47 protein-coding genes (2 of these 47 running past the window's edge) are annotated in these 57,671 nt (G+C 55.6%); 14 read left to right on the top strand and 33 right to left on the bottom strand.

The genetic code is table 11. From position 1 onward, the window contains the following. The 4 genes from ACXAG1_RS11915 to ACXAG1_RS11900 form a co-directional block, all read left to right on the top strand. On the top strand, positions 1 to 2,053 hold the 3' portion of the coding sequence (locus ACXAG1_RS11915) for an ABC transporter permease (RefSeq protein WP_475119803.1). 401 nt of this gene lie to the left of the window's left edge; only the last 2,053 of its 2,454 coding nucleotides appear in the window; its start codon lies beyond the left edge, outside the window; the stop codon is at positions 2,051 to 2,053. Positions 2,054 to 2,286: 233 nt separating this feature from the next. Further along, complete coding sequence (gene bioA / locus ACXAG1_RS11910) at positions 2,287 to 3,558, top strand: adenosylmethionine--8-amino-7-oxononanoate transaminase (RefSeq protein ID WP_475119802.1); 1,272 nt, start codon at positions 2,287 to 2,289, stop codon at positions 3,556 to 3,558. Between the two features lie 145 nt (positions 3,559 to 3,703). Continuing rightward, on the top strand, positions 3,704 to 6,526 hold the full coding sequence (locus tag ACXAG1_RS11905; protein ID WP_475119801.1) for a glycoside hydrolase family 9 protein: 2,823 nt from the start codon (positions 3,704 to 3,706) through the stop codon (positions 6,524 to 6,526). Positions 6,527 to 6,624: 98 nt separating this feature from the next. Continuing rightward, positions 6,625 to 8,514, top strand: a complete 1,890-nt coding sequence (locus ACXAG1_RS11900; protein WP_475119800.1) for a cellulase family glycosylhydrolase — start codon at positions 6,625 to 6,627, stop codon at positions 8,512 to 8,514. A gap of 102 nt (positions 8,515 to 8,616) precedes the next feature. Here the strand turns inward: ACXAG1_RS11900 and ACXAG1_RS11895 are convergent, their stop codons facing one another. The 3 genes from ACXAG1_RS11895 to ACXAG1_RS11885 all read right to left on the bottom strand — a co-directional run bounded on the left by ACXAG1_RS11895 (position 8,617) and on the right by ACXAG1_RS11885 (position 12,992). Continuing rightward, positions 8,617 to 9,249 (bottom strand): thioredoxin family protein, encoded by a 633-nt coding sequence (locus tag ACXAG1_RS11895; RefSeq protein WP_475092274.1) that lies wholly within the window; start codon positions 9,247 to 9,249, stop codon positions 8,617 to 8,619. A 37-nt stretch (positions 9,250 to 9,286) separates the two neighbouring features. Then, entirely contained in the window at positions 9,287 to 11,353 is a 2,067-nt protein-coding gene (locus tag ACXAG1_RS11890; protein WP_475119799.1) for a protein-disulfide reductase DsbD family protein, read from the bottom strand. 193 nt (positions 11,354 to 11,546) lie between these two features. After that, the gene (locus ACXAG1_RS11885; RefSeq protein WP_475092272.1) at positions 11,547 to 12,992 is read right to left on the bottom strand and encodes a catalase; all 1,446 of its coding nucleotides are present in this window, start codon (positions 12,990 to 12,992) and stop codon (positions 11,547 to 11,549) included. A gap of 186 nt (positions 12,993 to 13,178) precedes the next feature. On the opposite strand from ACXAG1_RS11885, the gene selD reads away from it, so the two are divergent. Both selD and mnmH read left to right on the top strand, forming a co-directional pair. Next, positions 13,179 to 14,234: a selenide, water dikinase SelD gene (selD, locus tag ACXAG1_RS11880; RefSeq protein WP_475092271.1), complete on the top strand. Its 1,056-nt coding sequence runs from the start codon at positions 13,179 to 13,181 to the stop codon at positions 14,232 to 14,234. Next, positions 14,231 to 15,352, top strand: coding sequence for a tRNA 2-selenouridine(34) synthase MnmH (mnmH, locus tag ACXAG1_RS11875; RefSeq protein ID WP_475092270.1), 1,122 nt, complete (start codon positions 14,231 to 14,233; stop codon positions 15,350 to 15,352). The genes selD and mnmH overlap by 4 nt, the downstream gene beginning before the upstream one ends. Positions 15,353 to 15,618: 266 nt before the next feature. Here the strand turns inward: mnmH and ACXAG1_RS11870 are convergent, their stop codons facing one another. The 22 genes from ACXAG1_RS11870 to sdhC all read right to left on the bottom strand — a co-directional run bounded on the left by ACXAG1_RS11870 (position 15,619) and on the right by sdhC (position 36,992). After that, a complete protein-coding gene (locus ACXAG1_RS11870) occupies positions 15,619 to 16,062 on the bottom strand; it encodes a hypothetical protein (RefSeq protein WP_475092269.1) in 444 nt (147 codons plus the stop codon). A gap of 180 nt (positions 16,063 to 16,242) precedes the next feature. Then, entirely contained in the window at positions 16,243 to 16,491 is a 249-nt protein-coding gene (locus tag ACXAG1_RS11865; RefSeq protein WP_475092268.1) for a hypothetical protein, read from the bottom strand. Between the two features lie 163 nt (positions 16,492 to 16,654). Next, positions 16,655 to 17,152, bottom strand: a complete 498-nt coding sequence (locus tag ACXAG1_RS11860) for a hypothetical protein (RefSeq protein ID WP_475119798.1) — start codon at positions 17,150 to 17,152, stop codon at positions 16,655 to 16,657. Positions 17,153 to 17,304: 152 nt separating this feature from the next. Next, positions 17,305 to 17,646 (bottom strand): hypothetical protein, encoded by a 342-nt coding sequence (locus ACXAG1_RS11855; protein ID WP_475092361.1) that lies wholly within the window; start codon positions 17,644 to 17,646, stop codon positions 17,305 to 17,307. Positions 17,647 to 17,781: 135 nt separating this feature from the next. Beyond that, entirely contained in the window at positions 17,782 to 18,156 is a 375-nt protein-coding gene (locus tag ACXAG1_RS11850; protein WP_475119797.1) for a hypothetical protein, read from the bottom strand. A gap of 133 nt (positions 18,157 to 18,289) precedes the next feature. Next, entirely contained in the window at positions 18,290 to 18,619 is a 330-nt protein-coding gene (locus ACXAG1_RS11845) for a hypothetical protein (protein ID WP_475092254.1), read from the bottom strand. A 152-nt stretch (positions 18,620 to 18,771) separates the two neighbouring features. Further along, entirely contained in the window at positions 18,772 to 19,101 is a 330-nt protein-coding gene (locus ACXAG1_RS11840; RefSeq protein ID WP_475119796.1) for a hypothetical protein, read from the bottom strand. A 963-nt stretch (positions 19,102 to 20,064) separates the two neighbouring features. Further along, a complete protein-coding gene (locus ACXAG1_RS11835) occupies positions 20,065 to 20,403 on the bottom strand; it encodes a hypothetical protein (protein ID WP_475119795.1) in 339 nt (112 codons plus the stop codon). A gap of 107 nt (positions 20,404 to 20,510) precedes the next feature. Continuing rightward, on the bottom strand, positions 20,511 to 20,954 hold the full coding sequence (locus ACXAG1_RS11830; RefSeq protein ID WP_475119794.1) for a hypothetical protein: 444 nt from the start codon (positions 20,952 to 20,954) through the stop codon (positions 20,511 to 20,513). 512 nt (positions 20,955 to 21,466) lie between these two features. After that, positions 21,467 to 21,991, bottom strand: a complete 525-nt coding sequence (locus ACXAG1_RS11825) for a GNAT family N-acetyltransferase (RefSeq protein WP_475119793.1) — start codon at positions 21,989 to 21,991, stop codon at positions 21,467 to 21,469. Positions 21,992 to 22,146: 155 nt separating this feature from the next. Continuing rightward, on the bottom strand, positions 22,147 to 22,536 hold the full coding sequence (locus ACXAG1_RS11820; RefSeq protein ID WP_475091444.1) for a hypothetical protein: 390 nt from the start codon (positions 22,534 to 22,536) through the stop codon (positions 22,147 to 22,149). A 126-nt stretch (positions 22,537 to 22,662) separates the two neighbouring features. Then, positions 22,663 to 22,959, bottom strand: a complete 297-nt coding sequence (locus ACXAG1_RS11815; protein ID WP_475119792.1) for a hypothetical protein — start codon at positions 22,957 to 22,959, stop codon at positions 22,663 to 22,665. Positions 22,960 to 24,927: 1,968 nt separating this feature from the next. Next, positions 24,928 to 25,254: a TonB family protein gene (locus ACXAG1_RS11810; RefSeq protein WP_475119791.1), complete on the bottom strand. Its 327-nt coding sequence runs from the start codon at positions 25,252 to 25,254 to the stop codon at positions 24,928 to 24,930. Positions 25,255 to 25,657: 403 nt separating this feature from the next. After that, complete coding sequence (sucD, locus tag ACXAG1_RS11805; RefSeq protein ID WP_475092247.1) at positions 25,658 to 26,530, bottom strand: succinate--CoA ligase subunit alpha; 873 nt, start codon at positions 26,528 to 26,530, stop codon at positions 25,658 to 25,660. 2 nt (positions 26,531 to 26,532) lie between these two features. Next, on the bottom strand, positions 26,533 to 27,699 hold the full coding sequence (sucC, locus tag ACXAG1_RS11800; protein WP_231757951.1) for an ADP-forming succinate--CoA ligase subunit beta: 1,167 nt from the start codon (positions 27,697 to 27,699) through the stop codon (positions 26,533 to 26,535). A 153-nt stretch (positions 27,700 to 27,852) separates the two neighbouring features. Continuing rightward, the gene (gene lpdA, locus ACXAG1_RS11795; protein ID WP_475092246.1) at positions 27,853 to 29,295 is read right to left on the bottom strand and encodes a dihydrolipoyl dehydrogenase; all 1,443 of its coding nucleotides are present in this window, start codon (positions 29,293 to 29,295) and stop codon (positions 27,853 to 27,855) included. Between the two features lie 172 nt (positions 29,296 to 29,467). Further along, positions 29,468 to 30,670, bottom strand: coding sequence for a 2-oxoglutarate dehydrogenase complex dihydrolipoyllysine-residue succinyltransferase (odhB, locus tag ACXAG1_RS11790; protein WP_475119790.1), 1,203 nt, complete (start codon positions 30,668 to 30,670; stop codon positions 29,468 to 29,470). Between the two features lie 70 nt (positions 30,671 to 30,740). After that, on the bottom strand, positions 30,741 to 33,566 hold the full coding sequence (locus tag ACXAG1_RS11785; protein WP_475092244.1) for a 2-oxoglutarate dehydrogenase E1 component: 2,826 nt from the start codon (positions 33,564 to 33,566) through the stop codon (positions 30,741 to 30,743). A gap of 190 nt (positions 33,567 to 33,756) precedes the next feature. Beyond that, positions 33,757 to 34,461 carry a succinate dehydrogenase iron-sulfur subunit gene (locus tag ACXAG1_RS11780; protein ID WP_475092243.1) on the bottom strand — a complete coding sequence of 235 codons (705 nt, stop codon included), beginning with the start codon at positions 34,459 to 34,461 and terminating at the stop codon, positions 33,757 to 33,759. 18 nt (positions 34,462 to 34,479) lie between these two features. Beyond that, positions 34,480 to 36,252, bottom strand: a complete 1,773-nt coding sequence (sdhA, locus tag ACXAG1_RS11775; RefSeq protein ID WP_475092242.1) for a succinate dehydrogenase flavoprotein subunit — start codon at positions 36,250 to 36,252, stop codon at positions 34,480 to 34,482. A gap of 3 nt (positions 36,253 to 36,255) precedes the next feature. Beyond that, complete coding sequence (gene sdhD, locus ACXAG1_RS11770; RefSeq protein ID WP_475119789.1) at positions 36,256 to 36,624, bottom strand: succinate dehydrogenase, hydrophobic membrane anchor protein; 369 nt, start codon at positions 36,622 to 36,624, stop codon at positions 36,256 to 36,258. Then, positions 36,618 to 36,992 carry a succinate dehydrogenase, cytochrome b556 subunit gene (sdhC, locus tag ACXAG1_RS11765; protein WP_475092240.1) on the bottom strand — a complete coding sequence of 125 codons (375 nt, stop codon included), beginning with the start codon at positions 36,990 to 36,992 and terminating at the stop codon, positions 36,618 to 36,620. The genes sdhD and sdhC overlap by 7 nt, the downstream gene beginning before the upstream one ends. Positions 36,993 to 37,649: 657 nt before the next feature. Here sdhC and gltA point away from each other — a divergent pair. Then, the gene (gltA, locus tag ACXAG1_RS11760) at positions 37,650 to 38,939 is read left to right on the top strand and encodes a citrate synthase (protein WP_475092239.1); all 1,290 of its coding nucleotides are present in this window, start codon (positions 37,650 to 37,652) and stop codon (positions 38,937 to 38,939) included. 135 nt (positions 38,940 to 39,074) lie between these two features. On the opposite strand, the gene ACXAG1_RS11755 is transcribed toward gltA, so the two are convergent. Next, on the bottom strand, positions 39,075 to 40,661 hold the full coding sequence (locus ACXAG1_RS11755; RefSeq protein WP_475119788.1) for a glycosyl hydrolase family 18 protein: 1,587 nt from the start codon (positions 40,659 to 40,661) through the stop codon (positions 39,075 to 39,077). 94 nt (positions 40,662 to 40,755) lie between these two features. Next, entirely contained in the window at positions 40,756 to 43,635 is a 2,880-nt protein-coding gene (locus ACXAG1_RS11750; protein WP_475119787.1) for a glycosyl hydrolase family 18 protein, read from the bottom strand. Between the two features lie 728 nt (positions 43,636 to 44,363). Between ACXAG1_RS11750 and ACXAG1_RS11745 the strand changes: the two genes are divergently transcribed. Then, positions 44,364 to 44,633 (top strand): hypothetical protein, encoded by a 270-nt coding sequence (locus tag ACXAG1_RS11745; RefSeq protein WP_475092236.1) that lies wholly within the window; start codon positions 44,364 to 44,366, stop codon positions 44,631 to 44,633. 80 nt (positions 44,634 to 44,713) lie between these two features. On the opposite strand, the gene ACXAG1_RS11740 is transcribed toward ACXAG1_RS11745, so the two are convergent. Next, positions 44,714 to 44,929 (bottom strand): DUF3820 family protein, encoded by a 216-nt coding sequence (locus tag ACXAG1_RS11740; RefSeq protein WP_475119786.1) that lies wholly within the window; start codon positions 44,927 to 44,929, stop codon positions 44,714 to 44,716. Between the two features lie 241 nt (positions 44,930 to 45,170). On the opposite strand from ACXAG1_RS11740, the gene ACXAG1_RS11735 reads away from it, so the two are divergent. Together ACXAG1_RS11735 and ACXAG1_RS11730 are read left to right on the top strand one after the other, a co-directional pair. Beyond that, the gene (locus ACXAG1_RS11735; protein WP_475092234.1) at positions 45,171 to 47,459 is read left to right on the top strand and encodes a S46 family peptidase; all 2,289 of its coding nucleotides are present in this window, start codon (positions 45,171 to 45,173) and stop codon (positions 47,457 to 47,459) included. 253 nt (positions 47,460 to 47,712) lie between these two features. Further along, entirely contained in the window at positions 47,713 to 47,910 is a 198-nt protein-coding gene (locus tag ACXAG1_RS11730; protein ID WP_475119785.1) for a hypothetical protein, read from the top strand. Between the two features lie 99 nt (positions 47,911 to 48,009). On the opposite strand, the gene ACXAG1_RS11725 is transcribed toward ACXAG1_RS11730, so the two are convergent. Genes ACXAG1_RS11725 through dcd form a run of 3 tightly spaced genes read right to left on the bottom strand, consistent with a single transcriptional unit; the run spans position 48,010 to position 49,988 of the window. Further along, entirely contained in the window at positions 48,010 to 48,195 is a 186-nt protein-coding gene (locus ACXAG1_RS11725) for a hypothetical protein (protein WP_475092232.1), read from the bottom strand. Continuing rightward, the gene (locus ACXAG1_RS11720) at positions 48,195 to 49,400 is read right to left on the bottom strand and encodes a BaiN/RdsA family NAD(P)/FAD-dependent oxidoreductase (protein ID WP_475119784.1); all 1,206 of its coding nucleotides are present in this window, start codon (positions 49,398 to 49,400) and stop codon (positions 48,195 to 48,197) included. Before ACXAG1_RS11720 ends, ACXAG1_RS11725 begins: the two co-directional genes overlap by 1 nt. A gap of 18 nt (positions 49,401 to 49,418) precedes the next feature. Next, complete coding sequence (gene dcd, locus ACXAG1_RS11715) at positions 49,419 to 49,988, bottom strand: dCTP deaminase (protein WP_475092230.1); 570 nt, start codon at positions 49,986 to 49,988, stop codon at positions 49,419 to 49,421. Positions 49,989 to 50,220: 232 nt separating this feature from the next. On the opposite strand from dcd, the gene imuA reads away from it, so the two are divergent. The 4 genes from imuA (at position 50,221) to ACXAG1_RS11695 (ending at position 56,122) form a co-directional block, all read left to right on the top strand. After that, a complete protein-coding gene (imuA, locus tag ACXAG1_RS11710; RefSeq protein WP_475092229.1) occupies positions 50,221 to 50,940 on the top strand; it encodes a translesion DNA synthesis-associated protein ImuA in 720 nt (239 codons plus the stop codon). Positions 50,941 to 50,968: 28 nt separating this feature from the next. Then, a complete protein-coding gene (locus tag ACXAG1_RS11705; RefSeq protein WP_475092228.1) occupies positions 50,969 to 52,474 on the top strand; it encodes a Y-family DNA polymerase in 1,506 nt (501 codons plus the stop codon). Beyond that, positions 52,471 to 52,767, top strand: coding sequence for a GIY-YIG nuclease family protein (locus ACXAG1_RS11700; protein WP_475092227.1), 297 nt, complete (start codon positions 52,471 to 52,473; stop codon positions 52,765 to 52,767). Before ACXAG1_RS11705 ends, ACXAG1_RS11700 begins: the two co-directional genes overlap by 4 nt. Positions 52,768 to 53,026: 259 nt before the next feature. Then, the gene (locus ACXAG1_RS11695; RefSeq protein ID WP_475119783.1) at positions 53,027 to 56,122 is read left to right on the top strand and encodes an error-prone DNA polymerase; all 3,096 of its coding nucleotides are present in this window, start codon (positions 53,027 to 53,029) and stop codon (positions 56,120 to 56,122) included. A gap of 18 nt (positions 56,123 to 56,140) precedes the next feature. Here ACXAG1_RS11695 and ACXAG1_RS11690 read toward each other — a convergent pair whose 3' ends face one another. Together ACXAG1_RS11690 and ACXAG1_RS11685 are read right to left on the bottom strand one after the other, a co-directional pair. After that, positions 56,141 to 57,340: a pyridoxal phosphate-dependent aminotransferase gene (locus ACXAG1_RS11690; RefSeq protein WP_475092225.1), complete on the bottom strand. Its 1,200-nt coding sequence runs from the start codon at positions 57,338 to 57,340 to the stop codon at positions 56,141 to 56,143. Next, positions 57,337 to 57,671, bottom strand: the end of a protein-coding gene (locus ACXAG1_RS11685) for an amidase (protein ID WP_475119782.1). Its footprint extends 1,120 nt past the window's final position; only the last 335 of its 1,455 coding nucleotides appear in the window; its start codon lies beyond the right edge, outside the window; the stop codon is at positions 57,337 to 57,339. The genes ACXAG1_RS11690 and ACXAG1_RS11685 overlap by 4 nt, the downstream gene beginning before the upstream one ends.

Genomic DNA, 57,671 nt, shown 5'->3' with positions numbered 1-57,671 from the left:
AGTGTGGCTGGAAGCGCGCCTGCTGCCGCTGATGAATCTGTCGATCGGCGACGACCTGCAGCTGGGTGACAGCAATTTCCGAGTCGCCGGTATCCTCGACCACGAACCGGACCGCGGTGCCAACCTCTTCTCCATGGGTGCGCGACTGATGATGCACCAGTCGGATCTCGCCGCCACCAACATCCTACAGCCCGGCAGCCGCGTCACCTATCGCTACCTGTTTACCGGTGACGACTCGACCCTCGACCAGTATTTCAACTGGCTCAAACCCCAGCTCACCGACCACCAGCGGGTCATTGACCTGGAGGAAGGCCAGCCCCGGGTCGCCCGCACACTGGATCGCGCCGAGAGCTTCCTGTTCCTGGCGGCCAGTCTCGCGGTGCTACTCGCCAGCGTCGCCGTCGGCCTCGCCGCCCGTCGCTACGGACTGCGTCACGCCAACTACGTGGCAGTGATGAAAAGCCTCGGCGCCGGCAAAAACAAAATCCTCGGCATCTACATTGGCCAGATGACCGCCCTGGCACTCATCGCCACCGCCATCGGCCTTGCGCTCGGCTCCCTGATCCAGGCACAGGCGGTAAACCTGCTGGAAGGCTTCTTCCCGGTTACCCCGCCCCCCAGCGGCCTGCAACCGCTACTGGTGGGCCTTGCCACCGGCGTCGCCTGCGTGATTGGCTTCGCCCTGCCACCGCTGTTCCGCCTCGCCCAGACGGATCCCATGCAGACCCTGCGTCAGGACTGGAGCAACCCGGACAAACGGGAATGGTTCGGGCTGATCCCCGGCCCCCTGTCCATGTTGCTGCTGATCTGGTGGCTCTCCGGCAGCATCGCCATCACCGTCGCCCTGCTCGCCGGCCTCGGCCTGCTGGTCGCCGGCGCCGCCCTGATCAATCGCCTGCTGGTGCGCGGACGACTCGCCTCCCTCGGCGGCAGCTGGCGCATTGCGCTGGGCAGCCTGCAGCGCCGCGCCGGCTTCAACACCCTGCTGATCGCCGCCTTCGGCACCGGCCTCCTCGCCATGCTCGCCATGTACTACGCGCGCACTGCATTGATCGACGAATGGCAAATGCAGCTCCCGGAAAACGCCCCCAACCACTTCCTCGTCAACATCGCCCCCTACGAACTGGACGGCGTGAAAGACAAGGTGGAAGGCAAAAACCTCGAGGGCACCGAGTTCTACCCCATGGTGCGCGGCCGCCTCATCGCCGTGAACGGCACTCCCGTCGACGAGCGTGAAAACAAAGACGGCTCCATCCGCCGCGAACTCAACCTGAGCTGGACCGACACCCTCCCCGCCGACAACAAAATCGTCGCCGGCGAATGGTGGAGTGAAGACCTCGATGAAGGAGTCTCCGTCGAAGTCGAAGTCGCCGCCCGCCTCGGCCTCAGCCTCGGCGACGTCCTGCGCTTCTCCATCGGCGGCCTCGAGACCGAAGCCACCATCACCAGCCTGCGCACCCTCGACTGGAACAGCATGCGCCCCAACTTCTTCATGCTGTTCGCCCCCGGAAGCCTCGACACCTTCCCTGCCACCTACATCCAGAGCTTCTACCTGCCGCCGGAAGACAAGCTGTTCGTCAACGAACTGGTGAAAAACTTCCCCAGTGTCAGCATCATCGAACTGGACAAAATCCTGGAGAATATCCGCGAAACCATCGGCCAGGTCGCCATCGCCGTCGAGTCCGTACTCGCCCTCATGCTCGTCGCCGGCGTACTCGTCCTGATCGCCGGCGTCCGTGCCAGCATCGCCGAACGTTTGCAGGAAGCCGCCGTAATCCGCACACTGGGCGGCCGCCGGCAACTGCTGATTCGCAGTCTGATGATTGAATTTGGCTTGCTGGGGATTGCCGCGGGAATACTTGCGGCGTTTGGTACCGAAGCCACACTGGCGGTGCTGACCCAGCGGGTATTTGATATGCCGTTTAATTTCCACCCGGGACTCTGGCTGCTTGGGCCGCTGGTTGGGGCATTGCTGGTTGGTACTGCTGGTACGCTGGCGTGTCGCAGTGCGGTTAGTCAGCCGCCGCTTAAAGTTCTGCGGGAATTGGCTTGATTACCGGCTTCGTAGCTCTGGATTCCGGCCTGCGCCGGAATGACGGTAGACGAAAGCTTTCGAAGTAAAAATATTTGAATTGAAGGGGGAGTGCCGGGGATCTGTTTTTGAAAGCGTCGCAAACAGGATGTTTGCGCCGCAGCGCCCAGGGATGGGTTCACAGCGGTTTCAAAAGCAGATACCCGGCGCTTCACCGCCACCACACTTGCTTAAGAAGACCACCCAACAGCACCATGATGGATCTAGAGTTCGATAAAAACCACATCTGGCACCCTTACTCCTCCCTGATTAATCCACCGCCTGTTTATCCCGTCACAAGAGCCGAAGGGGTCAGAATTTACCTGGAAGACGGCCGCGGATTGATCGACGGCATGGGCTCCTGGTGGAGCACCCTGCACGGCTACAACGTTCCCGAACTGAACGCCGCCATGCAAAACCAGATGGGAAAAATGAGCCACGTCATGTTCGGAGGGCTCACCCACGAACCCGCCATCGAACTGTGTAAAAAACTCGTCGCCCTCACCCCCGAGCCACTGCAAAAAGTCTTCCTCGCCGACTCCGGCTCCGTCTCCGTCGAAGTCGCCATAAAAATGGCCCTGCAATACTGGCACTCCCAAGGCAAACCGGAAAAAGCCAAACTGCTCGCCCTGCGCAACGGCTACCACGGCGACACCTTCGGTGCCATGGCCACCTGTGATCCCGTCACCGGCATGCACCATTTATTCGCCAGCCAGCTCACCCAACACCTGTTTGCCCCGGCCCCCAAACCAAAGTTCGACGAACCCTGCACAGAGCAGGACACCGCCGAACTGCAACAGCTAATCGAACAGAATCACCAGCAGCTCGCCGCCGTCATTTTAGAGCCCATCGTCCAGGGCGCCGGCGGCATGCGCTTTTATTCCCCGGAATATCTAAAGCGCGTACGAGAACTCTGCGACCAGCACGACCTGTTATTGATCGCCGACGAAATCGCCACCGGTTTCGGCCGCAGCGGCAAAATGTTCGCCTGTGAACACGCCGGAATATCCCCCGACATCCTCACCCTCGGCAAAGCCCTCACCGGCGGCACCATGACCCTCGCCGCCACCCTGTGTACCGACAAGGTGGCCAATGGCATCTGCAACGGCGAAGCCGGCGTATTCATGCACGGCCCCACGTTTATGGGCAACCCAATGGCCTGCGCCGTGGCCAATGCCAGTATTGAACTACTTCTGAAAAATGATTGGCGACAACAAGTTACCGATATCGAAAGCCAACTTAGACAAGAGCTGGCACCACTGAAGAGTGCCGACGGCGTGGCCGATGTGCGCGTACTTGGGGCCATCGGCGTAGTGGAAATGCAACAGTCAGTAAACAATAAAACACTGCAAGAAAGTCTGATCGAATGCGGCGTTTGGTTGCGCCCGTTTGGGAAGCTGGTCTATACCATGCCCCCCTACACCATCAGCTCGACTGACCTCTCGACATTAACCAACGGAATAAACGAGACGCTGTCCGCGCTCTGAATTCCGAAATACATCACATATTGACACCACTGGCGGGAAATGCCTTCCCGCCGCCATCTCACACACGTCCTTCTTGTGCGATCAACAATGTTCGCCAGGCAATACAAGTGCCTGACAAAAAAAATCACAAGAAGGACGTACCACAATGCGATTGACCAGAGCCAGTAAACTCCGCGCCACCATCGCCGCCACAGTGGCCGGTGCCGCACTCTTTTCCAGCCATACCCTCGCCGCCAACTACGGTGAAGCTTTGCAAAAATCCATCTATTTTTACGAAGCCCAGCAATCCGGCCCCATTCCAGGCTGGAACCGCAACGAATGGCGCGGCGACTCCGGCATGCAGGACGGTGCCGACAACAACGTCGACCTCACCGGTGGCTGGTACGACGCAGGTGACCATGTAAAGTTCGGTTTCCCGATGGCAGCAACCGCGACCATGCTCGCCTGGGGTGCCGTTGAGAACCAGGCAGCCTATGCACAGACCGGTCAGCTCGAACACCTGAAAAATAACCTGAAATTTGTCGCCGACTATTTCGTAAAAGCGCATACCGCGCCGAACGAACTGTATGGACAGGTGGGCGAAGGTGCCGTGGATCACGCCTGGTGGGGCTCTGCGGAAGTGATGCAGATGGCGCGGCCATCCTACAAAATTGACGAGAACTGTCCGGGCTCGGATCTGGCCGGTGAAACCGCTGCGGCACTGGCCGCGATTTCCATGGTTTTTGAAAATTCCGACCCACAGTATTCAGCAACCCTGCTGGAGCACGCCAAGCAACTTTACAGTTTTGCCGATAACTATCGCGGGAAATACAGCGACTGCATCACCGATGCCACCGCGTTTTACAATTCCTGGAGCGGTTATAACGACGAGCTGGTCTGGGGCGCGGCGTGGCTCTATCGCGCCACTGGCGACCAGTCCTATCTGGACAAAGCCAACAGCTATTACGACAACCTCTCCACCGAGCCACAGTCGCCAGTGCGCTCTTACAAATGGACCCACGCCTGGGACGACAAGGGCTATGGCAGCTACGTGCTGATGTCCATGCTCACCGACAACCCCCAATATCGCGCTGACGCCGAGCGCTGGCTGGATTACTGGACCACCGGCTATGAAGGCAACCGCGTAACCTATACCCCCGGTGGCCTGGCGCACCTGGATCGCTGGGGCGCCGCCCGTTACGCCTCCAACACCGCTTTCATCGCGCTGATCTATTCCGACTACCTGAAAGCGAACGATGCGGACAACCCCAAGGCACAGACTTACTACGACTTCGCCGTCAGCCAGATGGAATACATCCTCGGCGACAACCCGATGAATATGAGCTATCAGATCGGCTATGGCTCCGTGTATCCCACATCACCGCACCACCGCACCGCACACGGCTCCTGGAACGACAGCCTGTCTGACCCGGTGGATAACCGCCATACTCTGGTGGGTGCGCTGGTGGGCGGCCCGGATACCAGCGATGGTTTTGAAAACGACCGCGGCGATTACATCCTCAACGAAGTGGCGACCGACTATAACGCCGGCTTCACCGGCGCCCTGGCGCGCCTGTGGATGGACTTCGGCGGCAACCCGATTCCCGAAGACAGCTTCCCGGCACCGGAGGAGCGGGATACCGAATTCTTCGTTGATGCAAAACTGAATTCCACCGGCCCCCGCCACACCGAAATCAGCGCACGCCCGCATAACCGCAGCGCCTGGCCTGCACGTCTGACCGACAACCTGAGTCTGCGTTACTGGGTGGATATTTCCGAGCTGGTGGATGCCGGCTATTCAGCCAGTGACCTGGAACTGAATACCGCCTACAACCAGGGCAGTGATTTTACCGGCCCACACCCCTGGGGTGATCCCGCAGACAATATCTACTACGTCGAAGTGTCTTTCGAGGGTGTGGATATCTTCCCCGGTGGCCAGTCCGATAGCAAAAAGGAATCCCAATTCCGCATTGGCGTTCGCGAAAGTTTGCCCTGGGATCAGAGCAATGATCCGTCCTGGGACAACTACGGCAGCAGCCGTGAACAAGCGCCGCGCATTGCCCTCTACGACGACGGCAATCTGGTCTGGGGCGAGGAGCCCGGTGAAGGTTGCGGCGGCAGCTCCGGTGTGAACTGTGTTCCGGTGGCTAACGACGTTTCCGTTGAGACCGGATTCGAGTCCCAGGTAATGGTGACCCTGTCCGGCAGCGATCGCGACGGCAGTATCACCGGCTACACCGTGGAAACCTCCCCGGGTAACGGCAGCCTGAGTGGCACTGGCGCAGAACTGCTGTACACGCCGGATGCCGGCTTCTTCGGCATCGACAGCTTCACTTACACCGTCAGTGACGATGCCGGCGCTGTTTCCGCACCGGCCACCGTGACCATCGATGTAGAGTCCCCGCCCATCCCTGCGGTCAGCATCACCTCGCCGGCAAACGGCAGTACCTTTGAGGAAGGGGAAGACATTACCGTGCAGTACACCCTGCAATACGCAGACGGTGTAAACCTGTACCTGGACGGAGCGCTCACCGGCAGTGCCAATGGTGCCACCGATCTGGTAATTGACGCCCCCTCACTCGGCAACCACGTGATCGAAGTACGCGCTGTGGACGATGGTGAAGAGCTTAGCGCCACCGACAGCGTTTCCATCGTCGTGGAAGAGCAATCTTCCGGTGGTGGAGAAGGTGTGCAGTGCTCCGTGGACGCTGCCGACAGCTGGAACACCGGCTTTGTCATCAATGACATCGTTGTGGAAAACAACGGTGATAGCGCCATCAGCAGCTGGGAAGTAACGCTTACGTTTGCCAACCCCATCAGCATCGTGAATGGCTGGAACGGCGAGTTCCAACTGTCCTCCGATGGCCGCAGTGTCAGCGTCACCAACGCCGCCTGGAATGGAAACCTGCAACCGGGCGCCTCTGCCAGTGCCGGCTTCCAGGGCGGACACAATGGCGACTTCGCCCTGCCGACCTGTAGCGCTGACTGATATCCGGTAGCGCCCACAATGAGCATCCGACAGACCATCGCGTCTGTCGGGTGTTTTTCCGTTTCTCTTCAAATATTCATTAGAGTCTTGAAAATACAATGAAGACATTGACAACACTTTCATTGGCCACTGCGCTGGCCACGTCTCTCTCTGCACCATCATTTGCCGAAGCACTGCCGGACGACGATTGGCTGCGAGTGGAAGGCAACCAGATTGTCGATCAACAGGGCAATCCGGTATGGCTGACCGGCGCCAACTGGTTCGGATTCAACGCCAGTGAGCGGGTATTTCACGGCCTGTGGGCAATAAACCTCGAAAACGCTATGGCGGATATCGCCAGCCGCGGTATCAATATTCTCCGTGTGCCCATTTCCACGGAACTGATTTACGAGTGGCAAAGCGGTATGGCCGCAGTGCCGAGCATCAACGACTACGCCAACCCGGAAATTGCCGGGAAAACCACACTTGAGATTTTCGACACCACAGTGGCGCTTGCGAAAAAGTACGGCATTAAAATCATGGTGGACGTACACAGTGCCAAAGCGGATAACTCCGGTCACTTCGCGCCCATGTGGTACAACGAAGAACTCACTTCCGAAATTTTCTACGAAACCTGGGAGTGGATGGCGGATCGCTATAAAAATGATGACACCGTCATCGCATTCGATATTGAAAACGAACCTCACGGAAAACCCTGGGCGGATTCTCCCTACGCCAAGTGGGATAGCTCCACCGACGAAAATAACTGGAAATACGCCTGCGAAACCGCGTCCAAGCGTATTCTCACCATCAACCCCAAGGTGCTGGTTCTGTGCGAAGGCATCGAGTCTTTCCCGAAGGACGGCGTAACCTGGGACAGCGATTCCAGTAAAGATTTTCACAACTACTGGTGGGGCGGCAACCTCCGCGGTGTGGCAGATCACCCGATCGATCTCGGCCCGCACCAGGATCAGCTGGTCTACTCCCCCCATATCTACGGTCCGTCTGTCTACCTTCAGCCCTGGTTTGAGCCGGACTTTACTTATGAGTCCCTGATGGAGGACGCCTGGAGAGATAACTGGTTCTACCTGTATGAGCAGGGAGTTTCGCCGCTACTGTTCGGTGAATGGGGCGGCTTTATGGACGGCGGTCAGAACGAAAAATGGATGACCTATGCCCGTGATCTGATTGTGGAGCACAAGCTGCACCATACCTTCTGGTGCTTGAATCCCAACTCCGGGGATACCGGCGGTCTCTGGGGTTATGACTGGAAAACCTGGGATGAAGAAAAGTACGCTCTGCTCAAACCGGCACTGTGGCAGAACACCGGTGGCAAGTTTGTAGGCCTGGATCACCAGGTGCCACTTGGCAGCAGTGAAACAGGTATTACCGTAAGCGAGTTTTACGGCAACGACAGTCCGGTGCTGGATATCGTGACGCCGACTTCCGGCAGTGAATACCTGGTAGAAGAAACCATTACCGTAGCCTTCAACCAGCGCAAAAGCAGCGGCGCCAACATCTATATCGATGGTGGTCTGGTCGCCAGTGCGGATAGCAGCCCCACCACCATTACTGCGCCGGCAGAAACAGGTAGCTACCTGTTAGAGCTTGTCGCGGTGGACAGCGCGGGTATCGAATTGTCTGCAACGGATAGCGTACAGATTCAGGTGGTTGAGGAAGTGATACCGGATCCAGAACCGGAGTCCGACATTGCCTGTGAACCCGGTGAAGCCGACAGCTGGGCAGACGGATTTGTACTGAACACCATCACTGTCACCAACAACGGCGACAGCGCGGTAAGCGGCTGGGAGGTCAAACTGAACTTCAGCGGGGGCAATACCTTTGACAGCGGCTGGGGTGGCAACTTCACCGCAGAAAATGGGGGCACTCTGGTCACCGTTAGCAATCTGGCATGGAACGGCAACCTACAGCCCGGTGCGAGTGCCAGCTTCGGTTTACAGGGTACTCATACCGGAAGCTATGTAGAGCCCACCTGTACGGCGAACTGATTTCCGTACCCGGGAACTAAGAGCACCAACTGAAAAGGCCCTCAGGGATACTTCCCCGAGGGCCTTGTTATTTGCACGGCTTGTGATTAAACGACAACGAAATCAATACTTGACGCTACAGCCGTATGCACGACTCGAAGCCACCGCCACTTGCTCGCCTTTCAATGCTGCATCAAATGCTGCGGCCACATAATTGTTGGAGTTGGGGATCACTGCAGGGTTCGCCGAGTCGTTATCGTCGATCGCACCGGCGTAAACTACCTGCCCTTCGGGGTTGATGATAAACATATGTGGCGTGGTCTTGGCCCCGTACGCGCGCCCCATACTGCCGTCGCTATCCAACAGGAAGGGAGCACTTGCCGCGAGCTTGTGGCTCTCCGCCACTTCCAATGCCTGCGCCGGCTCCAGGTAGCCCTGCTTGCCTTTCGCAGAAGAGATAACGGTTAGCCAGTTGATGTCCTGGTCGGTGTATTTTTTCTGCAGTGCCTGCATATTGCCGCTACCGTAATGTTTCTTCACATAAGGACAGTCCTTGTTGAACCACTCCAGCACCAGCCACTGACCTTTGTAGTCTTCCAGGCTGCGGGTCTCACCTTTTGCATCCACCTCACTGAATGCCGGTGCCTGCTCGCCGGGAATCGCAACAGCCACGGCCAACGCCGGTAGCGCAAACAACGCGACACTGCTGATAAATTGACGAAAAGACCGTTTACCACTTACACGCTGAGTATTCACGATGACGCATCCTCTTGGTTGAAAATAGGGTAAAGAATTACTTGTTGTCGAACAGGGCTTCAATCATGTCCGCTTTCAAAATCTGCGGCAGCAATACTGGCTCCATTTCTCCCGGTGCATACCAGGCGTAAACCGGTACCGAGTTGCGCCCCAACTCTCCCAACGCCCGGGTGATTTCCGGGTTCTGGTCGGTCCAGTCGGCCCGCACCAGATACACGTCATTCTCCCGGAACAGCGCCTCAACTTCCTGCGACTCCAGCACCAGCTTTTTGTTCACCTGACAGGTAATACACCAGGCTGCGGTGTAGTCGATAAATACGCCCTGTTCGCGGGACAATGCCTGATTAATCGCACTGCGATCGTAGGGCTGCCAATCGCTGCTCTCCTGCGCCAGTGCCGCTCCTGCGGCGCCACTGTGCTGCAGCTTGTTGGCGGCACCAAAACTCAATACCAGTGCCGCCAGCACCAGCCCCCAGGCAAGCCAGCGGCTGCCACGGAACCCATGGCGCCCGAGCCAGAAAGCAAACACGATGGTCAGCATCAGCATGGCCCCGATTAGCCAACCGCTCTCGCCCACCAGGCGGCCCAGCACCCACAACAACCAGATCACCGTGGCATACAGCGGGAATGCGAGGAACTGACGCAGGGTCTCCATCCAGGGCCCCGGCGCCGGCAGGCGGTTCAGCAACGCGGGAAAGACACACAGTAGAACAAACGGCAATGCCAGCCCGATGCCCAACCCGAGGAAGATCGCCATGGCGCCGTATGCCGGCAGTAAGGTGGCGGCACCCAGCGCGGCACCCATAAACGGTCCCGTACAGGGAGCTGCCACAAATACCGCCAGTACACCGGTGACAAAAGATCCCCCGCGGCTGTTTCCGGCCAGGTTCATCAGGTGATGGCCAAACTCATACAGACCACTGAACGACAGCGCCATAACCCAGAACAGTAGAATCAGCCCCAGCACCACCGGTGCAGACTGCAACTGGAATCCCCAGCCAATCGCTGCGCCACCGGCCCGCAGAACCAGCAGCAGCGCTCCCAGCACAGCAAAGGTCACCAGAACCCCGGCGGCATAGCGCAGGCCCTCGTGCAGACGTTCACCGGCATGCTTTTCCGGGCCGACCAGGCCAAACAGCTTGATCGACAGAACCGGAAACACGCAGGGCATCAGGTTGAGAATAGCGCCACCGGCAATGGCCGCCAGCACCAGCAGCCATAGAGGCTGTCCGCCATCGACCGGACTGGGCGCTGCGGTGGCCGCCGCCTGAATATCCAGCTGCTCCAGCTGCCAGGACCGGGTGCCGTCGCTGATCACAAAACCGGTGCTGTCCGGTAAGGGCGCACCGGGCACTCGCTGGAAGGTGTAGCCGATGGTACTGCCGGACTGTGCGATCTGAGGGGCTTTGGCGGTCAGCAGGTTCCCATCGAGGGGAAAGACCGCCGGCTCTTCCGAGGAAGCGCCTTCACCCGCTTCCAGTACCAGCTGCAGACTGTCGCCGTCCGCTTCCGCGGTAACGCTTCGCACAGACCACGGAAAACCGGTGTCGCCGTTGACCACAAGCGGAACCTGCGCGGCAAAACGATCCCGCAGTGCCTTGTCGCCGTCCGGCCACACCACCTGGTCTGCCACCGGGCGCGACAGGCTCATGGCGCCGAACCCGGGGATGCAGTCCACCTTGCACACCAGCCACTCCAGATTCACCACCAGCTCCATACGCTCCGCTTCCGGTGTCACCGTGAACAGGTAGGCCACGTCACCTTCATAGCCGAGATTGGTAAGGTGCTCGATGGGTAAACGCACCGGGAACGGCCACTGGATCTCGCCAACCTTGCCGCTGGCACCGACAAAATCAAAGCGCGGTGCAGCGCCGGAATCGCCGGCGTTGCGCCAGTAGACGTGCCAGCCGGGATCGACCTCGAAATAAAAACCAATGGTTTCCTCACCGGGACCGAAGGTATCCGGCGCCAGCCAGCGAACTTTTACGTGGTCACCACTGGCGGTTTCCTGCGCATAGGAAAAAGGCCCAGCGTAGGCGATTACGGCGAGCACAAGCCTCACAAGAATGGAATGTACGGTGCGATTCTGAATGAGGAACGACAAGTGAGACTCCAGCTGACAGCGAACACCAGTGTGGCGACAATATTTTTATACTCGGTCCATATTCAAATGGATTGCCGCGACAGCTGCAAGCGTGAAACGGTGAAGTGTGCGGCGGAACGCCCCGGGGAGCGCAAAATCACCGGCCCCAAAATAAAAAGGGCCCGAACGGGCCCTTCGTGAGATCAATTCGGCATCAATTGCCTTTTACGCCTTTCTCAATACGGTCACCGATGTCCTTGTCCACGTTGCGCCAGTACTCGAAAGCGCGTTTCAGGACTTCATCGGAGACCCCGGCGGAGAGGTGCCCCACCACATTGGAAACCAGGCGTTCCCTCCCCCCATCGTCCATGACCTCACGCACCAGCGTGCCCGCCTGCACAAAATCGTCATCCTCTTTGTGGGGGGTATAGGCAGCGTGCATAAATTCACCACTGGCTTCCCATTTCTCGGTGTAGCTGTGGTTTGCACTGGGCCCGCCTTTGCTATTGGGGGCATAGACCGGGTCGGTAACATTGTCGACCCGCAATGCACCATCCTTGCTGTAGCTGTGCACCGGGCATTTTGGCCGGTTTACCGGGATCTGTTTGTAGTTGACCCCCATGCGTGCGCGGTGAGCGTCCGCGTATGAGAACACCCGTGCCTGCAGCATCTTGTCTGGACTGAAACCGATACCCGGCACCACATTGTTGGGCTCAAACGCCGCCTGTTCGATCTCGGTGTGGAAATCTGTCGGATTGCGATCCAGCACCAGCTTGCCAACTTCGTGCAGGGGATAGTCTCCGTGGGGCCACACCTTGGTCAGATCAAAAGGGTTGAAGCGATAGTTCTCGGCTTCCTCATAGGGCATGATCTGCACATGCAGCGTCCAGCTGGGGTGATCTCCGCTGGCGATGGCCTCAAACAGGTCGCGACGGTGCGCATCAGAATCCTGCCCGGCGATACGATCCGCCTCCTCCTGCGTCAGGCATTCCACACCCTGGTCGCACTTGAAGTGATATTTCACCCAGAAGCGCTCCCCTTTGGCATTCACCCACATATAGGTATGGCTGGAGTAGCCGTTCATATGCCGATAGGTTTTGGGGATACCGCGATCCCCCATTAGCCAGGTCACCTGGTGGGCGGATTCCGGCGACAGGGTCCAGAAGTCCCATTGCATATCGTGGTCGCGCAAGCCGGAATCGGCGCGGCGTTTCTGGGAGCGGATAAAATGCTGGAACTTCATCGGGTCACGGATAAAGAAAACCGGCGTGTTATTTCCCACCAGATCGTAGTTACCCTCAGACGTATAAAATTTAAGTGCAAAACCCCGTGGGTCGCGCCAGGTGTCCGGGCTGCCCTTCTCTCCGGCAACAGTAGAAAACCGGATCAAAGTATCGGTTTTTGTATTCGGTTGGAATACTGCGGCCTTGGTATATGCACTCACGTCCCGGGTAACCGTAAAGTGTCCGAAAGCACCGGAACCTTTCGCGTGGGGCTGGCGCTCTGGAATATGCTCCCGATTGAAATTGGCCATCTGTTCAATCAGGTAGTGGTCCTGCAGGATGATGGGGCCTTCTGCACCCACAGTAAGCGAATACTCGTCACTGGCAACCGGAATTCCGGCGTCATTGGTTGTGCGCTGCGAGTCGTCCTTTTTCACATTCAGCTCCTCATATTATCTCGAGAATAGATCCGGGTGCCGCTCGCCGGAACCGTTTGGAAACAGAAGAAACCATAGTGCACCCATACTCATACAGAATGAATCCAGACGCACCCACTGCTAAAATGAACGCCAATTGACACCGAAGACTCCGAGTTGCGGGGTGCCTGGCCAAAAGAGACCTGTATGCAAGTTTCCAGTACCGACCAATCCATACGTCTGACCCAATACAGTCACGGAGCCGGCTGTGGCTGTAAAATCGCTCCCGCGATGCTGGACAGGATTCTGGCCAACAGCGGAAGTACCGAAATAGATCCGCGACTCTGGGTGGGCAATGAATCGCGCGACGACGCCGCCGTCTACGGTTTGGATGAAACCCGTGGCGTGGTATCTACCACCGACTTCTTTATGCCTATCGTCGACGATGCCTACGACTTCGGCCGCATTGCCGCCACCAACGCCATCAGTGATATCTACGCCATGGGCGCAGATCCATTGATGGCCATCGCGATACTAGGTTGGCCGGTCAATGTCTTGCCGCCGGAAGTGGCCCGTGAAGTGATCCACGGCGGCCGGACCGTGTGTAAGGAAGCGGGTATTCCCCTCGCTGGCGGCCACTCCATTGACGCACCCGAGCCCATCTTCGGACTGGCAGTTACCGGCGTGGTGGATAAGCAGGATCTAAAGCGCAACGACACGGCCACCGCCGGCTGCAAGCTTTACCTCACCAAACCCCTCGGTATCGGTATTCTTACCACCGCAGAAAAACAGGGAAAGCTTCGCTCGCAAGACACGGGTATTGCCCGGGACCAGATGTGCACTCTGAACCGCCCCGGAAGCGTGTTTGCAAAACTTCCAGCGGTGAAAGCCATGACCGACGTTACCGGCTTCGGTTTGCTTGGGCATCTGGTAGAAATGGCCGATGGCAGCCAGCTCTGCGCGCACCTCGAGTTCAACGCCGTACCACGTATGAAAGGAGTGGATTACTACATTGATCAGGGGTGTATCCCAGGTGGAACCGGGCGCAACTTCGAAAGCTACGGACATCGGGTACAGCTTGCCGAAGAAGCGCAAAAATCGCTGTTGGCAGATCCGCAAACCAGCGGCGGCCTCTTGGTTGCTGTCGATCCGCAAGGCGAACGCGAGTTCCTGAAAGCAGCGACGAAATTTAACTTGCAGCTATCCCCTATCGGAGAGCTGAAAAGCCCCGCTGCGGGCGGGCCGGCGGTACTCGTGAAATGAGCGGGTCGGATGCCTTCAAGAAACTGCGTCCAGACACCGCGGACTATCGGGATATTTTCCTGAATGATCGCCCCTTGATTGATACCCGTGCACCCGCGGAGTTTGCAAGGGGCTCCTTCCCCACCGCCACCAACCTTCCCCTGATGACGGATAGCGAGCGCCAGCAAGTAGGTACCTGCTACAAACAGCGGGGCCAGCAGGCCGCCATCAATCTGGGGCATGAACTGGTCAGCGGAAAGACAAAGGAAGAGCGTGTTGCACACTGGGCAAACTTTACCCGCGCGCACCCTTCGGGCTACCTATTCTGCTTTCGAGGCGGCCTGCGCTCACAGATCAGCCAGTTATGGCTGCACGATACAGGTGTTGACTACCCACGCATTACTGGTGGCTACAAGGCAATGCGCAACTTTTTGATTGATGAGCTGGAAAGTGCCGCACACGACTGCCGATTCACCATTCTGAGCGGCATGACCGGTACAGGAAAAACCGAAATTATCGCGCAACTATCGAATGCCATCGACCTGGAAGGACATGCGAATCACCGCGGCTCCAGTTTTGGTAAAAAGGCAACGCCACAACCAACGCAAATCAACTTCGAGAATAGACTGGCCATTGAACTGCTCAAACGCCGCGCCAGAAAGCAAGATCACTTTGTGCTAGAGGATGAAAGCCGCCTGATCGGCAAATGTTCCATCCCCTATTCACTGCACCGGAAAATGCAGCAATGCCCCGTCATTTGGCTTGAAGACGATTTCGATAACCGGGTTGATCGTATTCTTCAAGACTATGTCATAAACCTTTGTAGCGAATTCATACAAGTTTTTGGTCGTCAACGCGGCAAAGAGATGTACGCGGCATCGCTCCGTCAAAACCTGTTCAGAATTGCAAAACGTCTCGGCGGAGCGCGCTTTCAGGAGATCGATGCCATTATGCAAGATGCACTGCAACAGCAACTTTCCAACGGCAGTACAGATCGCCACAGAGACTGGATCAATTCGCTACTGCAGGATTACTACGACCCTATGTACGACCATCAAATTGCCGAAAAAGCAGAACGAATCTGCTTTCGCGGCAACCATCACGAAGTCATCGAATACCTGCGGAGGCGGCGCACCTGAAATTCAACGCTGCACAAAATGCATTGTCATCGCTTGCTTCGAGCTTCAAGGAACTTGGGAATGCTTAACCCGATGTTGGGCTGTCACTGCTGCAAACCCAATAATTAGAGAGTTTTACAAGCGCATTGTGAACCAGGGCAAACATAAAAAGTCGCCCTGACCGCCTGATTGCGAAAGATGATAGTAGTGCTGAAGCCATGGTGAAAGACGGTACCCACTGGGGACAGAGCGACATAAATCTGGCTGCTTGACACCACAGTCGCTTGCTAGGCTTTGTCACCTATTGAGTGCCACCGCTGCTTTAAACCCATTGCGTAGAATAAACCGAGTAACAAACAAATGCCCGAGCTAACTAGCCAGAATGTTATCGAATTATCTGGGAAAGCCGGCATTATGAAGTAAAACCCAAGCGCGCGAGCGAATAGAACAGTGGATATTAGAAACAAACCAACCCGCACAAGTGGTAGTTTAGCTATTAAGCCAGCGCCCGAAAATGCATACATTGCCCAGACCAATAGAATTGCTGAAATGATACTTGTAACAATAGTAGGATAAGGGTGGCCTTGCTCAGCCAATATTGCCATTTGCTCTCCGGCACCAAGGAATCTGTACCAATCGCCACCAAACACAATACACCCAATGTGAATGCAGGCAATAATAAGCGTAAATACGCCGGCCATTTTTAGATAATTAAATTTTACTTTTCTCATCGTCACTCCTTGTGAGCCCAACGCCCGCATTCGCGGCTGGTTTGAAGCGCAGCGGAAAACCAGTCCGACAACATGCGCTTTATTGCGCGATAATGGGAGCGCAGCGACCCGCGCAATAAAGTGCACAAAGTAGGACGTCCCACGGAGGGCCGAAGGCCCGGAGTATCCTGCCTGATTTTGTTAAAGCTCATGGGCCCGATACACCACAATTTTCTCTACTGACTCTCGAACTTCAACAACATAATGTTGCCAACAGCCTCTGCAAACTGAAGAATTTTCAATAGACGAACCGCGCTGCCCTTTTTTAGCCACCGCTACTACCGGATGCCCACAATCACCACAAGCGAAAGCCAGACTCTCTCCGAATGGATCGGCTTTCAACTCGTCTCCGTCTCCGGAAATGACTAAATAGTCAGTTATTTCGCTCATAAATACGAACCACGATACTCGTGAGCTTTAACGCCCGCAGCAGGGGCGACCAATGCTATGCACTTTTTGTGCGAAACTGGGAGCGCAGCGACCCGCACAAAATGTGCATAGCGTTGGGCGTCCCGCGGAGGCCCGAAGGGCCGGAGCATACTGCCTGCGTTTGTTAAGAATATGCTCCACTGCGCCTCCTAACCTTTTGTTGATAGAACAAAACCGCAAAAGATACTGACATTGCAATAAAAGCGAGAATGCCTACTATAACTATTTCCGCAAGATTTTGTTTTTCTGACTTTCTGTAAGCAACAATTACATTACCGCCCTTTGATATTTCCCAGGCCTTGAAAGAGCTAAATAGCCAAAATCTTCTGTGCAACCTTGAATCTACGCGATCCCCGGCAAATAGGTCTTTGTCAAGATTAGAGCAGAAATCAGAAGGCACAAAGAAAACTCGATAATCGTTTTCTCCTTGCACCTTAACCCTCCATCTTTGCCCGTTATTTATATATTCGATGGACCGTACAACGCCCTCGTACTTTTCCAAAGAATCGTATTCTGGATCAGGTAGAAATTTATCCGAACCGGAGATGGCGAAAATAACAATAAACAGCAGTCCAATTATTGCGCCTTCATTAAGTGATCTTCTAAGGTGTACTGTATTCATGAGATTCTTAACGCCCGCAGCAGGGGCGACCAATGCTATACACGTTTTGTGCGAAACTGGGAGCGCAGCGACCCGCACAAAATGTGCATAGCGTTGGGCGTCCCGCGGAGGCCCGAAGGGCCGGAGCAAACTGCCTGCGATTGTTAGCATAGTTACTCGTGATCCCAATGCACCCTAGATACTTTCCCCGATGTAGGGTTTACCAAAATATAGCCTGCACTACTATGGGACTCTTGACATGTTGAGAATCGAACTAACCAAGTACTTTCATCTTTCTTTGCTGCAGCCCAGACCGGTAAGTGGACACCATCATACCGGGGCATAAGCTTGTTAAAAGCGATTTCAGTTGCATGCATTGCAACCTTACTCTCCTTTTTTTCCGGCACTAGCGAGTAATAATTTCTGATTTCATCTTTTACGCATACGTGAGTAGGAATCTCATATCCATATGAAAAGCTACTCATCAAAATTCCAGAAAGTGCGATTTTGTTCATGTTGATGCTAACGCCCAGCGCAGGCGCAGCCAGCGCGGAGCGCATTTTGTGTTAATGTTTGAGCGACAGCGAGTAACACAAAAGGTGCGTAGTGTTGGCTGTCGCTCTGCCGCTGCTTGTTAGCCACTTCATGGCTCAGGGCTGGAAAGAAGTGCACCGACGCTTAAACCAACCAGTACGCTTTTTATAATTTACGGGACAGTTTTCTTTACACTCGGCCCCCAACTCTTTCAGCGATTCAGCTTCTTTGAAGTGTGCGACAGTTTCTCCAGAAACTACATGCTTGTAACCGGGATCACTAGATGTAACTAGAAAATAGTTATTACTATCCCCGATCAATATTTTTTCACTAGCCAGCGCATACACATCGAATCTCCACATACCCCAGGAACTCCAATTATGCATTATCAAGCAATCTGACATTGTTCTTAAGGGCTCTCGGTCTTCCTCTGAATGAGAAAGTGGAGACAAACCAATGGTGGCAATCATCAGAATTTTTTTTATTTTCATGCTCGACTTTCCTTAAGGTGGCTAACGCCCAGCGCAGGCGCAGCCAGCGCGGAGCGCCTTTTGTGTTAATGTTTGAGCGACAGCGAGTAACACAAAAGGTGCGTAGCGTTGGCTGTCGCTCTGCCGCTGATTGTTATGTGTGGGCAGCGCTCCGGAGCTTAGCCACTCCCACAAGAATTCCACCAAATCCGATTACTATTGGCACTGCCAAAATAAAGGCCTGCTTTACGCTACTACCCACATACTCCATATCTGATATTGGGCTGATTGCAACCGCTACAGAATTCAGTGCCAAACAGACAATTGCCAAATTTAGCTGCCCGAACGCTCCTATAACTCCAGCAAGCATGATGAGCGCAAATGAAACCAATACCATAGGGGTGAATGGAGCAGAACTAGCGATAATACAGAAAATGGAGACTGGAATTATCAAAATCCATGAAAATATCTTTATCATTTTCACAATTTATGGCTCCACTGAGACGCTTTGCAAGTGCTGACACATAACGCCTAGCGCAGGCGCAGCCAACGCGGAGCGCCTTTTGTGTTAATGTTTGAGCGCTAGCGAGTAACACGAAAGGTGCGTAGCGTTGGCTGTCGCTCTGCCGCTGATTGTTATGTGTGGGCAGCGCTCCGGAGCTTAGCCACTCCAACAAGAATTCCACCAAATCCGATTACTATTGGCACTGCCAAAATAAAGGCCTGCTTTACGCTACTACCCACATACTCCATATCTGATATTGGGCTGATTGCAACCGCTACAGAATTCAGTGCCAAACAGACAATTGCCAAATTTAGCTGCCCGAACGCTCCTATAACTCCAGCAAGCATGATGAGCGCAAATGAAACCAATACCATAGGGGTGAATGGAGCAGAACTAGCGATAATACAGAAAATGGAGACTGGAATTATCAAAATCCATAAAAATATCTTTATCATTTTCACAATTTATGGCTCCACTGGGACGCTTTGTAAGTGCTGGCACATAACGCATAGTGCAGGGGCCGGAGTGAAGGCTTTTGTTTGTGCTAGCGTAGCGATTAAGCACAAACCAAAGCCGCAACGGAGGTCCCTCTGGCACGTATTGTTATAGTGGCGACGGTTTGCAACCGACTACGAAGCACCTTGCGAAGCGACCGAGCGTAGCCACTGGTTAATAATTGGTGCAAGCATGCCATACCCGAAGACACTTGCACACTTGCCACCTTGGCACACCACAAGCAGTGCGATGAAGCCACCGAAAACATTTTATTAATTGTGGCACCAAGAAAATAGGAAAACCTACTCGCTTCTGCCAGATCCTTCACCCAAGCAAAATAAATAGCGACACTAATTAAATCTTACTAGCTGTAAAAAACTACCTTCGCGCTATAACGCCGCGAGCAGCGGCAGATTACTTTGCGCACTTTATGCGCGAAAATGGGAGCGAAGCGACCCGCGTATAAAGTGGGCAAAGTAAGCTGTCCGGTGGAGGCCCGCAGGGCCGGAACGAATTGCCTCGCTTTGTTAGAGTACTCACTGCGCTTGCTTAGGGGGCCAAATCTTAAGACCCAATACTACCAAACATGCTACAAATAGTCCCTGGACCGCAGCAATTACCGGGATTAATGGAATTGTATAAAGCGAGAGATCTGGCATATTCTTAGATGACAGGATAGCTAGCAGAAGTAACGGCAAAAACAGAACGGTTACGCCAACCGTCCAGCCCCTCCAAACTCTCCAAAATAAATTCATTTTAGTACCAACACTAATATTTAAATCATTTTCCATTCATTGCTTCGTATTACGACGAAACTCTAACGCCCAGCGCAGGCGCAGCCAGCGCGGAGCACCTTTTGTGTTAATGTTTGAGCGACAGCGAGTAACACTAAAGGTGCGTAGCGTTGGCTGTCGCTCTGCCGCTGATTGTTATGCACTTGCTTGCGCTGCGGCTGAACGCACACCAAGAATAAAAAATACTACGGCAACAACACTTAGTATTGAGTAAACGAAATCTTCAGCGATCCCAATCCATTCTATACCAGAACTTGCCCCCACCAAGTGAGCTGCCGGGCCAAGCGTGTAGCTAAACAGGTTTATCAAAAAATATACAAGGAATGCACCAGAGAAATATGCCAAGTGCTTCATCCCTGACGCCTTTCTCGATTTCTTCAATGATAAAAAGCAATACAGGTAGGCCGCCGTACATGCCAATCCAACGACTGCTGAAACAATGAAGCTAAAGGACATAGAACTACTCTCTTCCATTTTTCAAATTCATGCTGACACATGCATAACGCCGCCAGCACAGGCCGGAGCACGCAGTGCGGAGGTCCAGCCCCGAAGGGGCGAATGTGCCTGGCCTTGTTAACTTTTTATAGCCCATTAAGAGCCACCTCAATTTCATTTACTATTGCAGATAACGAGCGGCCTTTGGGTTGATTTGCCAACTCGTTAGCAGCCTCCATTGGAGAAAAAAGCGCATTTGGATTATTAAATGAAGAGAACTCACCAACAACATAGTGGCCAAAATATTTAGAGCTTGGAGCCTCGCAAACACTCCAACAACCATCAAATTTCTCGACGAATAACTCCCCTATAAAGTAGCCCATACGGACAGTAACCCAGTTTCTCGAATCATCTGTGATTTCTTGTTCCGACAGCCAGCTATCTATTTGTTCAAGGAAGGCCTCTGGGTTAATTAGGATTTCATGTGGATTTTGAAAGCCTAGCTTTTTTGAGAAGTCATGAAGGACGGGCAATCGTTCCTCTCTGAACGATTCAAATCTCTCCTTTTGCTTCTCTATGTCTATAGACATTCTCGGTCTCGATTGTAAAGTTAACGCCGCGCTCAGCCGCAGCTTACTTTGGGCGCTTTGTTGCGCGAAAATAGGAGCGTAGCGACTGCGCAACAAAGTGCTCAAAGTAAGATGTCGGCTGCAGCGCCTGGTTATGGCTGACGCGCTCCGAAGCACCTACAGGCACTGAATGCGCCGAAGCTCCTTAAAACGAGGAAAGAATTTCCAGCTTCCCCCAACCAATTATTCTCTTATTGGCACTCCACATTAGTGCACCGGAGTGGCCGCGATCCCATAGACTTAAACGAAACCACTAGGAACGAAACTGCTTGATCTTATCATGGCAAATAGCCAAATGCTGCGGGCCAAAACAGTGCTCAAAATTACACGCTGGCACAAGCAACAAATTTTACGGCCCGGCACCATAACGCCGCGCTCAGCCGCGGCTAACTTTGTGCGCTTTTTGCGCGATAATGGGAGCGAAGCGACCGCGCAAAAAGTGCGCAAAGTTAGACGTCGGCTGCAGCGCTTTGTTACGTGTTTCCGGGGTTAAGGAGCGAAGTTAAGACGTGATTCTCCCAGACACCGTTGATTTTTAAGTACCGCTTTGCCTCGCCTTCAATACTAAAGCCAAGTCTCTCAAGCAACTTGGCTGATCTATGATTTCTCGGCATGTAATTTGCCATTACCCGATTTAGCGATAGCTCTTCGAAGGCGTAATTTATTACATTTTGACAAAGAGCTTTCATAACTCCTTTGCCCTCATGCTTGTGATCTACAGAATACCCCATATGACAAGCCAAGAAGGGACCTCGCACGATATTTGTGAGTGAACATGTGGCCACAACTTCCCGGCTTTCTGGAGTTACAGAGATAAAGTGTACTGAGGTAGCATTTCCTCCCTGCGAGGACCATTCTTGCAAACGTTCCTTCCAAGCCTCAACAGAATGAAATCCTTTCTCTTTAGCTGGCTCCCAGGCACGTAGATGCGACTCGTTTACCTCATAAAATTTTGACAACCGAGATGCATCATCTACAGAAACGATTTTCACATCCATGCTTTATTCTCTGTGACACGTAACGCCCGCAGCAGGGGCGACCAATGCTATGCACATTTTGTGCGAAACTGGGAGCGCAGCGACCTGCACAAAATGTGCATAGCGTTGGACGTCCCGCGGAGGCCCGAAGGGCCGGAGCAAACTGCCTGCGATTGTTAGTGTTTACGGAGCTCGGGGCACATTTTACGAAGTTGGATACTTGCTAATTGCACCATGGTGTTGTTGAATTTTTGAGCATAGCTTTTGGCCTGCGCTCTGAGAGCTTCATGGTTAACGCAGTACTCAGAATCAGCTCCAACCCAAAGCATCTCCCATTTAGTATTTTTAAAAATACATGAAGTAAATGGAATATCGAAGCCTGGGCGAGAAGGGCCAATTCCATCCGCTACTGCGATGAAGTAAACATTATTCTCTTTAAACGCCTTCTCAGCCAGACTGGCTGCAACTTCTGGTTTGTAACTGTCCTTTTTCAATTCAAAAGAGCAATCCGCAAGAGCCTTTCCAGAAGCTAAAGATAGTAGTGCCAATATCAGTATTTTTTTCATGCTTACACTAACGCCCAGCGCAGGCGCAGCCAGCGCGGAGCACCTTTTGTGTTAATGTTTGAGCGCCAGCGAGTAACACAAAAGGTGCGTAGCGTTGGCTGTCGCTCTGCCGCTGATTGTTATGTGTTATCTGTATCGCTTCGCCCACGCCTTCATTCCAACGGCCGGATCATAGCCACCGATAACACAGACGATAAAATAGGAGACAAGATAGGCCGCGCCAGCCCCTAGCCCGCCACCAATTACCAGCAGCCAGATTTCGCCGTCAACCCCTTTGGCATCCAAAGGAATCTCATTAAATTTACGAAATAAATAAAGTGGGCCAAGCATGAAAGTCAAAAGAGCTAAAAAAGAACACAATCCGCCGAAAATCTGAATGGCTCTTAATTTCATTCTCTCAGACCGGCCCATATACCAGCTCATAATTGCTCCGACACATAACGCCCGCAACAGGGGCGACCAATGCTATGCACGTTTTGTGCGAAACTGGGAGCGCAGCGACCCGCACAAAACGTGCATAGCGTTGGGCGTCCCGCGGAGGCCCGAAGGGCCGGAGCATACTGCTTGCGCTTGTTATGAGTTTTCAACGTGCGGAGTAGCTCCAAATTGCATACGCAAGAAATGGTGTGCCGCAAAAGACTATAAAAAGTCCTGCATACTTTAACATTTGCAGTCTGTGCCAATTGCCCTCTTCCGTAAAAAAATGAGGGATAAATATACAAATTAGTATGTACTGCCCCCACCACATGTTTGGCTTAAAATGAGAAAGCAGACCAATCATGTGCCTCGCTGCTTGAAACCACAGATAGAATCCTATGAGAAATAGTGGCACGCCGACAACGAATACAACTATTTCTGGGATATTTTCTGTCATTGCTACTTACGACTCATAACGCCGCCAACAGGGGCGACCAACGTTGTGCGCCTTTTGCGCAATAATGGGAGCGCAGCGACCGCGCAAAAGGTGCACAGCGTTGGGCGTCCCGCGGAGGGCCGAAGGCCCGGAGCGAACTGCTTGGCCTTGTTATTGTTGACGCGCTTTAGACAGAAAATTACTACAGCGCACAAAACTATCAGCCGGAAAAAACAAACATACTTTGAGTGGCACTGTTGCGTGCAACGCACCACCTTCTTCTGATCTTGTTATTAGCCAGACCAGAACGCTCCACCTTACTACCCCCGCCGCCTCCATCAAACTTTTAGAATGGATACCACTGAAGGCACTTAAAATCGTCTCGTAAATCCATTGCTTGAGATCCAGCCTTTACGGAGCTGGATATTTTTATTTTGCCTGCCAAGCACACCGAAATTTATTTGGCGGCGGCTCTGCGGGCCAGAACAATAACGCCGCCGGCAGGGGCAGCTTACCTTGTGCGCGTTTTGCGCGAAAATGGGAGCGCAGCGACCCGCGCAAAACGTGCGCAAGGTAAGCTGTCCCGCGGAGGGCCCCAGGCCCGGAGCGAATTGCCCGGCCTTGTTAATGTTTGATGACCTGAAAGCAATTTACTACTGAACAAGGCCACCAAACCCAACGCCCCGAAAAACTAACATACCGCGAGCGGCACGATTGGCTGTACCATGCCACGCTTTCCCTGGAGCGGCTTACACGCCCAAAAGGAACAACCCTCTGAACTCCTTCCGCCGCCAGCGCTAACCTTAACGAAGGGAAGCCACTGATGCCTCTAAAAATCAACCGTCAATCCCTGCTAGCGATACCGCTTCTACAACGCTAGAGGTCGCCGAATCGCTCATCAAGCACGCTGGAATTTTTAGGCGGCGGCTTGATGAACCTGAACATTAACGCTCGCAACATGGGCGCCCAATGTTGTGCGCCTTTTGCGCAATAATGGGAGCGTAGCGACCGCGCAAAAGGTGCACAGCGTTGGGCGTCCCGCGCAGGCCCGAAGGGCCGGAGCATCTTGCTTGCGCTTGTTAATGTTGGGCCAACTTTTGCCCGCTATATTTTACCTGGGTTTGAAGCGGCCACTGAAATGAATGAACAATTCTAACATTTGCGGCCCCTTTAAAACTAACGTGCGGTGCCGCCCTACTTGGCACAGACTTTCAAGCCACGGATCGTGGGCGAAGCCGACGATGAACCACCAGCGGCACGGCACAAATGGAAAACCTGAAAAAATTGACGGAGCCCGACAACAGAAGCTAAATGATGGAACCACGTTTTTACATGGCCACCTACTAGCGCTGCGCCACCAGCCACCGAAAAACCCCTACGTAGCTATCCAGTAATTTAAAACTCCAGTCCACTGCACCAAAAAACATTAACGCCCAGCGCAGGCGCAGCCAGCGCGGAGCACCTTTTGTGTTAATGTTTGAGCGCCAGCGAGTAACACAAAAGGTGCGTAGCGTTGGCTGTCGCTCTGCCGCTGATTGTTATGCATTGGGCTGGCACTTATGCTTGGGCTTAAACTCTAGGACTTTGTTGTACGTGTCACCTACAACGTAAGTTCCTTTTTTGAAGCGGTACTGGCTTAGCGTCTTGATGGCGGCTCTATTGAATATTTCCGTTTCTGCCTTGACAATCTTTATATTTTCGGGCTCACCAGCTTCATCAATTTGAAAAGCTAGCTTTACTGATCCCGATAGCTCTCTACAAACCGGAGGCATTGGGTAGATTGGCTCTATCTCCTCAACTGCCTCTTGGGCAACCGAGATCGCTGAAGAAAAGACCAAACTAAGTGTAAGTACTAATTTTCTCATTACTGATGCATAACAGTTTTATTCATACGCCATAGGCTTTTGTTGCAGAAGCAATTGTTCCTCGGCACAGAAATCAACACCTCAACAAAAATAACCAAGAATCAACAACCTATAGAAACAGGCCGTCACATTCATGCGAGCAAAAGAAGCCCATGGCTTTTGTTCTTGTTTTCCAAATGGCTTGTATGAAATACCCTAACCCTTTCTATATCAACGGTTTAGCCTATCTTATTCCCTGCACACAAGCCATAGGCCGCTGAACACAGAACTTTACCGTCCGCCGAAAGAAAGAATGTCAGTTTTGGCACCTATTACACAATTATTGATTCGCAAGACTTGTGGAAGATAATTTCAGGCATAAAAAAAGCCGCCCGAAGGCGGCTTTTCAGAAAGGAATAGCTGATTACCAGCCAGTTACTTCCTTCAGTGCGTCGCCGATTTGCGCCAGGGAGCGTACGGTTTTAACACCAGCGTCTTCCAGAGCAGCAAATTTCTCATCCGCGGTACCTTTACCACCGGAGATGATCGCACCGGCGTGGCCCATGCGCTTTCCGGGTGGCGCGGTTACACCCGCGATGTAGGAAACCACCGGCTTGGTGACGTTTGCCTTGATGTAAGCAGCCGCTTCTTCTTCCGCGGAACCGCCGATCTCACCAATCATTACGATGGCTTCGGTCTGCGGGTCGTTCTGGAACATTTCCAGAATATCGATGAAGTTGGAGCCCGGGATGGGATCGCCGCCAATGCCCACACAAGTGGACTGGCCGAAGCCGTGGTCGGTAGTCTGCTTTACGGCTTCGTAAGTCAGAGTACCGGAGCGGGAAACGATGCCCACTTTGCCCGGCTTGTGGATGTGGCCCGGCATGATGCCGATTTTGCACTCACCCGGAGTGATCACGCCCGGGCAGTTCGGGCCAATCAGGCGCACGCCCAGCTCGTCGCACTTAACCTTGGCATCCAGCATATCCATGGTAGGAATGCCTTCGGTGATGCACACGATCAGCTTGATGCCGCCGTTGGCCGCTTCCAGGATGGAATCCTTACAGAAAGGCGCCGGTACGTAGATAACAGACGCTTCTGCGCCAGTCGCTTTTACGGCTTCTTTCACGGTGTCGAATACCGGCAGGCCCAGGTGAGTCTGGCCGCCTTTGCCCGGGGTAACACCGCCGACCATTTTTGTACCGTACTCGATGGCTTGCTCGGAGTGGAAAGTGCCCTGGGAGCCGGTGAAGCCCTGGCAGATGACTTTAGTATCTTTGTTAATCAGTACTGACATGATTATTTACCCTCCGCAGCTTTAACCACTTGCTCTGCCGCGTCGGTCAGGCTGGTGGCAGCGATGATGTTCAGGCCGCTGTCGCTCAGAACCTTGGCACCCAGGTCGGCATTGTTACCTTCAAGGCGAACAACAACCGGGATAGTAACGCCAACTTCTTTCACCGCGCCGATTACGCCTTCTGCGATCATGTCGCAGCGTACGATGCCGCCGAAGATGTTGATCAGAACGGCTTTAACGTTGTCGTCGGACAGGATGATTTTGAACGCCTCAACAACGCGCTCTTTGGTCGCGCCGCCGCCAACGTCCAGGAAGTTGGCAGGCTTGCCGCCGTGCAGGTTGACGATGTCCATGGTACCCATGGCCAGGCCAGCACCGTTTACCATGCAGCCGATGTTGCCATCGAGAGCTACGTAGTTGAGGTCCCACTTGGCTGCGTGTGCTTCGCGCTCGTCTTCTTGAGACGGGTCGTGCATTTCACGCAGGTCCGGGTGACGGTACAGCGCGTTGCTGTCGATCACGATCTTGGCGTCCAGGCAGTGCAGGTTCTTCTCTGGAGTGATTACCAGCGGGTTGATTTCCAGCAGGGCCAGGTCTTTTTCTTCAAACATTTTCGCCAGACCCAGGAAGATCTTGGTGAACTGTTTGATCTGGTCGCCTTCGAGGCCCAGTTTGAAGGCCAGCTCACGGCCCTGGTATGGCTGAGCGCCTACCAGCGGGTCGATGGTGGCTTTCAGGATTTTTTCCGGGGTCTCTTCCGCAACTTTCTCGATTTCAACACCACCTTCGGTGGAGGCCATGAAAACGATGCGACGAGTAGCGCGGTCAAGTACCGCACCCAGGTACAGTTCCTGGTCGATATCGGTGCAGCTTTCCACGAGGATGCGGGAAACCGGCTGGCCGTTTTCGTCTGTCTGATAAGTTACCAGGTTGTTACCCAGCCACTTTTTCGCAAATTCTTCAATTTCCGCTTTGGAATCTACCAGCTTGACGCCGCCCGCTTTACCGCGGCCACCAGCGTGCACCTGGGCTTTAACAACCCACTTGTCTCCGCCGATTTCGTCTGCTGCCGCTGCTGCTGCTGCCGGGGTTTCCGCTGCGATGCCTTTGGAAACCGGCAATCCGTATGCTGCAAACAGTTGTTTGCCCTGATACTCATGCAAGTTCATAGTCAATACCAATTCACATTTGAAATGTGTTTACCAATTGCAGATTGCTCTGCACCTTTAGACAGGGTTCTGATTGTGCTTTGTTACAGAATCAAAAACCCTGAAATGAAACCGGGGCGGTAACCAGATTACCACCCCGGGATTGCGGGTCGCTTACTTGCGTTTTTTACGGTTGGCCATGTGGATGGCGTGACCGTGAACCGCGAGAGCCGCTTCCTTGACTGCTTCGGAGAAGGTCGGGTGACCGAATACGGTCATGCCGATATCTTCCGCGCTGGAACCGAATTCCATCGCAATCGCTACCTGCTGCACCAGATCGGAGGCACTCGGGCCTACGATGTGGGCACCCAGTACACGATCGGTTTCAGCGTGGGCGATGATTTTCACCATGCCGCCGGATTCGTTCGCCGCAACCGCACGACCTACCGCCAGGAACGGGAACACACCTACGTTGTAGGGCTCGCCGTCGGCTTTCACCTGCTCTTCGGTGCGGCCAACCGCAGCGATTTCCGGGTGGGTGTAGATCACGTTCGGGATCACGTCGTAGTTCATCATCGGCTTCTGGCCGGCGATGCGCTCGGCAACCACCACGCCTTCTTCAGACGCTTTGTGGGCCAGCATCGGACCGCGCACCACGTCACCGATCGCCCATACGCCCGGTGCAGAAGTCATGCACAGGTCGTTGACGTAGATGAAGCCGCGCTCGTCCAGTTTTACACCAGCATCTTCAGACAGCAGGCCTTCGGTGTACGGGCGACGGCCCACACAGACGATCAGCTTGTCGAAGGTTTCGGTCTGCTCTTTGCCGTCTTTGTCCTGATAGGTCACGACAACTTCTTTGCCTTTCACTTCGCTGCCGGTTACGCGGCAAGACAGGCGAATGTCGAGGCCTTGTTTTTTCAGAATCTTCTGGGATTCTTTGGCAATCTGCTGGTCCATGATGGACAGGAAGCTGTCGAGGGCTTCCAGTACAACAACGTCGGAACCCAGGCGATTCCAAACGGAGCCCAGTTCCAGACCGATGACGCCAGCACCGATCACACCAAGGCGCTTGGGCACGTCGGTGAATTCCAGCGCGCCGGTGGAGTCAACAATCACTTTGTTGTCCACAGGGGCCGGCGGGATATTTACCGGTACGGAACCGGAAGCCAGGATCACGTTCTCGGCTTCGTAAGTGGTGGACTTACCGTCTTTATCGGTCACTTCCACTTTCTTGCCAGACAGCAATTTACCGGTACCTTCAATGGAGGTTACCTTGTTGGCCATAAACAGGCCGGAGATGCCGCCAGACATCTGCTTCACAACGCCTTCTTTGCGCTCGATCATTTTCTTGACGTCGATCTTTACCTTGCCGGTATCGATGCCGTGTACGTCGAGAGAGTCTTTGGCTTCGTGGTATTTCCAGGAGCTGTCCAGCAGCGCCTTGGAAGGAATACAGCCCACGTTCAGGCAGGTACCGCCATTAACGGTCTTGCCTTCTTTGTTTACCCATTTTTCAACACAGGCAGTTTTCAGACCCAGCTGCGCCGCGCGAATTGCAGCGACATAACCACCGGGGCCGGAGCCGATTACGATTACGTCAAATTTTTCTGACATGGTCTGTTCCAAATTTGAGTGGATTCAACGTATGCGAATAGTTACTCGCATAACCGGGGATCTTCCCGGCATTCCCTGAGACGGTCTTGATGCCGTTGATGCCAGCTCGAACGGCTGACTCATTGTTTAGGGCAGCAGTACCAACTGCCGCCCCATCTCCAAAATACTCTGCTTACACTTCCAGCAGGATGCGCGCAGGATCTTCGATCATTTCCTTGATCGCAACCAGGAAGCCAACCGCTTCCTTACCATCGATCAGGCGGTGGTCGTAAGACAGCGCCAGGTACATCATCGGCAGGATTTCTACCTTGCCGTCGACCGCCATCGGGCGCTCCTGGATTTTGTGCATACCCAGAATCGCTGTTTGCGGCGGGTTCAGAATCGGAGTGGACAGCAGGGAACCGAACACACCACCGTTGGTGATGGTGAAGGTACCGCCAGTCATCTCGTCAATGGACAGCTTGCCGTCGCGGGCGCGCAGACCCAGATCACGGATATTGTTTTCCAGGTCCGCAATGCCCATGTTTTCCGCGTTGCGCAGAATGGGAACTACCAGACCTTTCGGAGAGGAAACCGCAACACCGATGTCCTGGTAGCCGTGGTAAACAATGTCGTTGCCGTCGATAGACGCGTTCACCGCGGAGTAGCGCTTCAGCGCTTCTACGGCCGCTTTTACGAAGAAGCCCATAAAGCCCAGGCGAGTACCGTTGTGGGTTTTCTCGAACAGGTCTTTGTAGTTCTTGCGCAGATCCATGATCGGCTTCATGTTCACTTCGTTGAAGGTAGTGAGCATGGCAGTGGACTGGGAGGCGTCGAGCAGGCGCTCGGCGATGCGCTTGCGCATACGGGTCATGGGTACACGCTTCTCAACGCGCTCACCCGCTGCAACTTCAACCTGAGCGGCAGCCGCCGGTGCGCTCGCCGCAGGGGCAGAGCCGGCTTTCATCACGTCTTCTTTCAGTACGCGACCGCCTTTACCAGTGCCTTCAACACCGGCCAGGTCTACGCCTTTTTCCGCCGCCATTTTCTTGGCAGACGGCATGGCAATTTTCTCGCCGCCAGCGGCAGGCGCTTCGGCGGCCGGCGCTTCGGCTGGAGCCGGCGCTGCTTCGGAAGAGTCGCCAGCGCTGCCGCCCGCACCCTCTTCAAATTTGGCGATCACTTCGTTGGAGAGAACGGTGTCGCCCTCGCCCTTGATAATTTCGCTAATGGCGCCGTCAGCCGGTGCAACTACTTCCAGCACAACTTTGTCGGTTTCGATATCCACGATCAGTTCATCGCGGGACACAGCTTCACCCGGTTGTTTGTGCCAGGTGGCTACGGTGCCGTCCTGTACAGATTCCGGGAATGTTGGCGCTTTAATCTCGATGGTCATTGTTCCTGTTTCCTGAGATTGTCTTGGGCACCAGCTTTACCGGCGCCCTGCTCTTCGTTGTACTGCTGCCTTATTTGACAGTCAGCGCCTCGTTGATGAACGTATTCTGTTCTTCCAGATGGGTGGACATATAGCCCGCCGCCGGTGCAGCAGAAGCCGCGCGGCCGACATATTCCAGTTCCAGCTTGGGATGTGCTTCCTTCAGCAGGCGACGCAGGTGGTGCTGGCTGGAGTACCAGGCGCCCTGGTTCATGGGCTCTTCCTGACACCAGGCAACACTCTTGATGTTCTTGAATGCGGAAACCGCAGACAGGAACTCGTCGTCCGGGAATGGGTACAGCTGCTCCAGGCGAACCAGGGCAACATCTTCCTGCTCGCGCTCCATGCGCGCTTCCAGCAGATGGTAGTAGACCTTGCCGGAGCAGATGACCAGACGCTTCACCTTGGCTGGATCCACAGCGCCATCCTGGATAACGTTGTGGAACTTGCCATTGGCCAGCTCGTCCAGGCTGGAAGTCGCGAGCTTGTGACGCAGAATCCACTTGGGGCTCATGATGACCAGCGGGCGGCGCATCGGGCGAACCGCCTGGCGACGCAGCAGGTGGAAGATCTGAGCCGGCGTAGTGGCGTTGCACACCTGGATATTGTGCTCGGCACACAGTTGCATGAAACGTTCAAGGCGTGCAGAGGAGTGCTCCGGGCCCTGGCCTTCATAACCGTGCGGCAGCAGCATCACGAGGCCGCACATACGGCCCCACTTGTGCTCACCGGAAGTGATGAACTGGTCGATCACCACCTGGGCGCCGTTGGCGAAGTCACCGAACTGCGCTTCCCAGACCACCAGGGATTTCGGGGTGGTGGTGGCGTAGCCGTATTCGAACGCAAGCACCGCTTCTTCCGACAGCAGCGAGTCGTACATATCGAAACGCGGCTGACCTTCGTACATGTTCTGCAACGGTACGTAGCTCTGGCCGTCTTTCTGGCTGTGGATAACCGCGTGGCGGTGGGAGAAGGTACCGCGACCCACGTCCTCACCGGTGAAGCGGACCATATAGCCCTCTTCCAGCAACGTGCCGTAAGCCAGAGTTTCCGCCATGCCCCAGTTCAGTGGCAGGCCACCGCCGGCCATCTTGCGACGGTCGTCGTAAATTTTGGAAACCTGGCGTTGCATGACGATGCCGTCGGGCACAGTGGTCATGCGGGTGGCCACGTCTTTCAGCTTCTTCATCGGGAAGCTGGTGTCGCCTTCGGCCGTCCACTCGTGGTTCAGGTACGGGCGCCAGTCCACAAACATGGAAGAGTCCGGCTCTTTTACCAGACCCGTCGCCACATCTTCACCGCGGTCGAGTTTGTCCCGGTAATCGTTGGCCAGCTTGTCCGCCGCAGCCTTGTCCACCACACCTTCCGCAATCAGCTTGTCCGCGTACAGGGTACGGGTGGTCTTGTGCTTGCGGATGGTCTGATACATCAGCGGCTGGGTGCCGGAGGGATCGTCGGTCTCGTTGTGGCCGCGACGGCGGTAACACACCAGGTCGATGACGATGTCTTTCTTGAATTCGTAGCGGTAATCCACCGCCAGCAGACCGGCCAGAACCACCGCCTCCGGATCGTCACCATTTACGTGCAGCACCGGAGCGTCGATCATCTTCGCTACATCGGTACAGTACTCGGTGGAGCGGGCATCTTCGCGCTTGCTGGTGGTAAAGCCCACCTGGTTGTTCAGTACCAGGTGAATGGTGCCACCGGTGTAGTAGCCGCGGGTCTGGGACATCTGCAGGGTTTCCTGCACAACGCCCTGACCGGCAAAGGCCGCATCGCCGTGGATATTGATCGGCATCACCTTCTCGCCGGTGCTGTCGCCGCGACGATCCTGACGGGCGCGCACGGAACCGACAACCACCGGGGCACAGATTTCCAGGTGCGAGGGGTTGAAGGCCAGCGCCAGGTGCACCTCACCGCCAGGGGTCATCACGTTGGAAGAGAAACCCTGGTGGTATTTCACATCGCCGGAGGTATCCAGGGTTTTCTTGCCCTCAAATTCCTCGAACAGGTCCGACGGGTTTTTACCCAGGATGTTGACCAGTGTGTTCAGGCGACCGCGGTGGGCCATGCCGATGACAATTTCTTTCACGGCGTAGGTGCCGGAGCGGCGGATCAGCGCATCCATCAGCGGGATCAGGCTTTCGCCACCTTCCACGCCAAAACGCTTGGTACCCGGGTATTTGGAATCCAGGTGGCGCTCCAGGCCTTCCGCAGCAGACAGGCGCTGCAGGATTTCGGTGCGGATATCGTTGCCGAAATTGGGCTTGGACTGGCTGCGCTCGAGGCGCTGCTGGAACCACTGCTGTTCGTCCAGGTTGGACAGATGCATGATTTCAGCACCCAGGTTGCGGCAGTAGGTATTTTCCAGGCCTTCCACGATTTCACGCAGGGTCGCTTCGCCTTTACCAAAGAACAGGTCTCCGGTCTGGAAGGTGGTATCGAAGTCGCCTTCGGTGAGACCGTGGTAGTTCAGCTGCAGATCCGGCACCTGCTCACGGGCCATGATACCCAGCGGGTCTAGGGTGGCCTTTTTGTGGCCGCGGTGACGGTAGGAGTTGATCAGTTGCAGAACTTTGATCTGCTTGCGCTCGTGTTCAATGTTGACCGAGCCGGCGCCGGGGGCGGAGAGAGGGCGGGTACGGTTTTTCGCCAGCAACTCGAAGTGCTGACGAATCGCAGCGTGTGAGACATCACCGCCATTTACCCGCGGCAGGCTGTCAAAGTAGCTGCGCCATTCTTCCGGTACACCACTGGGGTCGTGCAGATAGGTCTCGTACAGATCTTCCACGTATCCGGCGTTGCCACCAGAGATATGCGAAGTCCGCCAGAGCGCCTCCATAGAGCTTTCGTGCATTAATGCCTACCTCAATTGACGGCGCGCACCCTTGAATATTGCGCCGCTCTTTCCTGTCTTTTCACTCACAAAAGGGGAGGTGCTGAAAAGACACCTCCCCTTTTTCGTATAGACCTGACACCTGCGCTGCTGTCGGCCTAATTGTGATTATTTTTGGCGGGAAACCCGCGTTCCCTAAGAGGGAAGTTCCCTACACGGCGCGGGTTATCAGCATGTTGCGGATATGTCCGATTGCCCGGGTAGGATTCAAACCTTTGGGGCAAACGTTGACGCAGTTCTGGATGCCGTGGCAACGGAAAACGCTGAACGGATCGTCCAGATTGCCAAGACGCTCGTCGGTGGCGTCGTCGCGGCTGTCCGCCAGGAAGCGGTAAGCCTGCAACAGGCCCGCCGGGCCGATGAACTTGTCCGGGTTCCACCAGAAAGAAGGACAAGACGTGGAACAACAGGCGCAGAGAATACACTCGTACAGGCCATCCAGTTTTGCACGGTCTTCCGGGGACTGCAGACGCTCAATGGCCGGAGCCGGTGTGCTGTTCTGCAGGAAGGGCTCGATTTTCTTGTACTGGGTGTAGAACTGCTCCATATCCACCACCAGGTCACGAATGACCGGCAGTCCGGGCAGCGGACGCAGTACCAGCTTGCCTTTCGGCGCCGCTTCAGAGATCGGCATGATACAGGCAAGACCGTTCTTACCGGAAATATTCATGCCGTCGGAGCCACAAACGCCTTCGCGACAGGAGCGGCGGAAAGACAGGGAAGGATCCTGGGCTTTCAGCAGTTCCAGTACGTCCAGCACCATCAAGTCTTTGCCCTGGGTGTCCAGATCGTAATCCTGCATATAAGGTGCAGAATCGGTTTCCGGGTTGTAACGGTAGATGCTTACTTTCAACATATTCTTTCCGCTCCCGAATTAGTAGGTACGCGCTTTCGGTTCGAAAGCTTCTACGGTGTTGGGCGCAAAGTTCACGGCACGCTTGCCAACACGTTTTTCCGCGGGGAAGAACATGGAGTGGCACAGCCAGTTTTCGTCGTCGCGCTCCTGGAAGTCTTCGCGGGCGTGGGCGCCGCGGCTTTCGGTGCGCACTTCGGCAGCGATCGCGGTGGCTTCGGCCACTTCCAGCAGGTTCTGCAGTTCCAGCGCTTCGATGCGCGCGGTGTTGAACGCCTTGGACTTGTCGTCCAGACGCACATTGGCGATGCGCCCGCGCAGATCGTCGAGCTTCTTAACGCCTTCGGCCATGTAGTCACCGCGGCGGAATACACCGAAGTGGTTCTGCATGACATTCTGCAGCTCGCTGCGCAGCGCTGCCGCACCTTCGCCATCGTTGGTATTGTCGATGCTGTTCAAGCGCGACATGGCCGCTTCGATGTCGGACTCGGAAGCTTCACGGTTCTCGATACCCTCGCGCAGAGCCTTCTCGATGAAGAGGCCGGAAGCGCGACCAAACACCACCAGGTCCAGCAGAGAGTTGCCACCCAGGCGGTTGGCACCGTGTACAGATACACAGGCAACTTCACCACAAGCGTACAAACCATCAATCACCTGATCGTTGCCAGCGGCGTCCTGGGTCAGGGCCTGGCCGTGCACATTAGTGGGAATACCACCCATCATGTAGTGACAGGTCGGTACAACCGGGATCGGCGCTTTCACCGGATCCACATGTGCGAAGGTTTTGGACAATTCACAGATACCGGGCAAGCGGCTGTGCAACAGCTCTTCACCCAGGTGATCCAGCTTCAGGTACACGTGATCGCCATTGGGGCCGGCACCGCGGCCATCGAGGATTTCCAACACCATTGAGCGGGCGACTACATCGCGGCCAGCCAGGTCTTTGGCATTGGGGGCGTAACGCTCCATAAAGCGCTCGCCATCTTTATTGATCAGGTAGCCGCCTTCACCACGGCAACCCTCGGTCACCAGAGTGCCCGCACCGTAAATGCCGGTGGGGTGGAACTGCCACATCTCGATATCCTGCACCGGCACGCCTGCGCGCAGCGCCATGCCAACGCCATCACCGGTATTGATGTGCGCATTGGTGGTCGATGCGAAAATTCGGCCCGCACCACCAGTCGCCAACACGGTGGCTTTGGATTTAATGAAGACCACTTCGCCGTCTTCGATACAGATGGCAATAACACCGACAATCGCACCGTCCTGGTTCTTCACCAGATCCACCGCGAACCATTCGTTCAGGAATACGGTGTTGTGCTTGACGTTGTTCTGATACAGGGTGTGCAACAGGGCGTGACCGGTACGGTCCGCCGCCGCGCAGGTGCGCGCAGCCTGACCACCGCGGCCAAAGTCCTTGGACTGGCCACCAAACGGACGCTGATAGATGCGGCCTTCTTTTGTACGGGAGAACGGCAGGCCCATGTGCTCGAGTTCGAACACGGCTTCGGGACCTACGGAACACATGTACTCAATCGCGTCCTGGTCACCGATATAGTCGGAGCCTTTGACGGTGTCGTACATGTGCCAGCGCCAATCGTCATTGGGGTCATCGCTGGCGATCGCGCAGGTGATACCACCCTGGGCAGACACCGTATGAGAACGGGTCGGGAAGACCTTGGTGATTACAGCGGTCTTGAAGCCGGACTGGGCCATCTGCAGCGCCGCACGCATACCTGCGCCGCCGCCACCGATCACGATACCGTCAAAGGTTATTGTTCGCATATTTGACATGGTTTACACACCCCACAGAATTTCAAAGCCCCACACTGCATAGAACACGGCAACCGCGCCCAGCAGTACTTCAACCAGGATGCGCAAAACAGTGGCTTTGCCACCCATCATCCGGTTGGTGAGGTAATCGGTAACCACGGACCAGAGACCGATCCAGGCATGAGCAAGGGTGGAAAGCAGGGCAACCAGGCTGAATACGCGTACCCAGCGCTGTTCGAACAGCGCGGACCAGCTGGCGTAGTCAAAATCTTTGGAGAGGAAAATGAAACCCACTATAAAGAGGGTGTAAGCCACCAGTACCACGGCACTGATGCGCTGAATAAACCAGTCGTACAGGCCACTGCGGCCGAAACCAGTAACTGCCTTTACCATACCAGAACCCCCGCTAGCAGGATGAGCACAACTGAAAGCACCAGTACGATCACCGCTCCGCGACGGCCACCTTCCAGGCTCTCACCTAGACCCACATCCATCAACAGGTGACGCACACCCGCAATCAAGTGGTAAATGAGCGCAGCCAGAGAGGCCCACAAGACAAGCTTGGCCGGCACACTGGTAAAAAAGTCTGCTACTTTTTGGAAACCCTGCTCAGATTCCAGACTGGAATCCAGCATGCACAAAAGAAGTGCAACCACAGCGAAGAGCACCACACCGGAAATACGGTGCAGAATCGAAACCAACGCTGGCGCAGGGAGCTTGATAGTAGAAATGTCTAAATTGACAGGTCTGTTTTTGTTCACAGGAAAAACACCTTGTTGCCCTGAAAGACGGGGCGCCCGTTAGTTTTCTGTTTACCGGGCGAGCTTGCTGATCACTATCCACACAACCTGTTGAGGTCTTGTACAAAGTGGCCTTACCAAGGCGCAAGCCGCGCGGATTATAGGCATTCAAAATTCAAAACACAACGAACGGGAAGTCGCCAGAGGCGGCTTTGTACCAGTTGCAATCCACGCCACACACCAGACCATGGTATGAGACGCAATATTTGCCCCGATCACAGCGCACCCAAATTTGCACGCCAGAATCCCAACCCAAGCAGGCAAAATCCCTGCCACTTTTACTCTATACGGAAGATCCTGCGGGCATCGAATTGGTCGACCAATTCGATTTGGTTTGACAATTTGAGGCGCGGCACTTAAGTTTGGCCGCGCTCAAAAGCCCGCTAGCCCCATATCCGCGTCCGGATGCCGCCAACGAAGGCCCTCCGAGCCCGCAGAATCCGGCACTTTCCGGGTTGTGCTTGCGTACAGAAAACGTCTGGATACGCCTTATCTATAAAAAGGTGATCACAGATACGCGCGGATAGCGCCCTCCCCGGGCCGTAGAATCACCGAATTCAATTAGTGATTTGTGTGGAAATAAAAAGCTGGCGAAAGAATAGTTTTTAGGAGTCCACAATGTCCGACAAGAAAGCTCAACTCACGGTCGACGGTATCGACGCACCTTACGACCTGCCGGTCTACTCAGGCACTGCCGGTCCCGACGTTGTTGACGTCAGCAGCCTGGCCAGCAAAGGCCTGTTCACCTACGACCCGGGCTTCATGTCCACCGCCTCCTGCGAATCCAAGATCACTTATATCGATGGCGCCAAGGGCGTACTGCTGCACCGCGGCTACCCCATCGAGCAACTGGCAGAGAAATCCGACTACCTGGAAACCTGCTACCTGCTGATGAACGGCGAACTGCCGAGCGCTGCGCAGAAGAAGGAATACGTCGACAGCATCATGAACCACACCATGGTGCATGAGTCTCTGGTCAACTTCTTCAAGGGCTTCCGCTACGATGCTCACCCGATGGCCATGATGTGTGGCGTTGTCGGCGCCCTCGCCTCCTTCTACCACGACTCCCTGGACATCACCGATCCCGAGCACCGCAAGATCTCAGCGGACCGCCTGATCGCCAAAATGCCGACCCTGGCCGCCATGTGCTACAAGCACAGCAAGGGCCAGCCGTTCATGTACCCGGACAACAGCCTGAGCTACTCCGAAAACTTCCTGCACATGATGTTCGGCAACCCCTGTGAGCCGAGCAAAATCGATCCGATTGTGGCCAAGGCCATGGACGTGATCTTCCTGCTGCACGCAGACCACGAGCAGAACGCCTCTACTTCTACTGTGCGTCTGGCCGGCTCCTCCGGTGCCAACCCCTTCGCCTGTATCTCCTCCGGCATCGCGACCCTGTGGGGCCCGGCACACGGCGGCGCCAACGAAGCGGTACTGAACATGCTGCAGGAAATCGGCGATGAAAGCCGTATCGACGAGTATGTTGCCAAGGCCAAGGACAAAAACGATCCGTTCCGCCTGATGGGCTTCGGACACCGCGTCTACAAGAACTTCGACCCGCGCTCCCGCGTCATGCAGGGTATCTGTGACGAAGTTCTGGGTGCCATGGGCGCCGAAAACGATCCGCTGCTGCGCATCGCCAAGAAGCTGGAAAAGATCGCCCTGGAAGACGAGTACTTCGTCGAGAAGAAACTCTACCCGAACGTGGACTTCTACTCAGGCATCATCATGAAGGCCATCGGTATTCCTACCGACATGTTCACCGTGATCTTCGCCACCGGCCGCACCGCCGGCTGGATCGCCCACTGGAACGAAATGATCTCCAACCCATACAAGATTGGCCGTCCGCGCCAGCTGTACACCGGCTACACCGCGCGCGACTACGTATCCCTGGACAATCGCTAAGCGACCACTCCAGAACAGAAAAACCCGGCAAATGCCGGGTTTTTTTATGCCTGAAAATTCTGTTCGCCCAGTTCCGGGCACGACAAATCCCCCACACCTGACGGTGCGGGGGATTGTTTTTTACATCAGCCGATATTACGGCAGGGTATGAACGTGACTACCCACCGGTCCTGAGAAGATGCCACCGTCGTGCATATCCCAGTTAATGGACCAGGTCATTACACCGTTAAATGTAGGGTACGCCTGAGACGGCGTCAGCGTGTCACAGTTCAGCTGCTGGGTCAGACAATCCAGGGCACTGTTAATGTCGGCCGTAGTCGCAAAACCGCTACCAGCGGCGCTGGGACCGGACGGTAGTGCGAGACCCACCTGATCCGGGCGCAAGCCCTCAAAGAATCCCGCGTTACCATAGCCGAGAGGGAAACCTTCGATCAGCATCAGTGCTGAAGCCACCATCATGTCTACAGTACCTGCCGCATACGCCTGCCCGCGGTAAGGCGTGGCCAGACTGCCATTGTTGTACAGCTGCACATGCAGTAAATCCAGGTCATCGCGCAGCTGGTCGATCATCGGCAGATAGGCGCCCCAGATACCGGTGTAAGATACGTAGCCACCCTGCACATACGGATGCTCCGGTGCCATGGACAGGTACATGCCCGGGTACTGTTGTTTCAGCTGCTTGACGGCATTCACCATGTTCTGGATCACAGGTGCTCCATGCATCACACCGGCGCCGGACTCCAGATCGATATCGATCCCGTCAAATCCGTACTCGTCGATCATTGCCGCAGTACTGTTCACGAAGTTGGTGACATTTTCCTCGGTATTGAGAGTCACCGTACCCTTCTCGCCACCGTAGGAAGCAATCACGATTTTTCCGGCGGCTCGTTTGGCAGCAATGTCGGCAATAAACTGCTGCTTGTCCAGGCCTGGATCGAGATTGAATTCGATATTGCCATTGCCCGCGTCATCGACAAAAGCCACCACAATCACGTCCCATACATCTGAGACTTCACTGATGCGATACAGGCCAGATCCGTTGTCAAAGTTGTGCCAGTACCCCACCAGTGCGTGTTTTGGCAGCAGGCCGCTGTTACCACCGGACGATGAGCCACCAGACGAGCTGCTGGAACTGGATGACGAGCTCGAACCGCCACTGGATGAACTACTGGAAGATGAGGAGCTACCGCAATCACCGACCTGACTCCAGGCGTCCTGCCAGTGAGCACCTACTCCCGGCTCATAAGCCCAGGCAGCACTGGAAGAACACCAGCCTGCGATATTGCACTGGAATTCCAGACCCACGTTCTGCACCAGCTGGCCCGCGGCATAGCTTGTGCCCGCTACATATTGCAACGACGTGCAGGAGCCACCGCCGGACCCGCCACTCGAGCTCGACGATGAACTGGAAGAAGAGCTTGAAGAAGATGAAGAACTGGATGAGCTGGAAGATGAGGAGCTGGAAGATGAAGAACTTGACGAGGACGAGCCGCCATCACAGGCGCCGTCGTAAGCCCACACATCCCAGGTGCCCGAGTGGGTCGCCGGGTTCTGATTTTGCGTCCACCACTTTGCGGTATAGGCGTTTCCCAGGTGCTGAACCGAGTCATCCCCCACATAAATGCCGGCACTCTGCCAATCCGGTCGCGCACTGCAGTCTACTGCCGCGGCCTCGATCGAAAACAACCCGAGCGCAAGCAGGCTCATTAATTGCCTTTTCATAGCGTTTTCCTAAGTTATTTTTAGAAGGTTTGCTTACACAGACATCGGAAAGAGCAGAGGGCGCCGTAGCGCCCTCTGTTTACTGCTTTAACACTTAGTTACAGGTCGAGTCACCAATCTCTTCCCAGTCGGAAGAGGTGCTCGGCTCCTGGCCCTGAGTCCACCACTTGGCGCGGTAACGCTTGCCGTTGTGGTTGACCTCATCACCACCGTTGTAGGCAGTGCTGGCATTCCAGGGCACTTCCACGTCACTGATCAGCTTCCAGTCCGCGGCGCTGAAGCCCGGCTCCTGCTGGGTCCAGTACTTGGCTTCCCAGACCAGATCGTCGTGGCTGACCTCATTGCCACCGAGATAGGTGTTGCCGGACTGCCAGGCCGGGTAGTTACCCGCGTTTGGATCGGTCATGTCGCAGCCGCCACCACCGGTACTGTTGGTTACGGTCACAGTGACATTGGCACTGGCACTGTCGATACCATCGCTCACGGTCACTGTCAGGGTGAAGTCGGTATCGGCCTCCACCTGTGGCGCTGTGATCGTGATGGTGTCGCCGGTACCGCTTTCCATACCGCTCCAGGTGTAGGTCAGCGCATCGCCATCGGCATCGGTGCCCACTGCGGTAATGGAATCGGTAGCCCCCTCCTGAATGGTGACCTGGGCCGGAGCAGTGACCTCCGGAGGCGTGTTGGCATCCGGTGGCAGCAGGAAGATGCTGACCTGATCCGGGGTATCGTCACTCAGAGAACCGTCGCTGACGCTCAGCTCGAATACCAGTTCCTGCTCTGCAGACACTTCGGCAGCGGAGAAGCTCGGGTTGGCCGCAGAAGCGCTGCTCAGGGTTACCGGCGCACCGGAAACCTGGGTCCAGCTGTAGGTAAGAGCGTCGCCATCCGGGTCGCTGGAAGCACTGCCGTTCAGAGATACGGTAGCTGGGGTGACAACGATCTGATCGGCCCCTGCGTCGGCGCTCGGCGCCTGATTCGGCTGGTCGGCAAGTACCGTAACCACTACCTGATCGGTATCACTGGCGCCGCTGTCGTCGGTGACGGTCAACTCAAACACCAGATCTTCATCGGTAGTAACAGAAGGTGCGGTGAAGCTGGCAGAGACGCTGCTGGCGTTCTGCAGGCTGACACTGGCACCGGAAACCTGCGCCCAGCTGTAGGTGAGCGGGTCACCGTCGAGGTCACTGGAGCTGCTGCCATTCAGGGTGACACTTGCACCACCATCCACAGACTGGTCGCCACCGGCCCGCGCCGTCGGAGCACGGTTGTTTTGACCGCCGCCGTGACCAAGCCCTTCGTGCATGGCATTGAGGATGTCACCGTTGTCCGCGTCGATTTCCCAGGAGAACAGGCCCGCCAGGTTATTGGCCTGGACATAGGCGCCCTTGGCCAGCACAGAGCGGCGGTTATCGTAGGTAATCAGGTCGCCGGTACTCGGCTTGAACATGTAAGGCGCTTCGGCGGTTTCGTCGTAGTACTCCTCCCACTGGCCGGTAGCAAGTCGCTCAACGATATCGCGGTAATCCACGACACCCGCTTCCCATGTGCCGTCCACTGCACCTGTGGCAGTACCGGTCATATGATCATTGCCGGTCCAACCGTTGACCCCGGTCCAGCCACGGCCGTACATGGCCGCACCTACCACCAGTTTGCCCGGATCCACACCGAGGCTCAGCATATTCTGAACGCCATTGTGAGCGGTGTAGTCGGTGTCAGGACGCCAGGACGGTGCGTACAGCGCCGTTTGGTGACCCAATGTTTCCAGGCTGAATGCGCCGTAGAAGTCGTAGGTCATCATGAAGATGTAATCCATGTACTGCTGTACATCGGCATAGTCCACATCTTCAATCTTGTCGGAGCCAGCACCAATGGCTGAAGTGAGCTGGTATTCACGACCAGTTTCCTGCTCGAGCCCATCGAGCATGGCGCGCAGGTCGCGCATCAACAGGCGATAGGTTTCGCCATCGGTGGCAGGATCGCCCAGATTCGGGTTGGCGCCTTGGCCGCCCGGGTATTCCCAGTCGATATCCACACCGTCGAAGAATTTCCAGGTGCGCATGAACTCTTCGACCGAGTCTACGAAAGTCTGACGCTTGGCAGCATCGCCGAAGAAGTAGAAGGGGTCTGACAGTGTCCAGCCACCAATGGAAGGCAGGATTTTCAGGTCCGGGTAGGCCTGCTTCAGCGCCATCAACTGGCCGAAGTTACCTTTGTAAGGGTCGGAATATGTCTGGCCGGTTTGCGACTTCTGTACTGCGGCGAATGGATCGTGCAGAGATACCTTGAAGTCTTCACGACCGGAACAGGAACGTTGCAGCGCCTGGAAAGAACCTTCGATTTCCTTCAGGCTGTCATTGATGCCGTCGCCACCACAGATCGGAATAAATCCGTAGATAATGTGGGTTAGGTTATAGGAGGGCATCATATCCACTGAGAATTTACGCCCGTAAACGCCCCACTCCACAAAGTAGGTACCCACCACGGAATTGCTGGTGTTTTCGTACGGCTGGTTATTCTCGCCAGCGGTAATGGTCAGTGGGTCCAGGTGGCTGCCATCGGTGTCCGCAATCACGATATCGGTGGCTGCAGAGGTCGCACAGCCGTCGTCATTACACAGTGCAACCTGCAGTGAATACTGGCCGCCCTCGGCAACCTGCAAGGTCGCGGAGCCGGTTTGCGTACCGCCGCCAGTAACGGTCTGCTCCAGTACAACCTGACCGTTTAACAGGTACTGCGCTGAAGTTGCGGGGTCACCGGACCACTTGGTCCATTCTACCGGCACTTCTGCGTAGTCGTTGACCGTAATCAGCTGCTCGTAGGCAGTGGCCGCGTCGTCCACCTCGATGATGGCAAAGCTGGTTTCCATCCACTCGATGGTGGGGGCGCCGGGTGCGGCGATGGCGGTGGAGCTGGTGGCGAGACCAAGCGCAAGGAGCGCGCGGCGCCAGGGACTGGGAGTGAGCCCTTTCATTGATTTTCACCTTGTCGTTATCTTTTATTGATCAGGATCTATCAATGAGAGCAGCGGTGTAGCGTCCGTCTTACCTCAACGGGCAGCGCTGCCCCCGATTGAACGGCATTCAGTAACGTCTGGATACCGGTACTTCTTTGTTATTTCTTTAACAGTACCTCTTTCAGCCATGACACCGCTGTCATTTTTCACAAAAACATGACAGCGATGTCATTACTCTTTCACAATACCCCCGGACCTCAATCTTGACCAGCCCCCTTAGGCAGTCATGAGAGGTAAGTCACACAGAGGATTGCGTTTCTGGCGGGTATTTTTCGCTTTTGCGACCTGGGGATGAGGGAGAAAGAGGGTAAGAGAGAGGCACAAGAAAAGAAAAGCGGCCGAACTCTGTCGACCGCTTCGCCCCATTTTCCCAATCAAGCTGACTGAAACTTACCGCTGTTCGCCTCGCTGAAATCAATTCTCAGACCAGTGGCTACCCGCTGTGGGCCTATTTACGGTCATGCTCAGTCTCGGTTACGGACCGCTTTTTGTTGGCACTCCACCTCGTCTCGCGATGGGGGAGTCTTCCCGGGACTGGTACCAGTGTAGGATCCCTCGCGCGCATCCCAAACTTTTTTCTCATTTTGCTTTCCGCCTCCGCTTTTGCGCCACGGCAGCGTGGGGGCGGCGCTATCCGCACCATACACTCCAGCTGCGATATCCGAGCAAATGCAGACGGAGTAATTATGCAGTTTCAGACTTTTAAACGTGCCGGCCTGGCTTCCGCCCTGGCCCTCTCCCTGACCACAGCGGGTTGTGCCAACATGAGCGACACAGATCGCCGTGTGGGCACTGGCATTGGTATTGGCGCTGTCACCGGCGCACTGGTAACCGGTGGCGATATCGGCGGTGCCGCTGTCGGTGCGGCACTGGGTGGCGCTGGCGGTTGGCTGTACGACCGCGAGAAAAAGAGACAGTATTACTACGACAGCCGCGGCCGCCGCGTTTATCGGTAACTGTCGGCAATATAGATATCCACTGCGCGCACAGCTTGTGTGATGTGTAGGGGATGCAAAAAACAGTGAGCCCAAAGGGTTCACTGTTTTTTTAGTGGTTTCACCAGGCCATCCAGGCCTTCAATCTTGATCTCCAGCGTTAACGCCATCAGGTGCCCCAGCCGCCCCTTGGGGAATTCTTTCCTGGCAAACCACAGCAAGTACTCCTCCGGCAGATCGATCAATACCCGTCCCGCGTACTTGCCAAATGGCATTTCGGTGCGCGCAATATCCACCAGATCCTGCTTGTCCAGCATTTCAAATTCCCAGTCGGCTCAAGTACTTATTTCAGAATTCTACACTGACTCGCCCCTACCCCGGCCAGATCTCTGCTGATCGCACAGACGGTTTTTGCTCTACGATTTCTATGGCAGTATCGGTTGACCGGCCTTCAGTGGCCGTTCATTTTTTGTTCGCCCGGAAGATCCCTGGCGCAATTTCCTGCACACTCAATAAACAAACAAGTGCAGACCCCAACAATTTGTTGAAGGAATGACAGTGAACAACATCAAGCTCACACACAAATTCGGGCTGGCCCTATCCATTGCCCTGCTCACCGCCTGTGGCAAATCCGCGCAAGAAAACGCAACTCCGGTGGATGCAGCCGCCGAGAAAAGTGCCCCCGCAGCCGAAACCGTCTCGACCGAAGGCATGTGGATGCCGCGTCAGCTGCCGGAAATCGGCAATAAACTGAAAGAGCTCGGCCTGGAGCTGGATCCGAAAACCATGACGGATCTGACCAAATTTCCGATGAATGCTGTGGTGAGCCTGGGTGGCTGCTCTGCAAGCTTCGTCTCCCCTCAGGGCCTGGTCGCCACCAACCACCATTGCGCCTACGGCTCCATTTCCTACAACTCCACCGAAGACAACGACCTGCTGGCCAACGGTTTCCTCGCCAAAACCCTGGAAGAGGAAGTGCCTGCGGCACCGGGGTCGCGTATCTATGTCACCGTGGACATGAACGAAGTCACAGACAAGATCAACAGCAAACTCAGCGATGACATGGACGGAGCCACCCGTTTCAAAGCCATTGAAGACGCGGAAAAGGCGCTGGTCGCCGAGTGTGAATCCGACCCCGGTCACCGCTGTGAGGTCTACAGCTACTACGGCGGCGCCAGCTATTACCTGATCAAACAGCTGGCCATTCGCGATGTGCGCCTGGTGCACGCTCCCGCGGCCTCCATCGGCAAGTTCGGCGGTGACATCGACAACTGGATGTGGCCGCGTCACACCGGCGACTACTCCTTCCTGCGCGCCTATGTGGGCCCGGATGGCAAACCCGCCGACTTCTCCAAAGACAATGTGCCTTACAAACCCAAGCACCACCTGACGGTGGCCACCGAGGGGCCAAAGGAAGGCGACTATGTAATGGTTGCGGGCTACCCGGGTCGCACCAACCGCTACCGCACCGCGGAAGAAGTCAGCAACAACTTCAGCTGGTACTACCCCACCATGCAGAAAGTACTGGCGGAGTGGTCTGAAGTAATCGGCTCTGCCACCGAGAACAACAAAGATGCCGCGCTCAAGTACGCAAGCCTGGTCGCCGGCCTCAATAACTACGCGAAAAACTTCACCGGCATGATGGAAGGCTACAACCGCAGCGACCTTCTGCAGCGCAAGCAGCAGTTGGAAAAAGACCTACAGGCGTGGATCGAAGCCAATCCGGAATCCAAGAAAAAGTACTCTTCAGTCATTGCCGACCTGAAGCAATTAATTGCGGAAGAGCAATCCACCCAGGAACGCGATCTGTTGCTGGGCTACATGAATCGCTCGGCGATGCTGAGCAGTGCACAGCGCCTCTATCGTCTCAGCCTCGAGAAGCAAAAGCCGAACATGGAGCGTGAACCCGGTTACCAGGAACGTGACATGACCCGCTTTAGCGAGAGCATGAAGCGCATCGAGCGCAGCTTCGAGCCAACCGTGGACCAGGCTATCTGGACCTACTTCCTCGAGCGCTATAACGCCCTGCCCCAGGATCAGCACCTGGAGAGCTTCGACAACTTCTTCGACGGAGAACTGAGTGGCGAGGCGCTGCAGAAAAAGCTATCCGCCATGTACGAAAAGACCGGGCTCACCGATACCGAAACCCGCCTCGCGTGGATGGAAAAATCACCGGAAGACTTCCGCAACAGCGACGATCCGTTCATCCAGTTGGCCGTGGCGACCTATGACGACCGTTTTGCCATTGAGCAGAACGAAAAAGCCATGTCCGGTCGCTTCGCCGAGCTGCGCCCGCAGTATATGGACCTGCTGATCGCCTACTACAACGAGCAGGGCAAACCGGTCTATCCGGATGCCAACAGTTCTCTGCGCCTCACCTACGGTTTGGTGAAAGGCTACACCCCGCCCGCAGGCACCATCAAAGGCGCGGCTGACGGCAACGATGGCAAGGATGGCTTTGTGCCCTTCACCACCCTGCGTGGCATCGAGGCCAAGTACACAGGCGTTGATCCTTTTGATACGCCCCAAGCACAACTGGATGCGATCAAAAACAAGGAGTACGGCCGCTTCTATGATGAGGACCTGGACTCTGTTCCGGTGAACTTCCTCACCACCGTAGACATCACCGGCGGCAACTCAGGTTCTGCCACCATGAACGGCAAGGGCGAATTTATCGGCCTGGTATTTGACGGCACCTACGACAGCATCAACGCAGACTGGGACTTCAATGACAATACCCGCGCAATCCATGTGGACGTGGAATATATGCTGTGGGTAATGGAAAACATCGACCACGCAGATAATCTGCTGGAAGAAATGGGTGTAGCGGAAAAATCCGATCACTGATATCCCGCTCTCCCTTTGAAAAAGCCGGCAGCCGCCGGCTTTTTTGTTTCTGAATACCGTCAAACATCCCGCCATCTCTCACCGCCTGCGTGACAGAATTAACAGTTTTCAACGGCCCCGAGTTTTTCCGGGCACCCACCCCTTGAAATCAAATAACCCGCGCACATGTTATTTCGGGAGCCAAGCTTGCGAACCTTCTTCCTGAGAATGGTCGCAGGAATTCAGTACCCACCAGCCCCAAAGGAGCTAACCTATGGACACTCTGAAAAAGTTAAGCATTATCGGTTTTGCCGCGCTGTTGGTAACGGGAATCACGGCCTGTGAGAAAGAATCCGGTGCAGAAGAAATCGGTGAAACCATTGATGAAACCGCAACCGATATCGGTAATGCGGTAGAAGACACCTGTAAAGATGTAAAAGAAAAAGCCGGTGCAGAGGATAAAGACTGCTAAGCAGCAATGCCCCTTTACTAGCGGCATTTCCAGTAGCGCCAGGTTCGAGCACCCTAGCCGTCACCCGAGCCTGGCCGTGATACTGACAGCCCTGCGGAACTACACCAACTTCGTTTTTGTTTTTCCGCAGCGTTGACAGCGGTATTCGGTCACCAGTTTTCCCTGTTTTACATCAAACTTTCTTTCGGTGACTACTTTCCACTTGTGAAAACCGTCGCGGCATAAACTGCTACCCTTGTGTTTTTCCCAAGCGGTTTTCCGCTTAAATGGCAGCACGTCGCCCATCAGACCTCCCCGCCAGCCGCGTGGGCAGACGCCCAGGCCCATTGAAAGTTAAACCCGCCCAGCCAGCCTGTCACGTCGAGCACTTCACCAATAAAATAGAGCCCCGCTTGCTTCATACTTTGCATACTCCGCGATGACACTTCATTGGTATCCACGCCACCAAGGGTGACTTCTGCGGTGCGGTAGCCTTCCGTGCCCTCGGGGATCAGCGTCCAGATCTGCAGCTTTTCGCCTACATCCTTTAGCGCCTGTTCGCTGTACTGCTTGAGTGGTTTGCTTTCCAGGCCATTTCTCTGCAGGAAAAACTGTACCAGCTTTTTGCTCCACAACTCTGCCAGCACCGTATGTAGAAAGCTCTCCTGCTTTTTGCCGCGCTGCTCACTGAGCCACTCGGACAGGTCCAGCCCCGGTGCCAGGTCGAAGTTCACCGGCATACCCTCTTTCCAGTGGCTGGAAACCTGCAACACCGCCGGGCCACTCAGGCCCTTGTGGGTAAACAGCATCTGCTCGTGGAAATGGCCCTCGGCGCAGCTGGCATTCACTGCCAGTGAGGTTCCGGGTAATTCCTGCTGCCGCGCCAGTGCACGCTTATTCAATGTGAAAGGCACCAGCGCGGCGCGGGTGGAGATAATGTTGTGGCCGAACTGCCTGGCGAGGTCGTAGCCAAATCCGGTGGCGCCCATGGTGGGGATCGACAGGCCGCCGGTGGCGACTACCAGGGATTCACACACCACTTTGCCAAGGGAGGTGTGCACCTCAAAGCCTTTCGCACTCTCTTCATTAAGAGGCTCAACACGCTGGATCTCACAGCGGGTGCGAATCTGGGCTTTCGCTTCGCGGCACTCCGCCAGCAGCAGATCGACAATATCGCGGGATTTGTTATCGCAGAACAGCTGGCCGAGGGTTTTCTCGTGATAAGGGATGCCGTGCTTTTCCACCAGGGCGATAAAGTCCCACTGGGTATAGCGGGCCAGGGCGGATTTACAGAAGTGCGGATTTTCGCTGTAGAAGTTGTCCGGCGCCGTGTACAGGTTGGTGAAGTTGCAGCGGCCGCCGCCGGACATCAGGATCTTTTTGCCGACCTTGTTGGCGTGGTCCAGCACCAGCACGCTGCGGCCACGCTTGCCCGCCACCGCGGCACACATCAGGCCGGCGGCGCCGGCGCCAATGATCAGTACATCGGCCTGGGTGGGAAGGTCTGTCATTGGCTAGTGGTCTACGGATCAGGTCTTCGGCAGGGTGACGCCGCGCTGGCCCTGGTATTTACCGCCGCGGTCTTTATACGACACATCGCAGATTTCATCGGATTCGAAGAACAGCATCTGTGCCACACCTTCATTCGCGTAGATCTTCGCCGGCAGGTTGGTGGTGTTGGAGAATTCCAGAGTCACATGCCCTTCCCATTCCGGCTCCAGCGGCGTCACATTCACGATGATGCCGCAGCGGGCGTAGGTGGACTTGCCCAGGCAGATGGTCAGCACCGAACGCGGGATGCGGAAGTACTCCACGGTGCGCGCCAGGGCGAAAGAGTTAGGCGGGATAACACAGTAGTCGCCCTGCACATCCACGAAGCTGTCTTCGTCGAACGCCTTGGGGTCCACGGTGGCGGAGTGCACGTTGGTGAAGATCTTGAACTCGTTGGCGCAGCGCACATCGTAGCCGTAACTGGAGGTGCCGTAGGAGATCAGGCGATCGCCGGAGGCCCCGTGGCGTACCTGGCCCGGCTCGAAGGGCTCGATCATGCCCTCACTCTCAGCCATACGACGAATCCACTTATCGGATTTGATGCTCACCCTGTCCCCTCGCTTATCTGGTCTTGGCCCATTTCTGGCGGTCATTTGAAGAGGCCGAATCATAGCCGTTTTACCTTGTTCAAAAAAGTGCCAATGGGCTGCGTCGAATTTGGCGCACGCAGACCTGGTACGGGCTTGCCGATACTGGACACGTACTGTATAAATCACCAGTAGACACTGTACACACATACAGTCAAACCCCATCAGAACCCCCGTGTGGAGCGAGCCGATCGTGAACAGCGCCGAAAACTTTTTGCAAAACAAGCAGTTAGGTGATCAGCCAGCCAAGCAGGCCAATGACGAGCCGCTGCAGCAACTGCTGACCCGCCCGGACATCTGGCAACTGGCCAGTGGCCAGCGCCGTCCCCGCACCGGAATCAGTACCGGCTACCGCGGGCTGGATGCCTTGCTGGCCGGGCACGGTTGGCCCCGCGCGGCCACCACGGAGTTTTTGGTCGACAAGGCTGGTATCGGCGAGATGTCACTGATCCTGCCGACCCTGGCGGAACTCACCCGTCAGGGGCGCATGGTGGTCCTGATCAACCCGCCGCATATCCCCTACGCCCCGGCACTGGTACAGGCCGGCGTGCAACTGGAGAAACTGCTGATCCTGCACCCCAGAGGACAGCGGGATCAGCTGTGGGCGGCAGAGCAGTCCCTGCAATCCGGCGCCTGCGGTGCGCTGATTCAGTGGCAGAACAGGGAGACTCCGGCCGATAAAGACCTGCGCCGGCTGCAGGTAGCCGCCCGCGATGGCGACTGCCTGCATTTTCATTTTCGCCCCGGCTCCTGTGCACAAATCCCGTCTCCGGCAGCACTGCGCCTGCAACTGAAGAGCGATGGAGAGCAGCTGGCGCTGCACCTGTTCAAACAACTGAGCGGCAAGTCCGGCCAGCGCGTGCATCTGGCGCGCAACCCGGATTTGGTGCGACAGGACCAGCCGCTGCACTGAATGTGCAAGGCGGCGCGAGGAACACCTTATGCTCTGGCTCTGTATTCAGCTCCCAAAACTCTCCCTGGAAGCACTGACCCGCGCCCACCGCGCCGGCGACAATACCGCGGTGGCCGTGGCCCAGAACAGCCTCATCATTGAAGCCAACCCCGCGGCCAATGCCCACAATGTGGAGCCCGGACTCAGCATCGCCACCGCCTGCGCCTACTGCGCCGAACTGCAATTGCTGGAACGGGACCCGCAGCGGGAAGAGCAGTTACTACAACAGCTGGCCCAGTGGGCCTACAGCTTTACCCCGGTGGTTTCCCCACGCAGCGCCGAGCGCGAACAGAACCAGGCAGACAGCAATTTCGCCTGCCTGTATCTGGAAATCAGTGGCAGCCTCAAGGCACACCACGGCCTGGCGCCCCTGCTGCAACAACTGGGCAAAGAGCTGCGCAAGATGCGCGTCCATCATTTTATGGGCCTGGGGCACAGCCCCAGCGCCGCCCACCTGCTCAGCCAGTTGCCGGAACACCGCCAGTGGCTGGCCGAAGCCAGAACCGCTCCCACGCCCCAGCAGTGGCGCCAGTGGATCAGCTTCGCCCCCAGCAAACTTCTCGACTGCAATCACAAGGCCATCGCCAAGTTGTATGCCTGCGGTATCAAGCGCGTCAGCCAGTTGCTGGCAATTCCGCTGTCGGAAGTGGGCAGTCGTTTCGGGCGCGGATTCATCGACTACCTCGCCCGCCTGAACGGCACCCGCCCGGATCCGGTAGCCAGCTTCGAGCCACCGGCGGAATTTCACAGTGAACTGTTTTTCCCGAGCCCGCTGGATAACAGCGAGCAACTGCTGTTCCCCGCCGGCCGCCTGGTGCGTGAGCTGTGCCGGCAGTTGCAGCGCCGGCAGTTATACAGTCAGCAGTTGTGCTGGGTGCTGGATTACGGCAGCCGCGGCCACCAGCAGGTCCATGTGGATATCTCCCGCCCACTACTCGATCCCCAGCGCCTGATCGCGCTGACAAAATTGCAGTTTGAACGGGTTGAACTGAAGGAGCCGGTGCAGGCATTGACCCTCAAGTGCCAACAGTTGCGTCCCATTGAAAGTCACAGTCTGCGGGAGGATTTTTTTGACGAGGGCAGCAAGCTGCACGAGAGCTACCAGCTGATCGACAAGCTCAAGGCCCGCCTCGGGCACCAGGCTCTCTCCGGCGTCACCCTCAAGGAAAGCTACCTGCCGGAACAGGCCTGGCAAAACGCCGACAGCCTCACCCTGCAGAGTAAATCCCGCAGCCACCAACTCACGCCCGTGAATGCCCCCCGCCCCAACTGGTTACTGCCGCGGCCCGACCGTATTCAGCAGCGCGACCACAAACTGTTTTACGACGGCGAACTACATTTATTGCAGGGACCAGAGCGTATCGACGGCTACTGGTGGCAACACCACCGCCACGCCCGCGACTACTACATCGCCCGCGGCGCCCACGGCAGTCTTTACTGGGTATACCAGGATCTGGCGTCAGAGGACTGGTATCTGCACGGGGTTTATTCATGACTGGGTTAAGACAACCCTGTGTTTACCTTCTTGCAAACCAGCGTAATGGCACACTTTATACGGGTGTTACATCCAACCTTGTACAGCGTATCTGGCAGCACAAGGAAGGCGTTGTCGAAGGTTTCACTCGGGAGTATGGAGTGAAAGACCTTGCCTGGTACGAGCTACATGACACGATGGAAAGTGCCATTCGAAAAGAGAAAGCGATAAAGAACTGGCGGCGAAGCTGGAAGCTGAACCTGATTGAAAGTAGCAATCCAGAGTGGCGAGATCTGTACTACGACATCCTCTAATCGCCCCCGTCATCCCGGACTTGATCCGGGATCCAGCTGCAGGAGCCTGACGACCACCGAGCAACTGGATACCCGCCTACGCCGGTATGACGAGCGAAGGGGCTCGGCGCAAATACACCAACCACCCGCCCGTCATCCCGGACTTGATCCGGGATCCAGGCTACAGGAGGCCAACAAATCCGCCGAACAACTGATACCGGTACCGGATCAAGTCCGGCACAAGCTATACACCGGTATGACGTATCGGATATTTATCGGTATGCAGTACGCCGAACTTTTTTGTCAGAGTAACTTTTCATTTCTGCAGGGCGCCTCGCATCCGCAGGAGCTGGTTGCGACCGCACATAAACTCGGTTATCGCGCGATTGCGATTACCGACGAATGCTCCATGGCGGGAGTAGTGCGGGCCTATGCCGAGCTGGAGAAACTTCAAGCCGAGGGTAGTCAGTTAAAGCTGATTTGTGGCAGTTTCTTGCGCCTGGAGGAAGAATCGCAGCAAGTGGTTTTACTCGCACCGGACAGGCTTGCCTACAGCGAAATCTGCCAGCTGATTTCCACCTCGCGCCTGCGCGCCGAAAAAGGCCAGTACCGGACGTTTATTCAGGACCTCCTCAATCACTGCAAACATGCACTGTGCCTGTGGCTTCCAGGCAGCGAGCCTTTCACACTTCCCGATACGCTGAAACAACATTTCGGCGGGCGGCTCTCTATCGCCCTGAGCCATCACCTGCTCCCCAGTGAAAACCAGAGGCAGCACAAGCTACTGGCTTTTGCCAGATCCCAGCGGCTACCGCTGGTTGCTACCAACGCGGTACTTATGCACAACCGTAGCCGCAAGCCACTGCAGGATGTACTCAATGCCAACTACCATAACTGTACTCTGGACCGGCTGGGGTATCACCTGCAGCAGAACGCTGAACGCTACCTGCGCAGCCTGCCGGAAATCGCTGCACTTTATCCACAGGGTGCCATCGACAACACACTGAAAATTGCTGAGCAATGCACCTTCAGTCTGAAAGAACTGCAATATCAGTACCCCTCCGAGGTTATGGCGAAGAATAAAACCGCCAGTGCGTATCTGCGTGAACTGGTGGATACTGGCATTGATAAGCGCTGGCCTCAGGGACCCCAGACGCATATTCGCCAACAAATCGAAACAGAGCTGGCATTGATCGCCGAGCTTCAGTACGAGCACTACTTCCTCACCATTTACGACATCGTCCAGTACGCGCGTAAACAGCACATCCTCTACCAGGGACGCGGCTCCGCAGCCAACTCAGTGGTGTGTTACTGCCTGTTTATCACCGAGATTGACCCACACAAGATCGGTCTGTTGTTCGAGCGGTTTATTTCCCGCGAGCGCAACGAGCCGCCGGATATCGATGTGGATTTCGAGCACGAGCGGCGCGAAGAAATTATCCAGTACATCTACCGCAAGTACGGCCGCGAGCGCGCCGGGCTCGCGGCCACCAAAACCACCTACCGTTTTAAAAGTGCACTGCGGGATATCGGCAAGGCTCTGGGGCTCGGGGCGGCAGTTATTGAACAGTTGCAGGCGGAGCGCAGCTGGTGGGACAAGCTGGAGGATTTTCCACAGCAGATGAAAAAGGTTGGCATCGCTCCAGAAAGCGTAACCGGGCGCATGCTGCCCAGGCTACTGGAGCAGATTTACGGTTTCCCCCGCCACCTGTCCCAGCATGTGGGCGGCTTTGTGATTACCGAGCTGCCACTGAGCCAGCTGGTGCCCATCGAAAATGCGGCCATGGATGACCGCACCATCATTCAGTGGGACAAGGAAGATATCGAAGACCTGAAACTGATGAAGGTGGATATTCTCGCCCTCGGCATGCTCACCGCCCTGCGCAAATCCCTTAGCTATATGGCGCTGTACGGAAAGCGTATGCGCCTGCAGGATATTCCCGCCGACGACCCGGCGGTGTATGCAATGATGTGCCGCGCGGATACCGTGGGGGTATTCCAGATCGAATCCCGCGCGCAGATGAGCATGCTGCCGCGCCTGCAGCCGCAGACCTTTTACGAGCTGGTAATCGAAATTGCCATCGTGCGCCCGGGTCCAATCCAGGGTGGGATGGTGCACCCCTACCTGCGCCGCAAGCAGAAACTCGAGCCCATCCACTACCCCCACGAAAACCTGCGCCCGGTGCTGGAGCGCACCTTGGGTGTGCCGATTTTCCAGGAGCAGGTGATCAAGCTCTCCATGGTGGCCGCCGGCTTCAGCGGCGGTGAGGCAGATGCCCTGCGCCGCGCCATGGCCAGCTGGGGCAAGAACGGTAACCTGCTGCAATTTCGTGAAAAACTGATCAACGGCATGCTGGCCAATGGCTACGAGCACAGCCTCGCAGAACAGCTGTTCGAGCAGATGAAAGGTTTCGGCTCTTACGGTTTTCCGGAGTCCCACTCCGCCAGCTTCGGCCTGCTCGCCTACTTTTCCGCCTGGATCAAATGCCACCACCCCGCCGCTTTCTACACTGGCCTCCTGAACAGCCAGCCCATGGGGTTTTACGCCCCGGCGCAACTGGTATACGACGCCCAGCGGCACGACGTGAAAGTGTTACCGCTGGATGTAAATCACAGTAGCTGGCACCACAGCCTGGCGCTGGCCGATGGCACAAAGGGTACCGATGGCAAAACTTCGGTGGCCCCCGCCATCCGCCTGGGCTTGCGCCTGGTAAAAGGGCTGGCCGAAGAAACTGTGGAAACTATTGAGACAGAGCGGGTTCGGGGCAACTTCCAGTCACTGCAGGACTTTGCCCAACGGGTCGATATCCCCCAACAGCAGAGTGCGATTCTTGCCCACGCCAACTGTTTCTACAGCATCGGCGAGAACCGTTTCCACAGCACCTGGCAGGCGCTGAACACACAACTGGAGCATAGTGCCCCGCCACAACATCAGCCGGAAACCAGTCAGGAAGACAATATCTACAGCGACTACCAAAGTAGCGGCCTGACTCTGCGCGAGCATCCGGTGGCACTGCTGCGCAGGCAAAAACGTTTTCACAATCTGGTACGCGCCTGTGACCTGGAAAAGCGCAGAGATGGAGACAGAATCCGGATACTGGGATTGGTCACCTGCCGGCAGCGCCCTGGCAGCGCAGCCGGTGTGCTGTTTCTAACCCTGGAAGATGAGACCGGTGTGATCAATGTGGTGCTGTGGCAACAGGTTCAGGAACGCTTCCGCAAGGAAATTCTCAGTGGAAAAATTCTGTTAATAGAGGGAAATTTACAGATCAGCCGGGATGCACAGACGCAGGAACTAGCCGTGATTCATCTGATCGGCAAAAAAATCGACGGTATTATCTGGAAAGGAATCCAGCATGTGAGGAGTTTTCACTAATACAGGGCATCATGTGTATTACCCAAAATCCTGCTTTTCCATCCAAGGAATAATACGCTCGAACGCCCGCTCGATATTCTCGATGGAAGTAGCATAACTGAAGCGCAGCGCATTGCGACAACTCTCACCAAAGGTATCCCCGGCGATTGTGCACACGCCGGTTTCCCGCAACATACGCAGAGCGACATTATTGCCATTCACGCCTTCCGGCAGTGCCGGGAACATATAAAACGCCCCTTCCGGCACATAGCCTTCGAGAAATGGTGTTTCATCCACCAGCTCCACCAGTCGATTGCGGCGTTTTTTATAAGTATTTACTGTCTCCGTGACAAAGCTCCGATCCCCTTTCAGAGCGGCAACACCGCCCCACTGGCAGGGAGTGTTCGCCACGGTAGTGGTGAACATGTGGTAGCGGCGCAGTTTGCGAATGGCACCCTGGCTCGCAATCAGCCAGCCAACCCGCATACCGGCCATGCTGAAGGTTTTGGAGAAGCTGCTCATCACCATCACATGATCCAGGTCCGAGCAGCAGGAGAGGACACTCGCATAGTCGCGGTCGTCATAGATCAGGTGGTCGTACACCTCGTCGCTGATCACATAAATTCCGCGGTACGCCGCTTCCTGCACAATGGTTTCCACGGTTTCCCGCGGATAGACTGTGCCGGTGGGGTTGCTCGGAGAATTCAGGATGATCGCGTGGGTATTGGTATCGATCGCGTCGATGACTTCCTGCGGATCCAGCTGGTGATTGTTCTCCGCGCGTGTCGGAATATATTTCACCTCACCACCGTTCATGCGAATCAGCGGTGCGTACAACATGAACGAGGGATCCGGCACGATAAATTCACGCCCCGGGGCCGATACGGCAGTCAGCGCAAGATAAATCGCCTCGGTAGCCCCGGTGGTAATCAGGATATTCTCCGGGCTGATCGCTCGCCCGGAACGTTCACCGTAGTATTCCGCCAGTGCCTCCAGCAATTCCGGTAAGCCCGCATCCATGGTGTAACCGGTCTGTCCGGCATTCAGTGCATCCACCGTTGCCTGCACCACGTGGGGTGGTGTCGGCGCATCGGGCTGACCGATGGAGAGATGAATAACATCCTCCATGGACGCGGCCATGTTGACCATTTTTCGAATTCCGGGCACTGGAATCGTAAGCAGTGCCGGGTTCCATACCGGATCTTCCGACTCGTAAAAATCAAAGTCCAACCGGCTCATGGGTCCACACCCTCCGCTGCACCCTCTTCGGAGCTTTCGTAGAAAAGTCCGGGGCGTTTATCGGTCAGCGGGGCTGCCAACTGATAGGCCTGCGCCGCACGCAACACCGCGCGATCGTCAAAGCGCGCGCCGACCAGCTGCAGGCCGATGGGCAAGCCTGCACTGTCAAAACCACAGGGCACCGAGATGGCCGGTTGTCCGGTCATATTGAATGGATAGGTAAAGGGCGTCCACGAAGGCCAGCGGGTGCTGGGCCAGTCTTCCGGCACTTCACGCCCCGCGGTAAATGCGGTGATTGGCAGGGTCGGGGTCAGCAACAGGTCGTATTTTT

It is taken from the genome of Microbulbifer sp. ABE4_465 (assembly GCF_056160765.1).
This window is presented reverse-complemented; position numbering and strand designations above follow the sequence as displayed.

Bases quoted from the DNA above. Each gene is read 5' to 3' on its own strand.
- ACXAG1_RS11825 (WP_475119793.1), bottom strand. From the start codon at position 21,991: ATGGATGTGAAAATCGTTTCTGTAGATGATGCATCTCGGTTGTCAAAA.
- ACXAG1_RS11750 (WP_475119787.1), bottom strand. From the start codon at position 43,635: ATGAAAGGGCTCACTCCCAGTCCCTGGCGCCGCGCGCTCCTTGCGCTT.
- ACXAG1_RS11785 (WP_475092244.1), bottom strand. From the start codon at position 33,566: ATGCACGAAAGCTCTATGGAGGCGCTCTGGCGGACTTCGCATATCTCT.
- selD (WP_475092271.1), top strand. From the start codon at position 13,179: ATGCAAGTTTCCAGTACCGACCAATCCATACGTCTGACCCAATACAGT.
- ACXAG1_RS11745 (WP_475092236.1), top strand. From the start codon at position 44,364: ATGCAGTTTCAGACTTTTAAACGTGCCGGCCTGGCTTCCGCCCTGGCC.
- mnmH (WP_475092270.1), top strand. From the start codon at position 14,231: ATGAGCGGGTCGGATGCCTTCAAGAAACTGCGTCCAGACACCGCGGAC.
- ACXAG1_RS11865 (WP_475092268.1), bottom strand. From the start codon at position 16,491: ATGAGCGAAATAACTGACTATTTAGTCATTTCCGGAGACGGAGACGAG.
- ACXAG1_RS11690 (WP_475092225.1), bottom strand. From the start codon at position 57,340: ATGAGCCGGTTGGACTTTGATTTTTACGAGTCGGAAGATCCGGTATGG.
- ACXAG1_RS11695 (WP_475119783.1), top strand. From the start codon at position 53,027: ATGCAGTACGCCGAACTTTTTTGTCAGAGTAACTTTTCATTTCTGCAG.
- ACXAG1_RS11815 (WP_475119792.1), bottom strand. From the start codon at position 22,959: ATGAGCTGGTATATGGGCCGGTCTGAGAGAATGAAATTAAGAGCCATT.
- ACXAG1_RS11810 (WP_475119791.1), bottom strand. From the start codon at position 25,254: ATGAGAAAATTAGTACTTACACTTAGTTTGGTCTTTTCTTCAGCGATC.
- ACXAG1_RS11900 (WP_475119800.1), top strand. From the start codon at position 6,625: ATGAAGACATTGACAACACTTTCATTGGCCACTGCGCTGGCCACGTCT.
- sucD (WP_475092247.1), bottom strand. From the start codon at position 26,530: ATGTCAGTACTGATTAACAAAGATACTAAAGTCATCTGCCAGGGCTTC.
- bioA (WP_475119802.1), top strand. From the start codon at position 2,287: ATGATGGATCTAGAGTTCGATAAAAACCACATCTGGCACCCTTACTCC.
- ACXAG1_RS11855 (WP_475092361.1), bottom strand. From the start codon at position 17,646: ATGAACAAAATCGCACTTTCTGGAATTTTGATGAGTAGCTTTTCATAT.
- ACXAG1_RS11730 (WP_475119785.1), top strand. From the start codon at position 47,713: ATGGACACTCTGAAAAAGTTAAGCATTATCGGTTTTGCCGCGCTGTTG.
- ACXAG1_RS11755 (WP_475119788.1), bottom strand. From the start codon at position 40,661: ATGAAAAGGCAATTAATGAGCCTGCTTGCGCTCGGGTTGTTTTCGATC.
- ACXAG1_RS11870 (WP_475092269.1), bottom strand. From the start codon at position 16,062: ATGAGAAAAGTAAAATTTAATTATCTAAAAATGGCCGGCGTATTTACG.
- sucC (WP_231757951.1), bottom strand. From the start codon at position 27,699: ATGAACTTGCATGAGTATCAGGGCAAACAACTGTTTGCAGCATACGGA.
- ACXAG1_RS11830 (WP_475119794.1), bottom strand. From the start codon at position 20,954: ATGTCTATAGACATAGAGAAGCAAAAGGAGAGATTTGAATCGTTCAGA.
- ACXAG1_RS11780 (WP_475092243.1), bottom strand. From the start codon at position 34,461: ATGTTGAAAGTAAGCATCTACCGTTACAACCCGGAAACCGATTCTGCA.
- sdhD (WP_475119789.1), bottom strand. From the start codon at position 36,624: ATGGTAAAGGCAGTTACTGGTTTCGGCCGCAGTGGCCTGTACGACTGG.
- ACXAG1_RS11905 (WP_475119801.1), top strand. From the start codon at position 3,704: ATGCGATTGACCAGAGCCAGTAAACTCCGCGCCACCATCGCCGCCACA.
- ACXAG1_RS11740 (WP_475119786.1), bottom strand. From the start codon at position 44,929: ATGCTGGACAAGCAGGATCTGGTGGATATTGCGCGCACCGAAATGCCA.
- ACXAG1_RS11850 (WP_475119797.1), bottom strand. From the start codon at position 18,156: ATGAAAATAAAAAAAATTCTGATGATTGCCACCATTGGTTTGTCTCCA.
- ACXAG1_RS11700 (WP_475092227.1), top strand. From the start codon at position 52,471: ATGACTGGGTTAAGACAACCCTGTGTTTACCTTCTTGCAAACCAGCGT.
- ACXAG1_RS11820 (WP_475091444.1), bottom strand. From the start codon at position 22,536: ATGAAAAAAATACTGATATTGGCACTACTATCTTTAGCTTCTGGAAAG.
- odhB (WP_475119790.1), bottom strand. From the start codon at position 30,670: ATGACCATCGAGATTAAAGCGCCAACATTCCCGGAATCTGTACAGGAC.
- ACXAG1_RS11705 (WP_475092228.1), top strand. From the start codon at position 50,969: ATGCTCTGGCTCTGTATTCAGCTCCCAAAACTCTCCCTGGAAGCACTG.
- ACXAG1_RS11860 (WP_475119798.1), bottom strand. From the start codon at position 17,152: ATGAATACAGTACACCTTAGAAGATCACTTAATGAAGGCGCAATAATT.
- gltA (WP_475092239.1), top strand. From the start codon at position 37,650: ATGTCCGACAAGAAAGCTCAACTCACGGTCGACGGTATCGACGCACCT.
- ACXAG1_RS11725 (WP_475092232.1), bottom strand. From the start codon at position 48,195: ATGGGCGACGTGCTGCCATTTAAGCGGAAAACCGCTTGGGAAAAACAC.
- lpdA (WP_475092246.1), bottom strand. From the start codon at position 29,295: ATGTCAGAAAAATTTGACGTAATCGTAATCGGCTCCGGCCCCGGTGGT.
- ACXAG1_RS11835 (WP_475119795.1), bottom strand. From the start codon at position 20,403: ATGGAAGAGAGTAGTTCTATGTCCTTTAGCTTCATTGTTTCAGCAGTC.
- ACXAG1_RS11720 (WP_475119784.1), bottom strand. From the start codon at position 49,400: ATGACAGACCTTCCCACCCAGGCCGATGTACTGATCATTGGCGCCGGC.
- sdhA (WP_475092242.1), bottom strand. From the start codon at position 36,252: ATGTCAAATATGCGAACAATAACCTTTGACGGTATCGTGATCGGTGGC.